Source organism: Corallococcus exiguus, from assembly GCF_009909105.1.
GTDB classification, from domain to species: domain Bacteria; phylum Myxococcota; class Myxococcia; order Myxococcales; family Myxococcaceae; genus Corallococcus; species Corallococcus exiguus.
The window spans coordinates 57,672-113,048 of record NZ_JAAAPK010000009.1; the positions used below are offsets into that span (position 1 = coordinate 57,672).

The window sequence follows — 55,377 nt, forward strand, 5'->3', positions numbered from 1 at the left end:
CCGAGTCCCGCCCGGGAGCGAAACCTCGCGCTGCTCGCGCGGCCCGGCACCGTGGCGGTGGTGACGGGACAGCAGATGGGCCTCTTCCTGGGCCCGCTGTACACGCTCTACAAAGCCGCGTCCGCCATCGTCACGGCGCGCGCGCTCCAGGAAGAAACCGGCCGGCCCTGCGTTCCCGTCTTCTGGCTCCAGACGGAGGACCACGACCTTCCGGAGATCGACCACTGTGTCATCCCACGCCCGGGCAAAGGGCCCTGTCGCCTGGCGCTCGAGCTTCCAGATGCGGCAACGTCTCGAGCGCCCATCGCCCACCGCCACCTGGGCCCGAGCGTCCTCCCTGCCCTGGCCACCCTCCGCGCCGAGCTGGGAGCAGAGCCCCACGCGGAGGAGTTCCTCTCCCTGCTGGAGCAGGCCTACCGTCCCGAAGCCACGCTCGCGGGTGCCTTCACCGACGTGCTGTCGTCCCTCTTCGCCGACGAGGGCCTGGTCTTCCTCGACCCGAGAGACGCACGGCTGGCGCCACTGGCCGCGCCCGTGCATCGCTTCGCCCTCCAGGAAGCGGGAACACTCTCCGCGGTGCTCGCGGCCCGTGCGGAGGCGCTCACCCGCGCGGGCTACGCGGTGCAGGTCCATGTCCGCCCCGGCTCGCCGCTCAGCTTCTTCTCACCGGATGCGCTCGATGGCCCGCGCTACCGGCTGGATCCGGCGGAAGCAGGCGCCTGGAGTCTGGTGGGCCACCCGGAAGGCAGCGCCATCCCCCAGGACGCGCTGCACGCCGCCCTGGAGCGTGAACCGCTGCGCTTCACCACGTCCGCGCTGCTGCGCCCCTTCCTCCAGGACACCTGGCTCCCCACGGCGGCGTATGTCGGCGGCCCGGGCGAGCTGGCCTACTTCGCGCAACTGGCGCCGCTCTACGCCCACGCGGGCCAGCCGATGCCGCTCGCCATTCCCCGGGCCCGCTTCCGCGTGCTCGATGACCGCGCGCGCCGGTGGCTGGGCAAGGTGGGGCTCCAGCCGGATGAGGTGAACGTGCCGCGCGACACGCTGCTCACGCGGCTGGCCACGCGGAATGCCCCGGAGCCGGTGGAGACGCCCGAGGCCCTGGAGGCCCGCCTCTTCGGCGCATTCTCCTCCGAGTTGGAGCGCGTCGCCGGACAGGTGTCGGCGGTGGACGCGAGCCTCCAGGATGCGCTGCGCCGCACCCAGGGCACGGTGCGGGTCGCGGTGTCCCGCCTGACGGGCCGCTACCGCCGCGCGCTCGCCCGGCGCGATGCCACGGCGGCCGGACAGGTGGACCGCCTGCGCACGTTCCTCTTCCCGGAGGACGCGCCCCAGGAGCGTGTCCTGGGGTTGCCCTACTTCGCCTGCCGCATCGGGATGCGTGCCTTCACGAAGCAGGTGCTCGACGCGTGTGTCCCCTTCTCCGGTGACTCGAAGGACCTGACGCCATGAGCGCGACCAACACCGCCTACGACATCGACGTCCTCGCGTTTGGCCCACACCCGGATGACGTGGAGCTGTTCTGCGGCGGGCTGATGGCGAGCATGGCCGCCCGCGGCTACCGCACCGGCATCGTCGACCTGACGCGCGGCGAGAAGAGCTCGCGCGGCACGCCACAATCCCGCGCGGAGGAGACAGAAGCCGCCACCCGCGCGCTGGGGCTGGCCCACCGGGAGAACCTGGAGCTTCCAGACGGCTGGCTCAATCCATGGGCGGGCTTCGACACGCCCGAGCCCGAGCGCGCCCGCACCGCCGCCGTGGTCCGCGTGGTGGAGGCGCTGCGCCGCCTGCGTCCGGAGCTGGTCGTCGTGCCCTGGGAGCAGGAGCGACACCCGGACCACGAGGCGGCCAGCGCGCTGGTGACGCGCGCCCTCTTCTTCGCGGGCGTGCGCAAGTTCGACGCGCAGTCCGCCGCGGAGCCCTTCACGCCGCGGCAGGTCCTCTACTATCCGCTGCGGCACCTGGCCGAGCCTGGCGTCATCATCGACGTCTCCGCCGTCTACGAGCGCAAGCTCGCGGCGGTGCACTGCTACGCCAGCCAGGTGATGCCCCGCCCGGACGCGCCGCCCACGCTGGTGGGCTCACCGCTGTCGCTGTCCTCGCTGGAAGCCCGGGACCGCTTCCACGGCGCGCAGATTGGCGTCACCCACGGCGAGCCCTACATCCTCCGCGAGGCGCTGGGACTGGCCGACCCGCTCGACCACTTCCGCAGGAATAGCTTCGCCCGGCCCCTGTTCTTCCCAGCACGCCCATGAACGCCCCGCTCAACGTGGCCATCACCTGCTTTCCGACGTTCGGTGGCAGCGGCATGGTCGCCACGGAGATTGGCCTCGCGATGGCGGACCGGGGCCACCGCGTCCACTTCATCGCCCGGGACCTGCCGGTCCGGCTCCATGGGGCGAACCGGAAGGTCGTCTTCCACGAGGTGACGGAGAGCGACTACCCGGCGCTCCAGCAGTCCAGCACCTATCCCATCGCGCTGGCCTCCAAGATGATCGAGGTCGCCAGCTACGAGCGCCTGGACATCCTGCACGTCCACTACGCGGTGCCGCACGCCACCGCCGCGTGGATGGCGCGCGAGGTGCTGGGCCCCAGGGCGCCGCGCGTCGTCACCACGCTGCACGGGACGGACACCACGCTGGTGGGAATCGACCCCAGCTACCTGCCGATTACGCGCTTCTCCATCATGCGCAGCGACGCGGTGACGGTGCCGTCGGCCTACCTGCGCCGCGCGACGTGGCGGGGCTTCGACATCCCCGAGAACGTCCCCATCGACGTCATCGCCAACTTCGCGGACACCGCGCGCTTCGCCCCGGTACGCGACCGCGCCTGCCTGCGCGCGCTCTTCCCGGCCCTGCAAGACCACGAGCCGGTGCTCATCCACGTCTCCAACTTCCGGCCGGTGAAGCGCATCGTCGACGTGGTCTCCATCTTCACGGAGGTCCACCGCCGCCGTCCCTGCCGGTTGGTGATGGTGGGAGACGGTCCAGAGCGCTCGCCCGCGGAGCGGATGCTGCGGGAGATGGGCCTGGAGGCCCGCGTCGCGTTCCTCGGCAAGCAGGACCGCTTCGAGGAGCTGCTCGCCGCCTCCGACGTCTTCCTGCTCCCCAGCGAGCAGGAGAGCTTCGGGCTCGCCGCGCTGGAGGCGCTGAGCTGCGGCATTCCCGTGGTGGCCAGCGACCTGGGCGGAATCCCAGAGCTTGTCACGCACGGAGAGACGGGCTTCCTGGCGCCGCTGGGGGATGTCCCCGCCATGGCCCGGCACGTGCTCACGCTGGTCGAGGACGTGGAGCGCTGGCGGGGCTTCTCACACCGCGCGCGGGCGCGGGTCCTGGAGCACTTCCAGATGGCCCCCGCCATCGACCGCTACGAGGCGCTCTACCGCCGGCTCCTCACGGAGCCCCTCGGTCGCTGAGGGGCCCCGGGAGCGAAAGCGGGCTACTTCTTGTTCTTCCACTCCGCCAGCGACTGGGTGACCTGATCACGGGCGTAGAAGTTCTTGTCCTTCTGCCCCAGGTCCCACGCGGTCTGCGCGGCCTTGCGGGCCTCGGCGTACTTGCCCATCTGCGACAGGACGTTCGCGCGAGTCCAGTGGGCGTACCACGTGGGGTTGGCGGCCACGGCCGCGTCGGCGTGCTTCAGCGCGGCGGGAAGGTCCTGGGGGGTGCCCGCCAGGTAGGAGGCCGCGTTCGCGTGCATGCTGGCCGCGCTCTTCTCCGCCTGCTCGATATTGGCCTTCGCGAAGGCGGCGGTGTCCACCGTGATGGGCACGGAGACGCGCAGCTTCTCCCACTCCAGGTCCAGCCGCGTGCTGGTGTCCGTGGTGTCGGTGAAGAGGTACGTCAGGCGCTCGCGCGCCGGAATCGCCGCGGTGGTGGCGCTCACCGAGGCCACGTCCTTGGAGGCGTCATAGGGCGCGGCGCCGCGCCACAGGCCCAGGTCCGTGTTCAGCATCACCTTCCAGCCCTTCTGCGAGGGCAGGCTGACGATGGCATAGGAACCGGCCGGGACGGCCTTGTCGCCGAAGGTGACAGGGTGGCTGAAGGTGATCTTCGTCGCCGCGTTGGCGCCGCTGCGCCACGCCTTGTCATTGGGGACCAGCTCGCCCCAGACCTTCCGGCCCTTCACTCCGGGGCTGGAATATTCGACGGAGATTTCGGAGACACCCACCGCCTGCGACACCTTCGCCGCGGGACTGGGGGCCGGCAGTTGGAGCTGCGCCAGCGCGGGCGTCGCCGCCAGGGTCATGAGCGCGGAGGCCATACAGCCGAAAAGCGGGTTCCTCATCGTCTTCACTTCGTCCTTTCCGACCCGCGAAGGGTCGCAGTGCCCGCGGAGTGTAGGGACGCGCAGTCGGATGTCCACCACCACCACCCGTCGTAACGCGCCCTTCCCAGTCGACCCGAAGAACGAGATGTTCGACCCTTCCTCCTTTTCCCCCTCTGGAGTGAGTCGCATGCGCATCCTGACAACGTCCCTCATCGTCGCCACCCTCCTGGTCGGTTGCCAGGAGGATCCAGAAACCACACCCCAGGACTCGGGCGTCACGCAGCAGGACTCGGGCGTTCCCCCACAGGACGCGGGCGTCACTGAAGACGCGGGCGTCACAGCAGACGCGGGTGTCACTGAAGACGCGGGCGTTCCGGAAGATCCGCTCCCCAGCGGCCCCCCGGTTCCGCGGGGCCCGCCCAACGTGCCTGAAAACACGCCGGCCTTCCCCGGGCAGACGCGCGTCCCCGCCATCCAGACGAAGACGCCCTTCCAGGTCACCGAGATTGCCTCGGGCTTCAGGAACCCCTGGGCCATCGCCTTCCTGCCGGACCAGCGCATGCTGGTGACGGAGAAGGCCACCGGCTCGCTCTACATCGTCACGCAGCAGGGCGCGAAGTCCCCCGCCGTCAGCGGCCTGCCCGCCGTGGACGCGCGCGGTCAGGGCGGCTTGCTCGACGTGGAGGTGGGCCCGGACTACGCAGAGAGCCAGCGCATCTACTGGACCTATACCGAGCCCCGCACGGGCGGCAACGGGCTGGCGGTGGCGCGCGCGCGGTTGGTGGACGGAGCGCAGCCTCGCGTGGAGAACGTCCAGGTCATCTTCCGCATGATGCCCACGCTCGAGTCGACGCTGCACTCCGGGGGACGGATGGTGTTCACCCCGGACGGCAAGCTGTTCGTCACGCTCGGGGAGCGCTCCATCCTCGCGGGCCGTGTCCAGGCCCAGGACGTGAAGAGCCACTTCGGCAAGATCGTCCGCATCAATCCCGACGGCAGCGTGCCCCAGGACAACCCGTACCTGAACAACCCGGAGGCGAAGCCGGAGATCTGGTCCATCGGTCACCGCAACGTCCTGTCCGCGGCGCTCGACAGCCAGAACCGGCTGTGGACGGTGGAGATGGGGCCGCAGGGAGGTGACGAAGTGAACCGCCCCGAGGCGGGCAAGGACTACGGCTGGCCCACCATCGGATATGGCGAGGAGTACTCCGGCGCGCCCATCCACCAAAGCACCCAGGCTCCGGGCATGGAGCAGCCCGTGTACTACTGGGACCCGGTGATTGCGCCCTCCGGGATGACCATCTACTCCGGGACCCTGTTCCCCGAGTGGCGCAACAACATGTTCATCGGCGGACTGGCCGCCCAGACGCTGGTGCGGCTCATGGTGCGCAATGACCGCGTGGTGGGCGAGGAGCACCTCCTCAAGAACCTGAACTCGCGCATCCGCGAGGTGGTGCAGGGTCCCGAGGGCGCCCTCTACCTGCTCACCGACGCCACCAACGGCAAGCTGCTCAAGGTCACGCCGGAGTGAAGCATCCGTAGGCCACGCGCCCCCCACCCCCCGAGAGAATCAAACCTCGGGGAGCGGAAGGGGCGCCGTGGCTACTCCGCAGGCATCCAGGCCAGCCCCAGGTTCCTGGCGCTGCCCGAGTTCACGGTCTGGATGTCTCCACCGTCGGCCAGATTCGCGCTCCGGACCGCGGTCCCCAGCCAATCCGCCCAATACACCCGCCCGGCCGTGACATCGATGGCAATCCCATGCACCGTGCTCTGGTTGGTCACCAGGGCAGTGGAGCTGGCGCCGTCCAGGTTGGTGACATAGAGGCTGGCGCCGCGGGTCGAGTAGTACACCTTCCCGCCGCTCGAATCGACCGCCAGGCCCACGCCCTGTCCGCCCAGGCTTGAAGCGACCGTCTCCAGGTTGGTGCCATCCAGATTGAAGCGTACGAGCTTGGTGTTGTTATAGGTAATGACATACGCCTTGCCGTTCGGGACATCGAACGCGAGGGCGGACGGACTATCGATGTTGCCGACGACCTGCGTGGGATTGCTGCCGTCCAGCTCGGCGCGCATGACCCGCTTGCCGTTGAAGTCGGACCAGTACAGCTTGCGGTTCGTCGAATCGACGGCAAGCCCGCTGGGGAAGCCTCCGTTCGCCACGACATCGACCGGGTTTGCCCCATCACTGTCCACTCGAACGATTGCGCTGTCGCGATTGTAGAAGAGGGTCCGGGTGACCGGGTCGACCGCGATGGAAGACGCCCCGCTGATGCTGGTCTTGAGCTCAATGGCATTCGCGCCGTTCACGTCGACCCGCCACAGCGAGCCGGAGGCGGTCATCCAGTAGAGGCGCGCAAGAACGGCGACGTCGACCGTGAAGGTGGTGGAGGTGGTGTCGGAACCGTCACTCACCGAGAGGGTGATGGTGGTGGAGCCGCTGGCGTTGGCGACGGGAACCACCTTGAGGGTGCGGCTGGTGCCGGAGCCCCCGAAGACGAGGTTCGCGGGGGCGTTGGGCACCAGATCGGGATTGGAGGACGTGGCGATGACCGTGAGGCCGTCGGCGGCGGTCTCCACGTCGCCCACGGTGAAAGCCAGATCGCCGGTCGAGCTGCCAGCAGGGATGCGCTGGTCAGCCACCGGGGAAAGGGTGGGAACGTCGTTCACCTCGGTGACGTCGACCGTGAAGGTGGTGGAGGTGGTGGCGGAGCCATCGCTCACCGAGAGGGTGATGGTGGTGGAACCGCTGGCGTTGGCGACGGGAACCACCTTGAGGGTGCGGCTGCCGCTGGAGCCTCCGAAGATGAGGTTCGCGGGAGCGTTGGGCACCAGGGCGGGGTTGGAGGACGTGGCGGAGACCGTGAGGCCGTCGGCGGGGGTCTCCACGTCGCTCAGGGCGAACGCCAGGTCACCGGTCGAGCTGTCCTCGGCGAGGGTCTGGTTGGCCACCGAGGAGAGCTCGGGCGCGTCATTCACCGGGGTGATGGTGAGGGTCACCGTGCCCTGGGAGCTTTGGCCCTGGCTGTTGGTGGCACGAAAGATGAGCGCATCTTCGCCACTGTAGTCGGCGGCGGGGGTGTAGGTGATGGAGCCATTGGCGCGGACCTCACTCAACGTGCCGTGGTCCGGTGCATCGACGATGGTGAAGGTGAGTGCCCCTTTACCGCTGGCCGGCAGGTCCACCTCGAGGGGCGTGTCTTCCACCGCCTCGAGGATGACATCGCGGGCGACCGGCGGCGTCGGGGCGTTGGGCGCCGGATCCTTGTCGCGACAAGCGCCGAGGGTGCTGGCGGCCATTCCAAGCACCAATGCGGTGCGCAATGCCGCAGCCGATTTAGAGAACAAATATGACATGGACTTTCCTCTACTCCGTCCAGGCCCGGCCGGTCCACCCCATACCTGGCCGGTGTTCCTTTCAGCGCCGGGCGGGAGGGACGCTCACCTCCGTCACGCCCCGAGCGCGAAGTCAACGGGAGCGCTTCTCAGCTGAGTGAGCGAAGGACTCGCGCCGGAACGCTGCCGGGCCTGTGCCCTGCCAACGCTTGAACGCGCGGCTGAATGCAGGAACGCTCTCGTACCCCACGCGGCCTGCGATGGTCTCCACCTTCTCGGTGGTGTCGCGAAGCAGCTCCGCGGCCCGCGCGATGCGCCAGCGCGCGAGGTATTGGAGCGGGGACTCTCCCACGAGGTCCGTGAAGCGCGCCGCGAACCCCGAGCGCGACATGCCCACGCGTCGCGCGAGCAGGTCGACGGTCCATGGGTCGGCGACGCGGGCATGCATGAGGCTCAGCGATTCGTAGATCCGTGGGTCGGCCACGGCGGCGATGGCGCCGCGCTGACATTGCCCCTCCCCTACCGTCGAGCGGAGGGCGAGCACGAACAGCACGTCAGCAAGACGCTGCAGCACGATGTTGCTCGCCGGTCGGGGCGACGCGCTCTCGGCGAGCATGAACTGAACCGCGGCGGAGACCCAAGGCACCGAAGCAGGGTCGCTCGCCGACAAGACGACGAGCGGCGGCACGCCTTGAAGGAGCACCGGGCCCAGTCCGTCGCTCAGTTCGAAGAAGCCAGCGACCAGGGTGGTCGCCGCGCCGCGCCCACCGATGCGCAGGGGCCGCCGGTTGAGTGAGTACGAACCGTCGCAGACCGGGAGCGACTCGCTGTCTGCCGAATCGCGCAGCACGTGAGCCGTGCCGTGAGGGACGAAACCGACATCTCCAGGCGAGAGGACATGCGTTCGCGCCCCTTCGACCTCGAGTCGCGCGCTGCCATGCGCGACAAGGTAGAAGCTCGCGCGATTCCGGCGGGGCATGCGAAGCCCCCACGGCACGCGCGCCTCGATGGGATTGTAGAGAGCGTGGCGGATCAACGAGGCGCCGAGCACGTCAGCGACCGCGTCTCCACGTGGATCCCTGAGCTCCAACGGCGTTGGCTTTTCAGCTAACAGGTTTGGAGTTTTGCGCATGGACCGTCCATAGCGCAGGCCGTATCCCAAGACCCATGAGCAAATCCATCCCTCGAAATGAAGCGCCCGCGCCGGTGGTGTCGGTGCGTCCAGTCGTCCTCCCCGCACCGGGGCGTGGCGCGGATCTGGAAGTGCGGGTCTCCGCGCCCGTCACGGGAAGCGGTTTGCCCATCATCGTCTTCGCGCACGGCCATGGCTCGTCGTCGGACGGCTATCTTCCCCTTGCGCATTATTGGGCGGCTCGTGGCTTCGTCGTGATCCAACCCACGTTTCTTGATTCGAGGACGTTCGGCCTCGGACCGGAGGATCCACGGAGCCCGTTGGTCTGGAAATTCCGCATCGAGGATGTCACGCGCGTCCTCGATCATCTGGACGTCATCGAAGCGTCCGTTCCGGGGCTCACGGGCCGCGTCGATCGCAACCGGCTCGCCATGGCTGGACACTCATTCGGGGCGCAGACGACGGCCATGCTGCTCGGCGCGAGAATCCGGGGGCCGGATGGCCGATTGAGTGACGACCTTTCCGATCCCCGGATCAAGGTTGGCGTATTGCTTTGCGCAGGTGGCCGAGTGGGCGATGCACTGAGCCCTCTCGCGCGTGAGCATTTTCCGTATTTGAATCAGGTCTATACGGAGATGACCACGCCGACCCTCGTCGTGGCGGGCGACCAGGACCATTCTCCTTTGACCGTCCTCGGTCCGGAGTGGTTCACGGACGCGTACACCTTGAGCCCGGGCCCCAAGTCGCTTCTGACGCTGTTTGGAGCCGAGCACATGCTGGGTGGAATCTCCGGGTATCGCGTGACGGAGACGACCGACGAGAACCCCGCGAGGGTCGCAGCCGTTCAGCGTCTTACCTGGGCGTACCTCCACGAGGCGTTCTACCCCGGCAAGCGTGCGTGGGCCGTGGCGTGCGAGGAGTTGATGGCAAGCCCAACCCCGCAGGGACGGGTTGAAAGCAAGACACGGGCACCCTGATGCCGCAGGTCTTACTCCCAATCCTTTGAGACATCCCGAGGAGGCGCCTGGGGCGGGGCTGGCGGGTAGTAGCGCTCGGGATGACGCTGCTTGTCCGAGGAGATGAGCACCTTTCCAAACTCGCGGATGTTGACCAGGTGCTTCACCTCCTCGAGGGAGTGCCGCCGCTCGCGTCCGTCGGTGAAGACCTCGGTGATGCGACCGTCCTTGAACGTGGCGCGGAAGATGAGGGAGTCCTCGCCGCACCCCCGCGAGGTGATGGGCTCGTAGCGGAAGCCATCCACGCCGACCAGATGGAACAACATCCGATTGTACTTCTGGTTGGGCTCCAGCGGCCCCTTGCTGCAGCGGGCAACGACCTCGGCCACCTCTCGCAGGAACACGCGCGAGTTGGCCGCCGCTTCTGGAATCAGGCCGGGCCACTTCTTCGGGTCCAGGTCCGCCACGGCCGTGTCGATGCTCTCGTTGAGCACCTTCGCGAGCGTGGGGCTGGAGAGGTCACCGGGCTCCGCGGGAGGCGCCAGGAGGGGCGTCAGGGACAAGTAGGTGATGGGCAGCGCGGCGGCCAGGACCACGCCCACGGCCAGGACCCAGTACGGTTTCGCGCTCCCCTGCTCCGACTGCGCCATCGCTTCTCCCTCCTGCCTCTCCCCTCTTTCCACAGCCAGCAAATGCCAGACCCCGGGTGTTGCCGCAAGCCCCCCCGGCCATGCTCCACCATCGCCCGTTTCGGTCCACGAGCGGGAGGTCGGAGAGATGCACACGGACAGGGTGACGCAGCACGCGGTGGTGATTGCTGGAGGAGGCCCGACCGGGCTGATGCTGGCGGCGGAGCTGGCGTTGGCGCAGGTGGACGTGGCCATCGTCGAGCGGCGCGCCAGTCAGGAGGTCGCCGGCTCACGCGCGCGCGGCCTGCACGCGCGCAGCCTGGAGGTGCTCGACCAGCGAGGGGTCGTCGAGCGCTTCACCTCGCAAGGGCAAGCGGTCCAGAACGTCGCGTTCGGGCAGGCGCCCCTGGACCTCAGCGACTTCCCGACGCGTCACAACCATGGGCTCGCGCTCTTGCAGGAGCGCTTCGAGCGCATCCTGGCGGAGTGGGTGGCCGAGCTGGCGGTGCCCATCTACCGTGGGTGCGAGGTGACGGGCTTCGCGCAGGACGACACCGGCGTCGACGTCGCGCTGTCCGACGGCCGTGCGCTGCGGGCGAAGTACCTCGTCGGATGCGACGGGGGTCGCAGCCTCGTCCGCAAGCAGGCGGGCATCGGGTTCCCGGGGTGGGACGCGTCCATCAGCTACCTCATCGCCGAGGTCGAGATGACCGGAGCGCCGACGTTCGGCATCCGCCGGGACGAGAAGGGCACCTACGCCATGGGCAAGCTGGAGGACGGACGCGTGGGCGTCGTGCTGAGAGAGGAGCAGGTCTGCACGGGCGACGCGCCGACCCTCGAAACTCTGCGCGAAGGACTCGTCGCGCTCCACGGGACGGACTACGGCCTGCGCGGCGCCACGTACCTCTCCAGGTTCACCGACATGACGCGGCAGGCGGCGGCCTACAGAGACCGGCGGGTGCTCCTGGCCGGCGACGCGGCCCACGTGCATTCGCCCATGGGCGGACAGGGGCTCAACCTCGGCGTGCAGGATGCCGTGAACCTGGGGTGGAAGCTGGCCCAGGTCGTGCGCGGCGTCTCGCCGGAGGACCTGCTGGACACGTACCAGGCCGAGCGGCACCCCGTCGCGGCCCGTGCGCTGCGCAAGACCATGGCGCAGACCGCGCTGAGCCGCGGTGACGCGCGGATGGACGCCGTGCGCGAGACGCTGTCCGAGTTGCTGCGGATGGACGGGCCACGCAAGGAGTACGCGGCGATGATGTCGGGGCTGGACGTCCGCTACGACCTGGGCGACGGACACCCGCTGCTCGGGCGCCGCATGCCGGACCTCGACCTGGTCACCGCCGACGGCCCCCGGCGCGTGTTCCACTTGTTGCACGCCGCGCGGCCGGTGCTGCTCGACCTGGGCGAGCCCGGCACGCTCGAGGTCATGCCCTGGGCGGACCGGGTTCGGTGCGTCGCTGCGCGCTACACGGGAGCGTGGGAGCTCCCGGTGCTCGGCGCGGTCACGGCGCCCGTCGCGGTGCTGATTCGACCGGACGGGCACGTCGCGTGGGTCGGGGCGGGCACGGACCAGGGTCTGCGAGAGGCCCTGACCCGATGGTTCGGCCCGCCGCTTGCGGCGTAACGCGTTTCGCTTGCCGATAGCCCGGCGTCAGAAGTGGCAGGTCCAGTCCGAGCCGCAGTAGCCCGCGACGCCGTTGCAGCTGCACTCCCAGTTCTCGGTGCAGATCTGCTCGGTGCAGAACGGACCACCAGGGCCACCGCCACCGCCCGTGTAGGTGAACTCGCAGGTGTTCTGGACGCAGGTCGCGGTGCGAGCGCTGGGGCAGGAGTTCCGGCAGTCCTGGTCCGTGTCGCAAATGCTCTCATGACAGATGGGGCCGAGCATGGTCTGGCTGGAGGAGGCTTCCTCGTAGCTCGCGTTCGGGGCTTCCGCGGAGGCCACGGAGGCGGCGAGGAGGGTCGCGGCGAACAACTGACGAAAGAAGGACATGGGGCTCCTTGAGGGAAAGGCGCGACATCCGGAGATGTCGCGCCTCGATAAGCATACAGGCCCCACGTTGTGGATGAACGGGTTCAGCCCGCCTCCCTCAACGAGGCCCCATGCGTTCTATCCTCAGGACAACTCTCGAAGTGTGCTCGCTGCGCATCGCATCAACTCGACAGTCCACCCGTTCCGGATGACGTCAATCGCAGACGGCGGCGCTACAGGAATTCGTCCCCTCCCCCAGTCTCCGGCTCCTGGGCGGAGATGAGGACATCCCCGGGCCGCTGCTCCACGCGGAGGCCCAGGCCCATGGCCGTCAACTCCTCGAGCGCGGCGAGGGCCTCCATGACGGGCGGGACATCGGCGACCCTGGCCGGCACGGCGATGCGCTCGAGACGCGAGCCCACCTGTTCCAGCAGCGCGTGCGGAGGGAGTGCCTCTATGTATCGGCCATACAGATAGGCGGGCGCGGTCAGATGGGCGACGCCGGAGGGCGAAACGGTCGCGACATACGCATCGAAGCGCGCCCTCACCTCCTCCACCGAAGTGTCCTGACGCCACAAGCCGAGCAGGGAGCGCAGGAAGTCCATCAACGGTTGCGACCGGGACGAGCCCATCTGGGCCGAGGCGACCTCCAGCGCCCGCTCAGCGCGTGCGGGGTCGGGCTCGACGAAGAACAGCGGCAGCACCTCCTCGATGCCTGGAGTGTAGAGGGGCTCCGCGAGTTGCTCCGGCGCGCCCGCGAACGAGCGCAGCGTCCCGGGTTCGAGCGGCTCACCCGCCAGCCAGCGGCACCACAGCGCCTCGAGCGAGCCCGCGGCGAGCGACGCGCGGCGCAGCAGATGGGCTCGCGCCTGCTCCACGCCTCCGAACAACAAGACGGTCACCAGGTCCCCGGCGGGAGGCCCCTCGGGAAACTCGAGCGCATCCGCCCCCGTCCAGCGCGCGTACCGCTTGCGCTTCAGGTCGCGCTGGACCTCGCTCGCCACCTCGCTCCACGCGGACCAGGGCACACCGAGCGCCGCGTAGTCCTTCCGGAGGCGCTCATCCGCGGGGGCCGAGACCTCGTTGGGGCGCTTCTTGAAGTCGGCCCGCACGCGCTTGAGCTCCTTCGCGAGCGCGGGCAGTTCCTCCGCCGGACAGCCGCCGGTCAGGAGCCGGAGGTGGGAGATGGGAACGCCGTGCAACTTGAGCAGCCAGGCCTTGAACGCCGACCAGGCGGGGGCGGAGAGGTGTCGGATTTCCACGGTCTGTCCTCGATCATGCACGGGGGCACGTGGCCTGCTCCGTATCACGCCCCATGCACGCCAACAGGCAATACATCCCAGCTGAAACGGACGTTCCGCCTTTCACGCAGAGGCAATGGGACGCGGTGCACGGGCTCGGATTCTTTTCCTTAAGACGAGCGGGACTACCGCCGCGAGCGGCATCTGCGAGGTCAACACGGCCTGCGCCGTGCTGAAGGCAAGCGACACCTTCTTCAACGCCAAGACGTTCCCGTCCGTGAGCGAGCACAACGGGATGTTCGTGATCAACGGCAACGACGTGACGATCGACCACCTGGTCTTCGACGGCAACAGGAGTGGAAGACTCGCGGCGCAGGGGGCCCCTGCCTACAGGATGCTTTGCAGGGCCACCTACCCGGGCCTGGAAGGCTACACGTTCGGGCGCAACGTGCTCGCGGTCGGCGAGTACAGGTCGAACCGGACCATCCAGTACTCCGTCTCCAAGAACGCCATGTGCGGGACGGCCCTGGGATGGGGCGGCACCAACGCGAGGGTGGTCTTGAACTACGTCCACACCAACGGCTCACCCTTCCCGGTGGACTCGGCGCTGATCGCCGACGGCATCACGCTCGGCACGGTCAGCAACGGCGACATCTCGAGCAACATCGTCGCCGATAGCACGGACGTCGACATCATCATCGGAGGCGCCACGAACAACTCGCGCATGCAGTACAACCAGATCATCCATAACGGTTACCCTGCATTCGCGGGCATCATGCTCACCAACTGGCAAGCCCTCGCCGCGACGCCCACCAAGGCCGACTTCCGGGGCTTCGATTTCTCGGGCAACTCCATCAACTGCTACTCCTACTGCGACATCGGCATGCAACTAGGCGTGCTGACCTGGGTCTACGACAGCAATTGGCCGAACGCGGTGTTCATGGGCGGCGACGTCCATCACAACACCATCAACACGACCAAGCAGGGCATCAACGTGTCGGGTGCCGGCGATGCGAGCTACGCGATGCGGTTGGCGGACAACACCATCAACACCACGTACAACTCCTCGACCAGTCTGATCGTCGTCCCGGGGTCGCTCTGCCCGAATCCGCGGCCGACCGGGAAGCTCAACGTCCCAGGGCTCTGGACGGAGAACGTCATCTGGTTCCAGAACAACCAGGACCTGGACATGGACATGACCACCGCCTGGCACAAGTGCTACTGAGGCGGGTTTCCGCGGCGACCCAGCGGCGGCTTCGTTCATTCCGGAGCCGCCCTGTAGACTGAGGTCATGTCATCTCGCGCGACATCCTCCGCCTTGTGGCTCCTGGTCCTGTTGCCGCTGACAGCCGGCATGTTGGCCGCGGATTTCTTTGTCGTATCCACCGCGGTCCTCCAGGCGCGGTCCTCGAGCTGGCCGACCGTGCAGGGCACCATCACCCGGAGCGAGGTGGAGACGGTGCGCTCGAACAAGAGCACCACCTATCGCCTGAAGCTGGCCTACACCTACTCCGTCGCCGGACAGTCCCATGAGGGCGGCAAGCGCCGCTTGTACTCATGGAGTACGGGGGACCTCGAGCCCGTGGAGGCGCTGGTGACGCGCTACCCCGTGGGGGCCAGCATCCCCGTGTACTACCGCCCCGCTCAGCCATCGGAGGCGGTGTTGCAGCCGGGCCCCGGGAGCGCGGAGCTGTTCATGCTCATGTTCATGCTGCCCTTCAATCTGCTGGCGATCTGGCCGTGGATCATGGTGTCGCGAAGCTGGAGGCCAGAGCCGCCGCACGTGCCCACCTTCGTCCGGGAGGACGGCAGCGAGTGCGTGACGCTCACGGAGATGGGGACCACCCTCTGGGTGTTCCTGGCCTTGGGTGGATCCGCCTTCCTTTGCGGCGTGCTCGGAGGAGTCACCGGGGGACACAACGCACCGGCGATTGTGGGCGTGGGGGCCTGGGGGGTCGTCATCGCCTGCGGTGTGCTCACCGGACGGCTGTCGAGCGCATGGCGGAAGGCCGGGCGCTACGATCTGCGCCTCCACGTCCAGGCGCGCAGTCTTTCCCTGCCGCCCGTCTCCGGACGGAAGCACCGGCTCGACCTACGGTGGCGCGACGTGCGGGCGATCCGCGTCGACCCGCCGGTTCGCGGGAACCAACGGGGAAGCGTCAACCGCTACCCTCTCACGCTCGAACACGTCACCGCCGACGGCGAAGCGCGCCGGGAAACCATCGACTTCTTCCTCCGCGAGGAGCAGGCGGAAGCCATGGCGCACTGGCTGCGGACGCACCTCGATGTTGGCGAGGAGGCTCCGGAAGAACGGCGCGCCGCGCAGCCTCGCGCCAGGCCTCCAGGCCGCCAGCGACTGTCTTGAGTGTCAGCTCCACGGTGTCGACTTGATGAAGTCGACGAACGTACGCAGCGGCACCGGCAGGTGCTTCCGGCCTGAATAGTAGAGGAAGGGCCCCGAGAAGCTCGGCCACCACCGTTCGAGCACGGGCTCCAGTTCTCCCCGGTCCATGTACGGGCGCAACCAGTCCTCCAACAGATAGACGATTCCACCGCCCGCGACCGCGGACTCCACGGCGAGGTCGGTGCTCGTGTTGAGGCTGAAGAGCAGCGGCCCCTTGGGTTCGACGTGGATCGTCTCTCCACGACGCTCAAACTCCCACGCATACACCGGTCCGCTCAGCAAGCGCCCGCGCAGGCAGTCGCGTTCGAGCAGCTCGCGAGGATGCTTCGGCCGGCCCCGACGCGCGAGGTATGCGGGCGAGGCGGCAGCCGCGTAACGCTGCGTGCGTGGCCCGATGGGCACCGCCACCATGTCCTGCTCGAGTCGCTCCTCGTAGCGGATCCCGGCGTCATAGCCTTCCGCGACCACGTCGATGAGCCGCTCTTCGGCGGTCACCTCCATGGAGATGTCGGGGTACTTCGCGAGGAACGGCTGCACGATGCGAGGGAGGATGAGGCGCGCGGCGGCGATGGGCACATTGAGCCTCAAGCGCCCCGCGGGCCGGTCACGGAAGGTGTTGACCACGTCCAGTGCGGACCGCACCTCACCCAGCGCTGGAGTGAGCCGTTCGAGCAAACGCGCCCCCGCGTCCGTCGGCGTCACGCTGCGCGTGTTCCTGTTGAGCAGGCGAACGCCCAGACGGGACTCGAGGCGGCGGATCGCGTCACCCAAACGGGAGGCGCTCGTGCCCGACGCGCGAGCCGCGCTGCGGAAGCCGCCCTCGCGAGCGACCGCCAGGAACGCCGTGAGATCAGAGAGGTCATCCATCACCGTGCGGATTTTCGCACGACCTGTGCGGATTGCCACCGATAGTCGTGCAGTGATTCCTTGCGTAAACGAGTGGGCAACCTCGAACAACGAAGGAGCCTCGCCTTGGCCCACAATTCCACCTCAGGCAGCTATCGCATTGGCACACACACCGTTCGCCGCGTGGGTTACGGCGCGATGCAGCTCTCCGGCCCCGGCGTCTTCGGCCCGCCCAGGGACCGCAAGGCGGCGGTCGCGGTGCTGCGAGAGGCCATCGCCCAGGGCGTCGACCATCTGGACACCAGCGACATCTACGGCCCCCACGTGACCAACCAGCTCATCCGTGAGGCGCTGCACCCGTATCGCGATGGTCTGGTGATCGCCACGAAGGTCGGCGCGGTCCGCGGGCCCAACGGTTCGTGGGAGCCCGCGTTCTCCCCCGCTGACCTCGAACGCGCGGTCCACGACAACCTGCGCAATCTCGGGCTCGAGGTGCTCGATGTCGTGAACTTCCGTGCGATGTTCAGCGCCGCGGGCCCGGTGGAAGGCTCCATCGAGGCGCCGCTCACCGCGCTCGCGGAGCTTCAGCAGCGAGGCCTCATCCGCCACATCGGCTTGAGCAACGTCACGCCGACGCAGGTCGCCGAGGGCTGCAAGGTCGCCGAGATCGTCTGCGTGCAGAACCACTACAACCTGGCGCACCGGAGTGACGACGCCCTGCTCGACCAGCTCGCCGACACGGGTACGGCCTACGTGCCGTTCTACCCGCTGGGCGGTTTCACGCCGCTGCAGTCGAGCGCGCTGAACGACGTGGCCGCGCGGTTGGGCGCGACACCCATGCAGGTAGCGCTGGCCTGGCTCCTGCACCGGTCTCCCAACGTACTTCTCATCCCGGGCACGTCGTCAATCACACACCTCCGGGAGAACCTCGCCAGTGCGGAGCTCGCCTTGAGCGCGGAGGACATGGACACCTTGAACCATCTTGCAGAGCGGACCTGACCGCATGCGAGCGGGCCCCCGTTCCGCCTATCCTGGGCCAGCGGACTCGAAGCGCGCATGGGGGGCAGCATGGACAAGCACCGGCTGGAAGCGTTCAGCGACGGCGTCATCGCCATCATCATCACCATCATGGTGCTGGAGCTCAAGGTACCGCACGGCAGCCAACTGGCCGACCTGCGGCCGCTGATCCCCGTCTTCCTCAGCTATGTGCTCAGCTTCATCTACATCGGCATCTACTGGAACAACCACCATCATCTCCTGCACACCATCGCCCATGTCACCGGCGGCGTGCTGTGGGCGAACCTGTACTTGTTGTTCTGGCTGTCGCTGATCCCCTTCGCCACCGGCTGGATGGGCGAAAACCATTTCTCGGCCGTGCCGCTGGCGCTCTATGGCTTCGTGCTCCTGATGAGCGCCTTCGCCTGGAGGCTGTTGCAAACCCGCCTGGTGGTGATGCAAGGCCAGCAGTCGGCACTGGCCCTGGCGGTCGGGCGCGATTTCAAGGGCAAGATTTCACCGCTCTTCTATCTGGCCGGCATCGTCAGCGCCTTCTTCAACGGGCATTTTTCCGAGGCAATCTATGTGCTGGCCGCGATGATGTGGCTGGTGCCGGATCGCCGCTTCGAGAAGGCGACACATGCAAGCTAGTCCTCGGACCGCTACCGGCTCAGCATCACCTGCTCGCCGAGCCGGCCCATCTTTTGAGGGTTGCGCATGGCATAGATCCGGGTGATCCGGCCGCTCTCGACAACGACGCTGATTGCTGTGTCGAGGTTTCCATCGATGTCGACACGGAGCGAGGGCGCTCCGTTGAGCCACATGGTCGCGATCCGGGCGCCAGGCGCGAGCGTGGGGAAGCGGGACAGGAGCCGGGCCACGTGTTCGCCGCCGACAATCGGGCGCCGGACCGCCGTCACCACGCCGCCGCCGTCCGCGACCAGCACCACGTCGGGGGCGAGCACGTCGAGCAGGCTCTTCACGTCACCGGAGTTGACCGCGGCCAGGAACCGCTCCAGGACCGCCTCTTGCTCCGCCCGGCCGACCTGCATCCGGGGCCGTCGCGCGGCCACGTGCTCCCGCGCCCGGTGGGCAATCTGCCGGACGGCGGCGGGCGTCTTGTCGAGCGCCGGAGCAATCTCGTCGTACGGCATGTCGAAGACCTCCCGGAGCACGAACACCACCCGCTCGGCCGGAGTGAGGGTCTCCAGCACGGTGAGCATCGCGATCGAGACGCTCTCCGCGAGCGCGAGGTCGTCGGCGACGTCGGGGCTGGTGAGCAGCGGCTCGGGCAGCCATTCGCCGACGTACTCCTCCTTGCGACGGGTGAGCGTGCGCAGCCGGTTGAGCGCCTGACGGGTGACGATCCGGACCAGGTAGCTGCGCGGGTCGCGCACCTCCGCCCGGCTTGCATCACCGATGTCCGCCCACCGCAGCCAGGTCTCCTGCACGACGTCCTCGGCGTCGGCCGCGGAGCCGAGCATCTCGTACGCGATCGTGAAGAGCAGGCTGCGCTGGGTGACGAAGAACTCCTCCGAGCCTGGCGGAGCGCCGGCCGCATCGGACGAGGACGTCATGACGCGGACGCCTCCCCCAGCCTTGCGCTCGGCTGGGCCATCGGCTTCAGCCCGCACGAGGCGGCGAAGCCCTCCGACTCGATGCCCAGAGCGGTGTTGGAGCGGGTCGTCAGGTTGGCGAACCCAATCACCGTGGTGAGCTCGATGAGCGCCGCGGCCCCCAGCTGCGCCCGCAGGCTCGCGACCATCTCGTCCGTCACCGTGGGGGGCGTCTGGCTCACCGCCTCGGCATACTCCAGCACCTCTCGTTCCAGGGAGGTGAACACGGCCGACTCCCGCCACCGCGGAATCTCCCGCGCCTTGGCGACGTCCAACCCGTGGTTGTGGGCCATGAAGTAGTTGAAGTCCAGACAGAACGAGCAGCCCACCAGCGAAGCCACCACCATGTGCGCATACGACTTCAGGCTCTCATCGCACTGGTCCCACTTCTGGACCTTCTGCCCGAAGCCCATGCTGGCCTTGAGCACCGGCAGGTGGTGCCACATCACGCCAAGTGACTTGGGGACCCGGCCGAACGTCCGGCTGGCGAACAACTTCGCCATGGCGCCATAGAGTCCGGTGAGCTCCTTCGGGGGAATCCTGGTCGAGGTCATGTCTTCTCCGGTGTCAGCATCGGGTGCCGTCGGCCTGAAGACACCGGTCCTCCGCGGGATGTGACATCCCCCGAAGAGGGCTCCACCTTTTCATCGCTCCCGGCCGCCCAATGCCCGCAGATGCTCAACCGTAGCCGTTACGCCACCGCAGACGATCACCGCGATGCGTGACGCGGCGGCAAGCGCCGGCGACGCCGAGTCGAGCGCGGCCAGTGCGGCCCCGCACGCGGGCTCCACCAGAATCCGGTGTTCGTCGAGAAACCGCAGGGAGGCCGCCACTGCGGCCGCATCGGACACAACGATGGTGTCGACCGCGTGGCGCGTCGCCCACTCAACCGCGGCGTCGCAAGGCCTCTTCGCGCCGAGCGACGTGGCGACGCTCGAAATCCCTGGCAATTCGACGGGTCGCCCCTGCGCGACCGAACGCGCATAGCAGTCCGCGCCCTGGGTCTCGGCCGCGACGACCGGCACATCGCCCCAACCGTTGCGCGCCATCCCTTCGAGCACGCCGCACAGCAACCCGCCACCGCCAACCGCCAGCACGACTGCGTCCGGTTTCGGTCCGGATGCCGCCATCTCGTCGATCATCGTTGAATGGCCCTGCCACAGCACGGGATCGTCGAAGGGATGCACGAACGCGTCGTGCGAGCCGATCACGGATTGCGCGAACGTGTTCGCCTCTGCCCACGAAGCGCCGTGGACGATCAACTCCGCGCCTTCGAGACGGATCAGCTCGCGTGCGCGCGCGGACGTGCTCTCCGGAACAACGACGAGCACGGGCACGCCGAGCTCGCGACCGGAATAGGCGACCGCAATGCCCGCGTTGCCGCCCGAAGACGACACGAAACGACACGCGCCTGCCGCGCGCCGCGCGTCGCATACCGCACCGACGCCGCGCAGCTTGAACGACCCGGACGGCTGCATCGCCTCGAGCTTGAGCAGGACATCTTTGCCGAGCCGGCGGGACGCGGCTTGCGAACGGAGGTAGGGAGTCTGGATATGGAGTGGCATGTGAAGAAGCGCGGCAAACGTCCGCGACGCGCGGACAGGTGTCACGACGCAGGCCAACCTAGACCGGGCCACCCATACCTCCCAATACCATTTAATTCAGCATGCTATACCTTCCAGGCATATTCACGGAACGGACAGACACTGCATGCGACAGGTCGAGTTGCGCCATCTACGCTACTTCGTGGCGGTCGCTGAAGCCGGCAGTGTGATGGCCGGCGCCCGCGCAATCGGGATTGTGCAACCCGCGCTTTCCCGCCAGCTCCGTGAGCTTGAGGAGGCGATCGGCACCCCGCTGTTGATCCGCCGCTCGACGGGCATCGCGCTCACAGCGGCCGGCGCGAGCTTCCTGCGGGATGCCACGCGCATGCTCTCCGAGCTGCAGGGCAGCCGCGAACGTGCGCTGCGCAGCGCGGCCGGCCAACTCGGCGAGCTGCGTCTCGGCGTGCTGCCGAACTATTTCCCACTGCCTGTGGTGTCGAACGTTCTCAAGGCCTTCCGGAGCGCCTGCCCGGACGTGATGCTGTCCATCTCGCCAATGCTGTCGGCCGAGCAGGCGACGGCCATCGCACGCGGCGATCTCGATGGCGGCATCATGGCGTGGAGGCAGGACGAGGCGCCGCATCTGTCAGGCACGAGGCTGCTACGCGACCGGTTCGTGCTCGCGATGCTATCCACGCCGGGCCAGCGCTCCCGCGCGCCCCGTCGACTGGCCGAACTCGCAGGCGCGCCGTTTGTCTGGTTCGACCCGCTCCGGTCCGCCGCGAATCACCGGTTCTTGCTCGAGCAGTGCCGGCGGGCTGGCTTCACGCCTCGCATCGCGCAGGTCGGCAGCGACATCCCGACGCTCATCGGGCTCGTCGCAGCCGGAATGGGCTATGCGTTCGTGCCGGAGAGCACTTCACCTACGTGCCCGCGCACGGTGCGACTGATCGCGCTTGACGAGCTCGACGGCCGCTTCGACGTCGAATTCGTGTATGACGGCCAGGCGGGCTCGCCGGTCGTGCAGCAATTCCTCGCGGCGCTGCGCGCGACCGCCAACGCATGAGCGGGACCGCGCCGGAGGTCGCAACATCGGCAGCGCGTGCGGGGCTGCCTTGCCGCACGCAGCTTGCGCCAGTCCGCGGCTCACTCCCCAGGACGGCGCAATCCAAACGCCTCGGGCCGGTGTGTCGCGGATGGCGTTCAGCCGCCCGATCCCGTCTTGCGCGACAGGTAGTAGACGTTCCCGCCCGGGTCCGTGTGCGTCGCTTCCAGCGTGAGCCCGTGCGCCCGCAGCAGGTCGCGATACCCGTCGACGCTGTACGAGTGATAGCGGAACGGGACGCCATTCATCGGCTCGCCGTCGATGGAGCCGTGGGCGCCGCCCGAGGTGAAGAGGAACGCGGCGCCAGGTTTCAATGCCCGCGCGATATGGGTGATTGCCTGTTCCTGCTCTTCGTGGCGCAGGTGGAACAAGACGCCCCACGCGATGGCGGCATCGAACGCCTGCTCCTGAAGCTCACAGGACTGGATGGGCGCGCACTTCACCGGCACGTGGGGGAAGTTCGCTTGAAACCGCGCCAGCAACTCGCGGGAGCTATCCACGCCCATCACATGGCAGCCATGCTCCAGCAGCACCCGCGTCAGTGGCAGTCCCGTGCCGCAGCCGACGTCCAGCACCGAGGCACCGGCCGGCAGTGAGGCCGCGAGCGCCGTCACTTCCGGGACGCCCATGGGGCCCACGCGGTGGGATGCATACCAGTCCGCGATCAAATCGTACTCGTGCACGCGTCAGCCTCCTCCATCGGAGCCGAAGTCGCGGGCCACGTGCGCCCTCAGGATTCGCGCGAAGCTCTCACGCTGCCTTGCACCGGAACGACGCAGGGAGTCCTGTTCGGAAATCCAAGACGATTCAAGCCGCCTCGAATCCTCGCTCACCACCTCGACGAGCGCTTCGAGGTAGTGCCGGACACGCTCCGGCTCCAGTCGTGCGGAGGGTGGCACGGCATTCCACTCCTGTTCCTCCACTTGGGTGAGCACTTCCTCTTCAAAGGTGACCACCCGGAACGTGATGGAGAGAGCGCCGTCCGGACGCTGCTGGGTGTCCACCCAGTGGAGGGCGCTCTCAAGCGGTGAACGCACCACTTGGGTGCTTGCCATGGCACCCTGCTCGACGGGAGGCACTGGGTGCGAGCCCGAGGTGTACACAGCGATCGCTCCTGGAATCGACATGGCACGCTCCCACCCGATGCAGGGCCCGGCGTCATCCACCGAGAGCCGTTCGGGTAGGCCGCACTCTTCCCACATTGTAGACCCGGCATCCATCCAGGACGCCCGGAGCCGAGAAGCTCCGGGCGCTGACTGCGCGGAGGGCTAGCGACTGACCCAGAAGGACCTGCTGCCGCAGGAGACCGCCCGTTTGAAGAACGCAACGTCGAGTGCCGCCCCCTTGTCGTCGACCGCGGCCACCAGTTGCACGGTGTCGCTGAGTCTGTTCGCGGGAATCCTGACGGTTGTCCCAGCCGCCACACCGCCACGGACCTCGAAGACGACCACACGCTTCGTGGGGTCAAAGACGACGATCCCTCCCACCCTTCTCGTGATGTTCACCAAGACGTAGTCCGCCGAGCTATTGATGTCGCCCATCGTTTCGCCCTGGCCCCCCGAGCTGTCGCCCCTGGGCGTGTAGGTCGACTCGTGCCACTTCCCTTCCTCATCGAAGTAGCCAGCCCAGACAGCCTCGTGATTTTGATCGTAGAGGATGACTCTGTTGCCCGTCTCCCCCATGTGCCAACCGCCGGGAAGGGCTTCGGCCTTGCCTCCAACCAGAATGACACTGACAGCCAGAATGCATGCAAACAGTTGATTGCGCATTGACTCTCTCCTTGGCGTACAGCGGGGTTACCACCGTGAGCACCTGCCCACGGGCAAGCTCGGCTCAGTTCTCGTAGACCTCCACCTCCCGGGTGCCGACAGGCCTCAGGAAGGCCATGACCGCATGGCATACGGGAACCCGTTGAAAGCGGGCATCACCCATAGGGGTGACGCTGTCCCGCATGGTAAAACCATCCCAAACGTCGTGCTTACGCTTGAATCCAGACGTGGAGGAAAGTCATGCGCGTGAAGGGCCAGCCGGATTCCATGCAGCGGGAGCAGGTGCTGTTGGATGTCATGACAGCGCTGACCAGCTCACTCGACATGAAAGAGGTCTTCTCCGAGTCCCACAGGATTCTGTCGCGCGTGCTGGCCGCGGACTTTGGCGGGCTCTGCGTGTCCAGGCCCGGTGAGCCCGGTCAATACGACTGGCCCATGATCCAGGACATGCCGCAGGTCTTCTTTGACCGCTACCCGGAGATTTCACACGAGTGCTTCGTGAGCGCCGCGGTGGTCCAGCAGCCCAACACCGTGCTGCGGGAGTCCGAGATGCTGTCGCGCCAGGCGATGCGGAACAGCGCCATGTACGCGCACTGCCGGGAGATGCACATGCCGGTGGAGCGCATCATCTCCGTGTCCCTGGACATGGGGCTGGGCTGGCACAGCGGCTTCACCCTGTACCGGGAGAACCGGAAGGCCTTCTCGGAGCAGGAGCAGGCCTTTCTTCAACGCCTGACGCCCATCCTGGCCAGAACGGTTCGCAACTGTCTCATGCTGGGAGACCTGGTCCGTCAGGGAGACCTCCTGGACCAGCTCTTCCGCCATACAGGGCTTGAGAGCATCGTGCTGAGCCCACCGGCCATCGAGCTGATGCGCACGCCCCGCTCCACGGCGCTGCTCCATCGCTGGTTCCCGGATGAGCCCTGTGGCCGCTTCGGCCTGCCCCAGGTCCTCCTGGACGCCTTGGAGCGGCTCAGTCGCTCCGGACAGCGGATGCTCGCCGGGCAGGACGTCCTGACGTTCCGGCGGCTGGGGCGGAGCTTGAAGGTGACATTCCTCCCGTTGCCAGCCCATCCCGGGAGAACGCCCTGGGCGCTGTTGTTCCAGGAGGTGTCTCACAGCGTTCAGGTTCCCTCCGAGTGGCGCAAACGACTCACCCCTCGCGAGCTGGACGTGGTGCAGCGTGTCTTGAATGGTTGGGACAACCGAACCATCGCGGAGGACATGGGAAGCTCGCTGAACACGTTGAAGACGCACCTGAAGCGGGTCTTCGTCAAGCTGGCCGTGCCCAGCCGCGCCAAGCTGATCCTCCTCGCGCAGGAGCAGAGCGCCGAGGCAGCAGGGTAGGCCCTTGGCCCATGCTCAGACCGTCCCACCGGGTTCGTCGCCAGCAAGGAAGGCCGCTTCGCTGACGTCGAACCGGTAGGGCTCCGACTCGCCCCGGGCGCGGTCGAGGAAGGCGAGCGCCAGCGGTCGTGCTTCCGGGAGCGTCCGCCCTGACAGCCGGGCGCAATCGGCGAGGTGGACGATCAAGGTCTTGGCCTCGGACGTACTGGCCCCGGCCCGCACGGCCTCCTCCCCTGCCCTGATGAGCGCGCGGATGATTTCGGGCTGCGCCTCTGGCGTTTCCTGGAAGAGCTCAATCAACGCCTCGCAGAGCCCGTAGGCCGCTTTGCGTGCCGGACGCGCCACCAGCCTCGCCTCTATGGGCTCGAGGATCTCCCTCCCGCGCTGGACCAGCTCATGGACGATGTGGAGCAGCGCCCACTCGCCGAGCGGCTCGAGGCCGAGCGCGTCGAGGAGTTCTTCAAGCGAAGCCTTCTCGGCGTTCCTTCGCGCGAACGCTCCCTGGTCATCCGCGCTGAGACCTGTCAGTCGCTCTGGAAGTCGCATATCGATGGGGCCCTCAGGGGAATACCATGCCGATCCTGCCGAAAGAGCGAGACCCCCGGTTGATCACGATTCGTCGTGGCGGGAGCCTGACCGACGAGGACCACCACCTGCTCGCGGAGTGGGCCGCCCTCTGCGCGGAGCACGTCCTGCCCTTCTTCGAGAAAGCATGCCCTGGGGACGCGCGCCCCCGTGACGCCATCGCCGTGGGACGGGGGTGGATCCGGGGCGAAGTGCCGATGCGTGACGCCCACAAGACCGCGTTCGTGGCCAACGCCGCGGCGCGTGGGTTGCCGGACCCGGCGAAGTTCGCGGCGCTCGCGGCGGGCCAGGCGGTGGCCGTCGCCCACGTCGCCGCGCACTACCTGGGCGCGGCGGCGTACGCCATCCGGGCCGCCGCCGCATCAGTCGCCGAGGGTGACGCGGAAGGGGCTCGACTGAAGGAGCTGGGATGGCAGCGGAAACGGATCCCCGCCACCCTCCGGGAGTTCGTCCTCGAAGACCAGCGGGCGCGGAACGACATCTGCTGGGGCGCCTTCACAGGGTGACCCGGCTCAAGTCTTGCGGCGCAGCCCCATCGCGCTCACGAGCCACAGGCACATGGATGCCGCGACCGTCCGCAGCGAGCCCCTCGCCCACCCAGACCCTGGTTTCGCTGTCGCGCTCGAACTCCAGGGAACCCCCGTGCGGGCCCAGACGTCCACAGGCGCATGGTCCCCATCCTGCTGCTCCTCGCCCTGCCCCCTGTCGACGCGGAGCCCGAGCCCCCAAGTCCAGAGCGTCCCTATGCCGAGGTGGTCGCCGGGTTGGAGGCCCGACGACAGGACTTCGGCACGCGGTGGAACCAGCCCGGCGTCAAGCGCACATCCCTGCGGGACGAGGCCCGTTCAACCGTACTGGATGCCATCACCCGACAGCTGATGCCGGCCTGGTACGGCACGCCCTGGGAGTTCTACGGCCACAGCCAGACTCCCGGAACCGGGAGCATTGCCTGTGGCTACTTCGTCTCCACCGTACTGCGGGACGCGGGCTTCCGAATCGAGCGCGTACGGATGGCCCAACAGCCCGCCGAGCACATCGTGAAGACGCTGGCACCCGCGCTGAAGACCTGGCGGTTTCGCGACCGTCCCGTGTCCGAAGTCATCGACCGGTTGAGGAGCGCCGGTGCCGGGCTCTACGTCGTCGGACTCGACTACCACGTCGGGCTCCTCTGGAACGACAGCGCGAAGGTATGGATGTGTCACTCGTCCTACCTGGGCGAAGCCAAGGTCGTCTGCGAGGACGCGCTCACCTCCCCGGCGATGGTGTCGCGCTACCACGTCGTCGGGAAACTGCTCGAGGACGGGATGATGGACGCCTGGATGAAGGGGCGGGCTCTCCCGACCTTCATCCCGTAGCCCAGGTGGAACCGAAGACTTCCGGAATGACACGGCACCTCAGGCATCCGGTGCGGCGCCGCCGGTCAGCAGGTTGATCAGCCCGTGCGGTGCGTTGTCATCGTTGAAGCAGAGCGTGTGGATCTTCGCGGCCTCGGCTGAGGCATCCACGCTCCTCAGGAACATGGCCTCCTCGTACTCGGCGACCGCGGCATCGAAGTCGCCCCGGTGCGCGGCCAGGGCCTTGCCCAGCTCGGCGCCGTCGTACATCGCGAGGTTCGCGCCCTCTCCGTCGGGCGGGTTCAGATGCGCGGCGTCGCCGAGCAGTGTCACACCGGGCACGTGAGTCCACCGATGTCCGGGCGGGAGCGCATGGATCTTCCGGAGGACGGGGGCTGTCTCACCGTCGGTGATCAGCGCGGTGAGCTCCGGCGCCCAGCCGTCGAACTCCGCCGCGACTCGAGCCTTCACCTCCTTCGGGTCGGAGAAGTCGATGTCCGTGAACCACTCCTGCGGCCGGCTGAGCGCGACGTAGGTGTGCAGGACGCCGTGGGGCTCGCGGTGGGCGAGGATGGCCTTGCTGGGTGCGAGGACGTAGAGGGCTCCTCCTCCGACGAGCTTCGCGCTGGCCGGGTGGCGTGCGTCGGCGTCGAGCAGGTAGGTCTCGACGAACGAGGTGCCGACATACGCGGGCTTCGCGTCGGACAGCAGCGGCCGGACCTTCGACCAGGCGCCGTCCGCGCCCACCACGAGGCTCGCCGTCACGCTCGCCCCATCCGCGAACGTCAGCGTGTGCTGCCCGCCGCCGAGCGAGCGGAGGGACGTGACCTTGCGTCCCCACTGCACGGTGCCGTCAGGCAGCGAGTCGAGGAGGATGCGCCGCAGTTCGCCGCGCGGCACCTCGGGGCGAATGCCACTGCCGTCGTCGGGCTGGTCGAGCAGGACCGTGCCGTGCGGGTCGAGGATCCGCGAAGCCTCGCCGCCTTCATGGATGATCCGGCGGAACTCGTCGAACAGCCCAGCCGCCTTCAGCGCGAGCTGCCCGTTGTAGTCATGGATGTCGAGCATGCCGCCCTGCGTGCGCGCATCGGCGGACGCGTCGGCCTCGTAGACGGTGGCGGAGATGCCGTGGACGTGCAGGACGCGAGCGAGCGTCAGCCCGCCCAGGCCAGCGCCAATGATGGCAATGGGAGTCATCGTGCTTCCTCTCGGAACGGCATCTAGAACACCGTTCCATAGACCACATTGGAACGCCGTTCCAGTTCTGTCAAGATGGGGTCATGGGAAAGGAAAAGCGTGGGTCGGAACGGCGTGAGGACGCGCTCTCACGTGAGCGGATCGTCGAAGCGGCGATCGCGCTGCTCGACGACCAGGGAGAGGACGGGTTGACCTTCCGCGCGCTCGCCACGCGGCTGGAGACCGGCGCCGGCGCGATCTACTGGCACATCGCGAACAAGGACGAGCTGCTCGTCGCCGCCGCCGACGTCGTCATCGCCCGCGCGCTGCCCGAAGTCCCCGCCTCCGCCACGCCCCAGGAATCACTCCGCGGGCTCGCCGTCGCTGTGTTCGAGACGGTCGATGCGCATCCGTGGGTGGGCGCGCAGCTCTCTCGCGCCCCGTGGGAGTCCCCGATGCTGCGGATCTTCGAGCGCATCGGGCACCAGCTCCAGGCGATGGAGCTTTCAGGCAGAGCCCAATTCACGGCGGGGTCGACGCTGATGAGCTACATCGTCGGCGTGAGCATCCAGAATGCCGCGAACGGTCGGCTGCTCGATCCGTCCGTGGACCGCGTTGAGTTTCTCAACACGGTGTCGGCCCGGTGGAAGGAGCTCGACGCGAATGAGTATCCGTTCACCCGCAAGCTCGCGGCCCAACTGCCCGGGCACGATGACCTCGCCGAGTTCCTGGCCGGCATCGATCTCATCCTGACGGGGATCGCGGCCTCCCGCTAAAGGGGGTTCCCATGGCGTCCGCAGGAACCTACTTTGGCGGGATGGTGTCGAACCGCGGCACCCCGTCCGCCACGTCGTAATAGTCGCCCTTGTTGGCCATGTAGACATGGACGGCGATGCGGGTGTGGGTAGGCGTGTCGAAGGCTCCCAACGCGATTCCCATCCAATCGCGTTGAAGCGGATCCCAGAACAGCGACGAGCCGCAGACAGAGCAGAACCCGCGACGCGCCTTCTCGGACGACTGGAACCAGCCGACCTTGTCCGCGCCCTCGATCGTGACGGCGGAGCGCGGCACGTCGGTCGAGACGAAGTAGTGGCCCGAGTGCTTGCGACACCGGGTGCAGTGGCAGGCGTCAGGGGCGGGCAGCTCGCCCTCCACGGTGAAGCGGACCGCGCCGCACAAGCAGGAACCGCGATGCATGGACGACCTCCTCTCGACACCCGCTTCGGTCAGCGCATGTCCTCCGGCCACTTGCGCTCCACGCCGGTGGGGTTCTGATTGTACAGCTCCGCGAGCCGGGCCTTCACCTCCTCCACGGTGCCGACGATGACGTAGCTCCGCGTCTTGATGTCCTCCGGCACGCCGCCCGACATCCCGAAGGTGACGCTGAGCTTGGAGCAGTCGTCCGTGGGGTTGTTGAGGTCGAACTGGTGCAGGCGGTACTGGAGGTCCGGCAGCGCCTCGTCCGGCGACCAGATGGCCATGGCATGCTTGCCGTCCTCCGTGGCGACGATGAGCGGCACGTTGCCCGCCTCATCATTGAAGCCGCCCGGCTTCGGGTCCTCCGAGTGCACCCGGGGGTACTCGCGCGACTCGCCCGTCGCCGGGTCGAAGCGGTAGTGCTTCTCGAACTCGCGGTTGACGTAGGTGGTGGGGGCCTCGACGTAGGCCGTGTCGTGGGGCGCGGCGAGGTGGATGTGGCTGTCGTACTGGATGACGTTGTCGTGACCGCCCACGCCGACGGTGATGTCCTTGGTGATGAGATCCTCGGAGACCAGGGTCGTGTTCTTGGCGTGGGAAACGCCGTTGTACGGGCCCGCCTCCTCTCCCGGCTCCAGCCAGTAGGCGGGATGCACGGTGCTGGTCATGTGGCCCGGCTGCGCGCCGTAGCCCACCACCTGCGTCGTGGAAATGGGGTCCGTGCCGTTCCGGTGGCTCCCCGCCTCGGTGGGCATCAGGGCCTCGTTGTAACCGTCCAGGGAGAAGGCCACCTGCATCTGCCGGCCATGGTCCTTGTTGTTGATGTACTCCTTGCCGTCGTAGACGAGGCTGGTCACAGCGCCGCCGTGGCTCGCGGAGGTGCCCATTTGCACCGTCGCGTTGCCGAAGGAGGTGTCCCCGTTCAACGGGCCGGTGGTGCCGTAGGGGCCCGTGGGCTGCTGGACGCCCCCTGGGTCCTGCGTCGGCGCCGCGGTCATGTCCCCGCCGGGCCACGCGGTGCCCAGGCGCTGTCCATCCTTGGAGAAGGCCTGCACCTTGCCGCCAAGGTCGGCGAGGTAGCCGTTCTGGAACTCCTGGAAGGGCACCGCGTCGGGCTTGCCGGAGGCGACCCGGGCGTCACGGAACGCCTTCACCATCGGATCATCGAGGAAGGGCGGACGGGTCTTCACGGCGTCCTCGAGGCCGGAGTTGGGGTAGCCCAGGCGGGAGTTGGTGCCCTGCCGGCCGTGGGTGAAGGTGTTGTCCGAGTAGGCCTTGCAGATGTCGCCGTGCACCTCGAAGGACACCCACTGGTTGCGGTCCTCGGGCTTCAGGGCCTGGCCTGGAGGCGGACGGCAGAAGGTGTAGAGCTGCATCTGCCGCTCGCCGGTGGCGGGGAAGTCCTGGAAGAAGGCGGGGACGTTCTCGTTGCCGGTCACGGTGGAACGGCCCGCGGCATACATGGGCGAGCGGGAACCATGCATGGCCTGGTCGGCGGCGAGGTCCGGCAGGGTGGTGCCGCGCTTGCGGGTGAGCTCGGCCTCTGCATTGCCTTTGAATTGTTCGCACCAGGCCTGCCAATCATCCACGGACGGGTTGGACACGTCCGGAGGAGGCGTGCTCTCGGCCAGGGCCCTGTAGGACGAGGATGTCGAGGGCCGGGATTGCGGTTCGAAGCTGCTGTGGAAGAACAGCTCCCGGAGCGTGCGCTCGGCGGTGGAGTCCTGGGACGTCGTTGCCTGCGACGCCGGCTCCGAAACCGAAGACACGCGGATACCATTCAGACCCGATTGGAAACGAGAAACACTGTCCATGTGAGCCTCCCCCCTGAGGCATGCCGCGATATCCGCTGCACTCATGACGATGGCCGGGGGAATCCATTGCCGAACTGCTGAATCGGCCCCGGCCGAACAGGACTTCAGTGTAAAAGCGGGAAACACCACCCGCAGTTCGACCGGGATGAGCAGCGATGACAGGAACGAATGTACGAGCCGTCGTGTGCGCGGTCTTCTCCCTCCTCGTGGGCTGCTCGACGCAGTCCCCCCCGGAGCTGGCGGAAGCGCGAGCGGCCGCGGTCATGCAAGACGCCAACTTCGCCGACTCGGTCTTTGTCAGTGGCCTCCAGGGCCCCACCACCATGACCTTCGCGCCTGACGGGCGCCTGTTCATCTCGGAGAAGAATGGCGCGCTGCGCGTCGTCGTGAACGGCCAGCTTCTGGCGACTCCGTTCATGACGCTCGCCGTGGACAACGACAACGAGCGTGGGCTGATGGGCATCGCGTTCGATCCCAACTTCGCCAGCAACCACTATCTCTACGTCTATTACACGTCGGTCGCCGGCAGCATCCACAACCGGGTCAGCCGCTTCACCGCCAACGGCAACGTGGTGGTTCCCGGAAGCGAGTTGGTGCTCGCCGACTTTCCGACGCTCGACGCCGCCAACCACAACGGCGGCGCGGTCCGCTTCGGACTCGACGGCAAGCTCTATGTCTCCGTCGGTGAGAACGCGGTCTCCTCCAATTCGCAGAGCCTGAACACGCCGCTCGGCAAGCTGCTGCGCTTCAACCCGGACGGCAGCATCCCCACGGACAATCCGTTCTATGCGACCGCCACCGGGCTCGCGAAGGCGACCTGGGCGATGGGACTGCGCAACCCCTTCACCTTCGACGTTCAACCCGGCACGGGCATCCTGTTCATCAACGACGTGGGCGAAGGCGGCTGGGAAGAAATCAACCGCGGCCAGGCCGGCGCCAACTACGGCTGGCCGATGACGGAGGGCTACTTCACGAACCGCCCGGAGCTCACGCAGCCGTTCTACGCGTACCCGCATGGCTCCGGCACGGCCGCTGGCAACTGCATCGCGGGCGGTGCCTTCTACAATCCGCCCATCTCGGCCTTTCCCAGCGCGTATGTCGGTCAGTACTTCTTCGCGGACTACACCAACAATTGGATTGCGCGCATCGACCCGAACACCGGTGCGAATTCGCTCTTCGCGACGGCCGCCGCGGGACCCGTGGACCTCGATGTCGGGCCCGATGGCGCGCTCTACTACCTGGCGCGCGGATCGGGCCAGGTGGGCCGCATCGCCTACACGGCCTCGCTGCCGCCGAGCATCGCGCAGCAGCCGGCGAGCACGTTGGTATCGGTCGGCTATCCTGCCACCTTCACGGTGTCGGCGAGCGGCGAGCCGCCCCTCACCTACCGGTGGCAGCGCAACGGCGTGGACATCGCTGGCGCGACCTCGCCGAGCTACGAACTGACCGCCGCGCAGCTCTCCGACAGCGGCGCGCGCTTCCGCGCGGTCGTGACCAACGGGCTTGGCTCGGCCACCAGCGCCGAGGCCGTGCTGACGGTGACCTCCAACAAGCCGCCGGTGGCCACGATCGTGACGCCGGCCACGGGCGCGACCTACATCGCCTCCACCAACCTGATGTTCTCCGGCTCGGCCAGCGACCTGGAGGATGGCGCGCTGCCACCGAGCGCGATGACCTGGAACATCACCTTCCATCACGACACCCACACGCACCCGGCCATGGCGGATACCACCGGCGTCGCGAGTGGGAGCTGGCCCGTCCCGAGCATCGGCGAGAGCTCAGCCAATGTCTGGTATCGCCTGCGGCTCACGGTGCGCGACTCGATTGGCCTCACCCACACGACGTATCGCGACGTCCACCCCGTCACGGTCCCGCTCACGGTGACCAGCGTGCCGAGCGGCATGCAGGTCCTGATGGACGGGCGGCCGGTCGCGGCGCCGCACGAAACGACGGGTGTGGTCGGTGTCGTCCGCTCCGTGGGCGCCGAGTCGCCGCAGTATGCGGGCGGCAAGTTCTGGGCGTTCTCGTCGTGGTCTGACGGAGGCGCGCAATCACACACCTTCATCACGCCTGGCAGCGCGGCCACCTACACCGCCTGGTTCGTCGAGACCTCGGGCGGGAGCTGCTATCAGATTCAAAGCGAGCGCACCGACAAGTGGCTCACCGTCAACCTCGCGGGCAAGGTCATCGCCGGCAGCGCGACGCAAGCCGGTGGGCAGGTCTTCCAGCTCGTTCCGAACGGCACCCAGTACAAGCTCAAGGGCTCGGGAGACGCGTTCCTGACGGTGGTGGCGAACCAGCTCACGATGGGCGCCAACTTCACCAGCGGGGAGTCGTTCACCCAGCTGGCCTGCGGCTACGGCGGGCGCACCCGCGTCGGCTTCCGGGCCTCCGTGGGGAGCGCGCCCCATTGGAAGGAGACCGCGCCGGGCGAGCCCATCCAGAGTGGTGACGGCGGCAATGGCGGCGCCTGCAATCCGGCCGATGGTGGGGCCTGGGAGGCCTTCTACCTCGAACCGGTTTCCTGCCCGGGCAGCGGCGGCGGCCCCGTGTGCGGCAACGGCACGGTCGAGAGCGGCGAGCAGTGCGACGATGGCAACACCCAGTCGGGCGATGGCTGCGATGCGACCTGCCATACCGAGGCCAGCGGCAGCGCGGGCTGCTTCCGCATCCAGAGTGAGCGCACCGACCAGTGGCTCACCGTCGACGGCGCGGGCAAGGTGGCTGCCCTCGGCACGACGCAGACCGGTGGCGAGGTCTTCGAGCTCGTCACCAGTGGCGCGAAATACAAGCTCAAGGGAACCAGCGGCGCGTACCTGGCGGTGGTCGCGGATCAGCTCACCGTGAATGCCTCGCTCGGCACGGCGGAGTCGTTCACCCGCCACGCATGCGGCGTCTTCGGCGGCCGCAATCGCTATGGCTTCGAATCGACGACAGGCACTGCGCGCAACTGGAAGGAGAACACCCCCGGCGCTCCCATCCAGAGCGGCAATGGCGGCAACGGAGGCATCTGCAATCCCACCGACACGGGCTCGTGGGAAGCCTTCTACCTCGAGCCCGCGACCTGCCCCCCATCGGGTCCGTAGTCGAAGGCCTCCGGTACCGCCCGCGGGTCTTCGCGTTGGGGGCGTGCCGTCGCATGCGCCCCCAGGACCCGCTCGCCCTCGACCGCGCTCAGCGCCGGATGCCGGTGAGCGCGAGGCGCAGCACCCGGCGCGCGGTGACCGGATCATTCTCGTTCGCGACGGCAATCGCGTTCGCCAGCATCATCAGGTCCTGCGCCGTGGCGCCCGCTTGAAGCGCACCCACGGATGACGCCCGCGCCACCAGGACCTTCAGCACTTTGAGCAGCATGTCGGTGCAGCAGATGTCTTCGGCGGAGAGGCCATCCGGGCCGGCCAGCAGCGCGGCGGCGAGCCCGCGGTGGGTCGCGGTGTAGACCGTCACCTCCTCGAGCCAGTCCGCCAGCTCGGCGGCGGGCGCCTTGCCCGGTTGCGCGGCGGCCCGCTCACAGAGCTGCGCGACGCCATCCCGGAAGACCACCTCCAGCAGCGCCTGCCGCGACGGGAAATGCCGGTGCAGGGTCGCCGAACCGACCCCCGCCTTCCGAGCGATCTCCTCGAGCGACACCTGCGCGCCCTCCTTGGCGACGAGCGCCGCGGCGACGGCGACAATCCGCTCCCGGTTGCGTTGCCCGTCCGCGCGCAACCGCTTCATCTGCTCCACGGCGAACTCCTCCTCACGAGACCCTTCTCTTTGACAAACGGGGGGCCCCTCCGTATTTAACACGAACAATAAACGGTGGGGTCCCCCACTTAAGAAGGAGCCGCCGATGAGCCGAAATGATGCCGTTCTCGTCACCGCCGCCACAGGACGTCAGGGGGGCGCCACCGCCCGGGCGTTGCTGGCCGAGGGCCGCACGAAAGTGCGCGTCCTGGTGCGCAATCCGGAGGCGGCGAACGCCAGGGCCCTCGCGGCGGCTGGCGCGGAGGTGGTCGTCGGGGACCTGGACGATCCAGCGTCGTTGCGCGCCGCCTGCGCCGGGACGCGGGCGGTCTTCTCCATGCAGTCACCCATCGTCTCCGCGACCGGCATCGACTTCAGCAAGGAGCGCCAGCAAGGGAAGAACCTCGTCGAGGCCGCGCTTGCCGAGGGCGTCGAGACCTTCGTGCACACCGCGACGACCGGCGTCGGCGCCCACCGCGACGTCGAGGGCTGGTCGGAGGGGCGCTGGAAGTTCCACGAGGAGTACTGGGAGAACAAGCTGGCCACGTGCGACCTGGTCCGCACCGCGGGCTTCAAGCACTGGACCCTCCTCCTGCCCGCCACCTTCATGGACCACGCGATGTTGGATCCCTCCGGCTTCGTCGACGGGCGCCGGTTGCTCACGGTGGTCAGGGCCGACAAGCCCATCGGGCTCATCGCCCCCGAGGACATCGGGAAGGCGGCCGCGGCGGCGATCAACGAGCCCGCGAAGTTCCATGGAGTGACGCTGGAGCTCGCGGGTGACGTGCTCACGCTCCCTCAAATCACCGAGGTCCTCTCGCGCGTCGACGGCAAGGAGTACGTGGTCCAGTCCTCCACGATCGAAGAGGCCGTCGCGGCCGGCCTGCATCCCGGCGTGGCTCAAGGCATGACGTACATGAACGTCGCCCCGGTGCTGGCTCGGCCTGAAATCGCGCGCTCCTACGGCCTTTCACCCATGAGCTTCGAGGCCTGGGCGCGGCTGCGTCGTGAAATGACATGACGCGTCCATGTGTCACGGCCGTGCTCAAGCCAGACACTGTCGCATGTGTGTCTTTAATTACCCATCTTCCGCGCGCCCGTTTCTCGTGGTCTTGCAAGAGTGCCGTGACGTCAGATTCCCCTCCCTGACGCCGCGGTGCTGTTCCCCCCACTGAGAAATGGAGTTCGTGATGAAACACCTTCTCTTGAGCATGTTTGGGTTCGCGGGCGTCGTCGGCGCCGCGGGCGTCCCCTCCGTCGCCGCGGCCCAGGTTCCGTCCCCCTCCTGGGTGGCCCAGCTCGGCGCCAACCTGGATGAGCAGGCCAACGCCGTGGCCGTGTCAGGCTCGAGCGTCTACGTGGTGGGCCAGACGACCAGCCAGCTCGGCTCCGACCCGAAGGCCGGCGGTCAGGACGCGTTCATTGCCCGGTACGACACCGCCGGCAACCTCCAGTGGGTCCACCAGCTCGGCACCACCGGGTCGGACCGCGCCACCGCCGTGGCCACCGACGCGGACGGCAACGCGTATGTGGCTGGAACCACCTTCGGTGGCTTCGACTTCTACACCAACGCGGGCGGCATCGACTTCTTCATCGCCAAGTATGACTCAGCCGGCAACCGCCTGTGGTTGCGCCAGAACGGCACGCAGATGGATGACTTCGCCACGGGCATCGCCATTGGCGCGGACGACACCCTCTACTTCACCGGTTACACCGGCGGCAGCTTCGCCAACGGCGGCAACCCCAACAACTACGACATCATCGCCGGGCTCTATGACACGGCGGGCAACCCGTACTGGCTCCAGCAGTTCGGCAGCTCCGCGAGCGACATGGCGCGCGGCATCGCCGTCACGTCCACCCACGAGGTCTACATCGTCGGGAACACCTACGGCAGCCTCGACGGCACCACCTCGCCGGTGAACAGCGACATCTTCCTGCTCAAGCTCAACATCCTGGGCGCCCAGCAGTGGGTCCGGCAGATTGACGCGGGCGACCTGGATGACGGCAAGAGCGTCGCCGTGGGCCCCGATGGCGGCGTCTACATTGTTGGTGAAACGTTTGGCAGCATGGACGGCAACACCAACAACGGCACCATCGACGTGCTGCTCGCCCGCTACGACAGCGCCGGCAACCGCGACTGGAGCCGCATGCTCGGAGGTGGGCAGCCCGACTACGCGTTCGGCGTCGCCGTCTCCTCGAACAACGTCGTGCAGGTGGTCGGCTACACGGGCGGGCTCGCCGGCATCCCGTATGCGGGCGCCTCCGATGCCTTCCTCACCCGCTACGACGCGCTCGGCACGAAGCTGGGCACCCAGACCCTGGGCACCTCGCGCCAGGACGTCGCCCGCGGCGTGGCCGTGGACGCTTCCGGCAACGCCTACGTCGCGGGACAGACGGGCGGAAGCCTTGGCGGCAACACCAGCGCCGGTAGCAACGACGCCTTCCTCGCCCGCTTCTGAGCAAGGCCTCTGACGAAAGCCCGGCAGGGCCCAACGCGTTCTGGGCCCTGCCGCGGTTCGCGCGTGACTAGCGCCGGTGCTTCGCGATGAGCGCGTTCGCCGCTTCCGGATGGCCCTGGCACTCCAGCAGCGCGCGGAGCAACAGCGGGACGACGATGGTGGCGTCCGACTCGATGACGTACATCGGCGTCGTCTCCGTCAGCTTGTCCCAGGTGATCTTCTCGTTGGGCGTCGCGCCCGAGTACGAGCCGTAGGACGTCGTCGAGTCGCTGATCTGGCAGAAGTAGGCCCACGGCTTCACGGGCTTCTGCATGTCGTACTTCGTCGACGGCACGACGCAGATGGGGAAGTCACCGGCGATGCCGCCGCCAATCTGGAAGAAGCCCACGCCCTTGCCCGCGGACAGCTCCTCGTAGCGGTCGTAGAAGTCGGCCATGTACTCGATGCCGGACTTGGCGATGCTCGGGTTGCAGTCGCCCGTCTTCACGTAGGACGCGAAGATGTTCCCGAACGTCGAGTCCTCGTAGCCCGGGACGACGATGGGCAGCTTGCGCTTCGCCGCCTCCATCAGCCAGCAGGCCTCCGGGTCTCCCTCGTATGCCGCGGGCTCCAGCACCTGGATGAGCTCGTAGAAGTACTCGTGCCAGAAGCGGCGCTCGCCCTTCGCGGAGGCGTTCTTCCACATGGGGACGACAATCTTCTCCACCGCCCGGAACGCCTCGTCCTCGGGGATGCTCGTGTCGGTGACCCGGCGCATCCGCTGCTCGAGGATTTTCGTGTCGTCCTGCTTGGTGAAGTAGCGGTACTCGGGGAAGTCCTTGTACGCCGTGTGCGCGACGAGCCGGAAGAGAGACTCCTCCAGGTTGGCGCCCGTCACCGACAGGCCGTGAATCAGGCCCGAGCGGATGGCGGGCGCGAGCGTGATGCCGAGCTGTGCGGACGACATCGCGCCCGCGACGCTCCAGAACATCCGGCCACCGCTCGACACATGCTCCCAGTAGGACAGGAGCGCGTCGCGCGTCGCGCGGGCGTTGAAGTTCTTGTAGTTCGTGAGGATGAACTCGAGGACGGGCAGTTCGGACGTGGACATGGGGGCCTCCAGAAACAACGGGGTCATGACCCGGGAGGCGCCAGCCGACGGAATGCCACCCGAGGACACCCTACGGTCGCGACAGAACGTCGCACCGCCATCGGAGCGTCAAGTGGCTGCCGGCTGGGTACCACGGAAGGGGGCTTGCGGCTATCGCTTCCCCACCGGCGCGGCCAGGCGGTTCGCCATGTACCGCGCGGGCGACGTCCCGAGCGCCTTGCGGAACATGGTCACGAAGCTGCTCGCGTTCTCGTAGCCGAGGTCCAGTGCCACGCTCTGCACGGTCGCGTCCCGGGAGAGCTTCTGGATGGCCAGGATGATGTGAAGCTGCTGGCGCCAGCGGCCGAAGCTCAAGCCCGTCTCCTCGACGAGGACGCGGTTCAAGGTGCGCTCGCTGACGCCGATTCGCTTCGCCCACGTCTTCGTCGTCACGCCAATCGCCGGCTCGGCGGCCATCGCGTCCACCAGACGCCGGAGCCGGGGGTCGCTCGGCATCGGCAGGCGGTGCTTCTCGATGGAGACCGTCGCCAGCTCGTCGAGGAGCACGGCCACCAGGCGCGCGTCCGGCCCCTTGAGGCCGTATAGCGCGGGACGCGTCGCCAGGCGCAGCAGGAGCTCACGGAAGAGCGGCGTCACCGACACCGCGCAGCAGTCCTTCGGAAGGTTCGGCGCCGAGCGCGGATTGAGGAAGACACTGTAGCCTTCGAGCGGCGCGCGCCCCCGGATCCGGTGCGTCACGCCCCCGGGGATCCACAGCGCGGATTGCGGCGGGACGATCCAGAGGGCGTTCGACGCTTCGCAGATCATCTCTCCGCGCACCAGGTACATGAGCTGCGATTCGCGGTGCTCGTGGGGTTCGCTCTCGATCCCCCCGCTCGCCATGCGGATCCCGATCGCGTTCGCCGGCCGCTCGACCGCGGTCTTCAACCATCCACGCGCATCGAGCGTGAACCGGCTCCCGAGTGCCTCGAGCGAAGCCACCGCGCCAGGAGGCCCGTTCGCCACCTGGACGTCTCCGCTGAACGTCCAGCTCGTCGGATCCACGGGCCGTGTCGCCTTCGATTTCCGCCGCTTCGCCGCCATGACCGTTTTGATAAACAAATTGTCCTGACTGCGCAATGCGGCCAGGGGCGCGACTCCCTATCGTCTCCCGCATGCCGTCGCCATCCACCGCGCCTTCGGGCGTCGTCGAGTCCATGTTCCATCGCCTCGTCTCGCGCCGCGCCAGGGTTCGCGAAGTCGAGTCCGTGGGAGATGCGTTCCGCCTCGTCACGATTGAGGGAGAAGACCTGGAAGGCCGCCGCTGGACACCCGGCGACATGATCCAGATCGGCTTCGCAGGCCTGGCCGGGCGGGCGTACACGCCGCTCTCCTTCGAGCCGCGAACCGGCACCGCCACGTTTCTCGGTTTCGTTCATGGCCAGGGCATCGCGTCGAACTGGCTCGCGTCGGCGACCATGGGAGAGCCGCTCTTCCTCGTGGGTCCACGTTCGGCGCTGGACCTCGCCTCCGTCGACCGGCCGTTGTTCTTCTTCGGCGACGAAACCTCGTTCAGCACCGCGGCCGCGCTTCGAGCGACACCCGAGGGAATCCGGGAGGTGGCGTTCTCGTTCGAAGTGGAATCCACCGAAGCCTCGCGCATCGCACTCGACCGGATTGGCGTCACCACCGGCGTGACGCTGACCGCACGCGAAACCGAGGAGCGTCACCTCGATCGCATCGAGAACGAACTCATGCGCGCGCTGCTCGCCGAACCGCGGACGCGGTGTGTCTTCACCGGGAAGGCTCCGTCAATCCAGCGCCTCTACAAGGCGGTGCGGCGAGCAGGCATCTCCGCGAAGCAGGTCACCAACGTCGCCTATTGGGCGCCAGGCCGAAAGGGATTCTCCGGTGTTCAGCGCTAACGACAATGCCAGGGGTCCCCTGTCCGTCCTGCCCGACGAACGGGTGCGCGCCGTGCTGCGGCGACTCCACGGAGAGGCCGAACGGCAGATGCCGGGCGTCCTCCTCCACCTCCTGCCACAGCTGCCGCGAATGCTCCTCGGCCGCCCCATCGACAAGCCGGGCACCGAGCACGCCTTCGCGGACAAGTACCTTGCGATCGAGCGCGCCCAGGGCGCCTTCTGCTACCTGACGGCGCGGGCGCTCCGCGCCAGGACCGTCGTCGAGTTCGGCACGTCCTTTGGCGTCTCGACGCTGTGGCTGGCGGCGGCGGTGCGCGACAACGGCGGCGGCCGCGTCATTGGCACCGAACTCCTGCCAGAGAAGGCGCGGCGCGCGCAGGCGCACCTGGAGGAGGCGGGGCTCGCGTCCTTCGCGGAGATTCGCGTGGGTGACGCGACGGAGACGCTGCGAGCGGACCTTGGCGAGGTGGACTTCATGCTCAACGATGGGTTCCCCGTGCGGGCGCTCGACGTGCTCAAGCTCGTCGCCCCGGCCCTGCGTCCGGGCGCCGTGGTGGTGACCGACAACGTCGGCGTCTTCAAGGCCGACTACCGCGACTACGTCACCTGGGTGCGCGACCCACGCCACGGCTTCGCGTCCATGACCGTCCCCTTCCGCTCGGGCACCGAGTACTCGGTCCGGCAGTAGGCGCGGCCGGGCCTGTGCGGATCCAGCCACACCCGTGGCTGCTCACCCGCGGGCGAGCGCATGGAGTCGGGACCTTGCCTCGAACATGCCGTCCGTAATGCTGGCATGCCCCCTGCTTCGTTGCCCGGGTATGACTCAGCGCTCTACGCGGCGAGAGGTCCTGCTCCAAGCACTGACGGGCTATGCCCTGATCCCCATGCTCCTGCGGCAGGACGCGCTCGCGGGGCCCGTGCGCAAGGAGGTCCAGGCGTGGCTCTCCCGTACCCATCAACTCTGTTCGGATGTCCATGACCGGAAGCTCGAGCCACGGGAATGGCAGCAGCAGGTCGAGGCGCTCTTTGCCCGGGTCCCCCTCTCCGAGCTGGTCCGGGCCATCGACGCCGACCGACTGAAGCCCGGCCTCGAGCTGCCGGATGACCGAGCCGGTGCGATGTCCGCGCCATTGCCCAGGGTCGAGGGGTTGCCGCGCGTCTTTGGCACGAAGCTCTTCGGGCTGGCTCAAGGCAGAGCCATCGTGCCTCACGGACATCAGAACATGGTGTCCATGCACGTGGTGCTCGCCGGGGAGTTCCACCTGCGCCACTTCGAACGCGTCGAAAGTCAGCCCAAGCACCTGGTGCTGCGTCCAAGCATCGACCGCGTGTCCGGACCCGGGGATCTCTCAAGCATCTCGGACCAACACGGCAACGTGCATGGGTTGGTGGCCACGAAGGGCCCCGCCTACACCTTCGACCTCATCGTCGACCGGCTCGACCCGGCACTCGGCTTCGCCTGGAAGCTCGACTACGTGGACGTCGACGGAGCAGAGCCCCTGGCGGGTGGACTGCTGCGGGCACGCCGGATCGAATTCGAGGAGGCCGTGCGCCGCTACGGCAAGACCTGACTTCGCAGCGTGTCATTTGCACTCACCCATCAAAATACATCCACACTCAACACCCCCGAACGCCAAACAAAGCCAGACTCCGGAGTCTTGGATTGCGGGACACGTTGGGAGTACCATCCCAGACGCCTCTCAACCCAAGGAGCATCAGATGCTGCGGACGCTTGTTTCCGGAGTTGCCCTGAGTTTTGCCTTCGTGGTGGGAATGGCTGTTTCCTCTTCTCAGCTCGCCCCGAGCGAAGTCGTGCCGAACGAGGCCGTGCTCGTTTCGACCAGCCCCAGCAGCGCGGTTCCGGACGAGACCACGGACGAGTCCTCGCGTTTGCTCGGGTGCTGCACGGGTGATGGCTTGTTCTGCATCAACACGGCGGCATGTCAGGCCCGTGGGGCGGGCACCTGCGGCGCGCCCTGTAACTAGCCTTCGCTTCCGTTGATGTCGCTGGACCGGCCTGGAAGCAGGCGCTGGACGCGAGCTACGTCCAGCGCCTGGTCACCGCATGAAGCATCACAGACGGAAGACGATCACGTCCTGGTCCGCGGGGCTCATCCACACGATGGCGTCGAGGCTGGGGAAGTAGATGGCCCGGCGCCGCGCGATGCCGCTCGGCAGGACGGGAGCAGCGTTGGCGAAGGTCTTCGGCCGCAACGTCGCGGGCGTCGTCTTGAGGTCGAGCTCCAGCCAGGCCATGCCGCTGTTGAGCTTCGTGTACACCCAGTAGACGCCCTCGGTCGGCACGTAGACCATGCCGTGACCGTCGGTGGCATGATCGGTGTCTGGGAATGACGCGAGCGACAGACCGCCTTCGTAGTTCCACGTCGAGCCCGACGCGAGCACGGAGTGGGTGGCCACGTCGTAGCGCTGCCAGCGGCCGGGAGAGGCGTAGTTCCCGGAGCTGTGCGGCGGCATGAAGATGGTGACGATGTCGCCATCCTGCGTGTAGGCGGCGCCGGTCCAGTCCCAGCTTCCCCAGCTCGCACGCGGGGCGAGCCAGGTGTCGGTGCGCAGGTCGTAGTCCGCGGCGAAGGGGCCACCGGAACCACAGGAGCCAATCACCAGCTTCGACTCGTGGTCGAGCACCGCGATCACGTCCTCCGTGAAGGCATATTCGTCACCGTTCGCGCGCGGATGCGTCTTGATTGTCCACGTGTGGCTTTCGAGCGAGTACCGCCACAGCCGACGGCAGGCGACGATGAGTTCGTCACTCTCCGGCACGTAGATGAAACCGTCGTACACGTGCCGCGCCGTGGGATTGCCCATGGGATTGCTCGCGGTGCGGTCCCAGAAGATTTCGTCGTAGTACCAGTGGTCGCGCTGCGCCCAGGTGCCCGCGTCGACCTCCGCGTGGTAGGCCGCACTCGACTCCGGGCAACCCGCGAAGGTGGCGGACTGGCGGTACGCCTGACTCCAGAGGTGGGTGTCGCTCGGCATGTGTTCAATCGACCAGCGCATCGAGTCCAGGTCGAAGCGGTAGATGCCGTTGTTGCTCGAGTCGCCGTGACCGCCGCCGTGACGCCACAGCCTGCGGCCGGCGAGGTCGAAGGCCGGCGCGTTCCACGCCTCGGTGACACCGCCCCAGCCCTGGCTGCCGTAGTCCCTCCACCCGGGAATGGCGACCTGCACCTGCGCCCCCAGGACGTCGAGGTTCGTGTCCGAGACGCTCACCCACCGGCCATGCGGCACCAGCGCCCAGCTGGATTCGTTCACGCGGCCGTCATTGTCACGCCCGGGGGTCCAGACGTCGTTGACGACCGTGCCGACCTCCGTGCCCTGCCCCCAGCCCGGGGAGACGCCAGCGTCGCGTATGCCCGCGTCGCTGGACACTCCCGCATCAGACGGCGAGACAGAGCCCGTACATCCCGAAAGCATCAGCAGCGCAATCAGCCATCGTGACATGACTGCCAGTGTAGAGGATTCGGCGGCTGCCTTTCACCTCATGTGCTGGGTATTGGCCGTCACGATGTCGCACCCGCCGCCAATGCCTATCTCCGCCGGGCAGTACCCTCGAGGTAGGTCCGGAAGCCGGCACCGGGAGGGGCGATCTCGAACTTGACGTTGAGCGTGCCGTCTGTGTTCAGCAGATACGACAGACGGAACCGGGGCGTGCCAGTGGCCTCGTCGGTGACGAACTCCGCGCTCGCCGGGGAACTCTCCGCGCGGGCCGAGTACTGAATGACGTGCCCTTCGTTGTCGAAGTAGCTCGCACGCACCGCTCCAGGCGCTCCCGGATACAGGACCATCAGGTCCTCGTGCCGCCCACCCGGCGTGGAGGATTCGTTCCGGCGGATCAGCACATGACCCTGCACATCCGGCTGGAACGTGAAGGTTCCGGCGGACGCACCGGGCGTACCGCCACCCTCCGCGTCCCACGTCCCCATCAGGAAGGAAAAGGGCTTCAGTGCCTCGGTCAGCTCCGCCGCGGGAGGAGCGGTATGCGGCGGCTGCTCGTGACGCTGTGGGGCCGTGGCGCAGGCGGAGAGCGCCTGGAGAACAAAAACACCGAGGAGGAGGGTTCGGAGGATGGACGTCGTCATGGAGTGGGAAGCGCTCGAAGGACTGGGGGAGCGCAACCTACGAAGTGGCCCATGACGACGCCAGGGAGGAACACCCGGACGGGGGGTATGCCCCCAGCGGGTCACTCCTTGCCGAAGGCCTTGGCGAAGAGCTTCTCGATGCCCGACTTCTCGGGCTCGATGGCGATCGCGGGCGCGGGCACGCCCATCGCGGTGCCGAGGGCGGGGCGCAGGCCCGACGCGATCCCCGGCTTGATGTGGTGACGCAGGTCGACCGCCACGTCCGACTTCACGTGGGTGCCCACGCCCAGGGCGGTGTTCACGTCCGCGGACTGCTTGAGGAAGCCATTCTCCAGGCCGAACTTGCCGCCCGCCTGGGCCGACGCGCCCGCCACCGCGCCGGCGGTGACCGAGCCGTGCACCCGGCCCACGTGCCCGCCCGCCGTGGCGTACGCGCCCGCCGTGGCACCCGCGCCCACCTGCCCGGAGACCATCGCCGTGGCCGTCTTCGGGTCCAGGGTGGCCACGCCTTCCGCGAAGGCGGAGGCGCCGGCCTTCGCCTCACCCTTCACGTAGCCGCCCACGTGCCGGTTGAAGTCGTGGCTCGCACTCGCCGTGACGCCCACGCCCGTCTCCGCCTTGGCCGTCAGCGCGGCGGTGTAGGCGTGCGAGCCCGTGTCGGCCGACACGCCGGCCTGCGCCTGCGCCTTGAAGCTGTTGGCCTCGCCGGTGAGCTGCGCGCTCGACACGCCCAGCCGGCCCGCGTGCGTCTTCTGCATCCCGAAGGAGGCGTTGGGGCCCTGGACCTCGGCCTGGGCCGAGTAGTGGTGCACGCCACCACCGCTGTGGCTGGTGGTGGAGGCCTGCATCGAACCCATGTTGGCGCTCAGCTTGCCGCCGCCGAAGGTGTCCTTCTGGTAGGGCGTGGCCGGCTTGTCGATGAACATGGTCTGCTTCGCGGCCGCGGGCGCCGTGAGCTTGTTGTCACCGCCGCTCACCGCCACGTCCGAGGCGCCCGAGGTCAGCTCCCAGGGGCTGTAGGAGGGCTGCCCCTCGGGAGCACCCGCGTGCTTCGGCGGCGTCGCCGTATTCGCCGTGGCCGTCGTCGCCGTGGGCTTGGTGGCCGTCGCCGTGTTCGCCGTGGCCGTCGTCGCCGTGGGCTTGGTGGCCGTCGCCGTGTTCGCCGTGGCCGTCGTCGCCGTGGGCTTGGTGGCCGTCGCCGTGTTCGCCGTGGCCGTCGTCGCCGTGGGCTTGGTGGCCGTCGCCGTGTTCGCCGTGGCCGTCGTCGCCGTGGGCTTGGTGGCCGTCGCCGTGTTCGCCGTGGCCGTCGTCGCCGTGGGCTTCGCGGCCGTCGTCGAGGCGGGGAGCGTCGACGCGCGCGCCGGGGGCTTCGGCTGGGACACCGTGGAGGTCGGGAGGCTGGAGGTGCGGGGCAGGGACGAACCGATGCGACGGGCCATGGCGGGAACCTCAGGAGTGCGACGAAGGGGGAGCAGTACAGCGATGCCCTGCCCTACTGCACCCGGCATGCCGGGCCCATGTCGACCGGTGTGGTCCCATGCCCGCCTGTGGTTTCAACGAGTTGGCGGAAGGGGCTTCACGGGAGGAGCCCGCGGGCTGGTGACTGCGGTCACCAGGAGGATGGCTCCAGTCACCATGGGCCCGCGCTTGCCGCCCGGTGTGATTGCCCGGAAGCTGCCTGGGCATGATCGACCCACGCTTTCCCGCCAGGCTCCTGGAAGACCTCTCCGAGCCGCGCACCATCGCCGGGCCGAGGACGCGCCTCAATCTCGACAGGTGGGGCGATGAGAGCGACGAACTGCCCCCCGGACTGGTTCCCTTCGCCAGGGATGGGGGCGGCGGCGTCTGGTACCTCGACGTCGAGGACCGGCTGAAGAAGGGCGTGGGGGCCGTCTTCTACCTCCACATGAGCGAGACGTACGGCGACACCCGCTATATGGCGTCGTCCTATGACGAGCTCCTGCAGCGCGTCTCCGAGGGCCTGCACCCGGATGACATGCCCTCCTTCGATGCGCTCGCGTCGCGGCAGGCTCCGAAGGGAGTGCGCGTGCCGGGCATCGAAGGCCTGGTGGACGTCGAGCGCATCCATGCGAGCACCGGCAGACCCGCGCTCGTGACCGTGCATGACAACGCGCGCTGCGAGGGAGGCTTCGTTGCTCGGGCGGGCACGTCCGTCTACATGACCGACGCGGGCCGCATCCACTTCGTCACCCTGGCGGAACGCGCGGTCGTGGACGGCATCCCGTGCGCTGGGGACACGGTGCTCGCCCCTCATCCGATGACGGGACGCCCGCTGCGCTTCACCCCGGCCGAGCCCATCGTCGTCGACGGCATCCCGCTGGCCCCCTTCCACGAGGTCATGGTCGAGGATCCCATCTACTCCCCCGGAATGTCCGGCGTGCTGGCCCGCGACCACGACGTGGAGGGGCTCCCCCTGGCCGCCGGCACCCCGGTGCATTTCCTCCACGGGAGTCTCTTCAACGGCACGTTGCGCGCCGACGCGAACGTCGCGGGGACCCCGCTTCCCGCCGGCACCTCGTTCGAGCTCGCGAACGGAGTTCTCTACCGCACCCGCCCGCCGGCGACGTGACGCCAGCGGGCGGAGCTCCTGCTCAAGCGGCCTGCGAGTCCGAGCGGTGCGCCTTCATGAACCGGTGTCGTCCCAGGTAGCGCTCGAAGGCCTCCAGCACCGCGTCCTGCTCCTTCAGCTTGCTCAAGCAGATGGCGCGCCCGCCCTTGAAGCGGCCCTCGCCGGTGACCTTCAGGTCCAGGTACTTCTTGAACATGCGGTCGGCGGTGGAGGCGGAGGCGATCCGCTCGAACTCGACGGGCTCTTCCCACTCCGAGCAGCTCACCTGCGAGTAGTCCATCCGCACCTCGTAGCCGGCCTCCTTGCCCTCGAAGACGAGCGGCGGGAAGAACTTCTCCACGTGCTGCCGCTCCTCGTCCGTGGACGGCTCGTAACGGCACGCGAGCGCCAGGTCATGGGCCTGGGAGAAGCGCGCCTCGTAGGCGCCCCACAGCCGCGCCTCGATGGCCTCCGCGTCCTCGAAGGCCTCCGCCCACGAAGACTCCACGGGCTCCAGGAGCACCTGCGCCATGTCCGCGGGCTTGAGGTGGACGCCCACGTTCTCCATGCGCGCGCCCAGCGGCGGGTGTGAGTCGAACGGATGGGGTGTCACGGCGCCCTGCAGGTCGTCGTGCACCGCCTCCGACTGGGCGTATTCGGAGAAGCCGTGCGCGACCCGCTGCGAGATGCCCACCGACTGGTGCTGCTCGTCCTGGGCGAAGAGCTTCGCCTCCACGCGGTCCCGGAAGCTCGAGTACGCGCCCACCTTCACCAGCGAGCGGGCGATGTCCTGCCCCGACGTGACACCCGCCGCCAGCCGGTCCGCCGCGAGCTCGCTGGCGCGACGGCTGCGGCCCAGGGACAGCTCGAACAGCCCGCGGTAGGCCGCCATGAAATAGAAGACAGGGCGCGTCACGCCGCCCTCGTACAGCGTCTCCAGGTAGTGGCCGAAGTGCGAGAGCATGGGCGCCAGCCGCTTGCCGTGCCCGGTGTCGCCGCCCAGCAGGTGCCCCATCTCGTGCGCCAGCACGGCCTCCGCTTCGGAGCGCTCCAGCAGGCGCAGCAGGGACAGGCTCACGAAGAGCGTGCGGCCGGAGAGGATGCGCCCGTCCACGCGCACGTCGTTCTCCGTGACGAAGAAGTTGGTGTCGATGCCCGCGAGGATGTGGTCGGGCGGTGTCGTCTGGAGCCGCTCGCACAGCCGGCGCACGCAGGCCCACAGCTCCGGGGCGCGCGCTTCGGGAACCTCTTCCGCCTCCACGTCGAAGTCCATGGGCGGGCGGAGGAAGATGGCCACCACCACCAGGAAGACGGCGGCCGCCGCCATGAGGGCCATGATGCCGATGAGCTTCGGGTAGTAGCGATCGGCCCAGAGCGCGGTCACCCAGTAGGAGAGCCACACCAGCAGCACACCCTGCCCCAGCACCTGGAGCGCGCTGGCGACCCGGAGCACGAGCCAGCCCACCACGAAGCTGCCGTACTGGAAGGGACGCGAGATGAACGCCGCCAGGCCGCACAGGAGCGCGACCGCCGTGGAGGCAAGCCCGAGCGCCAGCAGGACCCAGGAGGCCAGGTACGCCCACCCGAACTGCTTCGCATCCGAGCACGCTTCGCCCAGGCTGTTGCGGTAGCGCGCCAGGTCCTCACTGTCGCTCGTGCAGGCCGCCGACGCGGGGACCTCGCGGTAGAAGGCGAGCGCCTCCTGGCGGTCCTCCGCGCTCAACTCCGTGTCGCGTCCAATCTGCTTCTCGATGACTTCGAACACCTGCGCGTCGAAGCGGTCGGAGGCATGGCCGGAGAACCAGAGCCCGAACAGCGGCAGGGCGAAGAGCAGCAGCGCGGGCAACACGAGGCTGCGGACGAAACCAGGGGACTTGCGAGAAGAGGCCATGATGATTGGGGACGCAGCATAGCGCGGCGCACGCCCTGCCCCATCCCCTGCTCCGTCTCTATCGCGACATGGCCGACCTCGAAGCCATGGAGCGCCTCATGGCGCGGGCGCATGCACGGGCTGGGCGCCAGGCGCGCCATCGTGCACGCATTCGAAGACACCCCGGCGTCCGCTGCCAGTCCCCCGAATTCGCCGTGGTGGACCGCGATCTCGGCCACATTCTGGAGTCCCCCTGATTGCTCCACCCTGCGAAATAGCCCCCACTGAGAGTTCGTTCTCCCGATAGGAGAGCAACCGATCTTCAGCGGGAGCAGAACCCATGTGCCACCTGGCCTTCCCTTCTCCTCAGATGTGGCGCATGCGCGTGCTTTCGCTCGCGGTGATGGGGGCCGCGGCAAGCCTCGCCGCCTGCGCCGCGCCGTCCGCGCTCGCGGTGTCTCCGTCCGGGGTGCCCGCGTTCAGCGAAGACATGCTGTCGCCCGAGTTCTGGATCCGCCGCGCGCCGTCTCCCGATGTGGTGCTGCTCGATGCCGGCCAGGTGGCGGCGAAGCGCGAACTCGCGTTCGGTCCGGAAGGCGGACTGATCGACCTGAAGGCCATCCCCGCCACGCTGACACGGGCACAGGTCGCGGGCTGGGTCAGGGATGCGCAGCAGACGCCCATCAAAGCGGCCATCAACGAGCAGGGCCGCCCCGTGACGGAGGCGATGCTCGACGAGCTTCGCCAGAACGCGTCGGCCGAGCACATCCCTGAAACCACCGCCGCGCGCCATGGCCTCAGCGTGCGGCGCACATATCTGCGCTCGCTGCCGTCCGGCCAGCGGTTCTTCGCTTCGGAAGACCTGCGCGACTACGAGAGCCTTCAGGCCGGCGTCCTGTTCCCGGGCGAGCCGGTCGTCATCGCGCATCAGAGCGCGGACCAGCAATGGCTGTTCGTCCAGACGACGCAGGGTCCCGCGTGGGTCCAGCGCGGCGACATCGCGGAAGGCACGGCGGACGCGGTGTTCTCCTACGTGGCGAAGGCGCCTGGGCGCGTCGTCACCGGCGACCAGGTGCGCACGGTCTTCACGCCGGAAGCGCCGGGGGTGTCCGAGCTGGAGCTCGACATGGGGGTCGCGCTGCCACGAGCTGACGTGTCGCCCGGCGAGCCCGTCAATGGCGCCAGCAGCTATGCCTCATGGCCGGTGCAGTTGCCGGTGCGCGAAGAAGACGGCTCGCTGGCCTTCCGGAGCGTGCTGCTGCGCCGGACCGCCGACACCGCGCCGGGCTATCTGCCGCTGACCCGCGCCAACATCCTCCGCCAGTCCTTCAAGTTCCTCGGCGAGCGCTACGGCTGGGGGCACCAGTTCAATGCGCGCGACTGCAGCGGCCTGACCAGCGAGGTGTACCGCAGCATGGGGCTGCTCCTGCCGCCCAACTCCGGGATGCAAGGGAAGAGCGCGGCGATGAACCACCGCCTCTTCACGGCGCAGGACTCACACGCCGAACGGGTGCGCGCGCTGGAACAGGCGGAGGTGGGCGACCTCGTCGTCGTCCCCGGCCATGTGCTGATGATCATCGGCCACGTGAACGGCGAGCCCTACGTCATCCAGGATGTCCCGTATGCCGTGTTCAAGGACCCGGCCACGCAGCAGGTCCGCAAGACGAAGCTCAACCAGGTGTCGGTCACCCCGCTGCTGCCGCTGTACGCCGACGACACGCCCCTGTACGTGGACGCGATGACGAGCCTCGTGCACGTCACGCGGCCCTAGAGCGCCGAACAGGTCAGGTCACGCTGCGAGTTGGTAACGCGCGGCGACCTCGAGGTTTTGGACGACCGCGAGTCGCCTGAGGTCAAAGCGGTTGCGGCGCGTGCCTCGGTAACATCGTGACGCTGCGCCCCTTGCCGGATGCGCCGTGCCGCCATGAAGTCGCGCCATCGTCCACGAACCAGAGTAGGCTCCCCCTCCCTGTTCGTTGGAGTTCCGTCGATGCCACAAGCCACACCGCGCTCGTCACTTCAGGGAGCGCGTCCCAGCGTCTTCCTGCTCGCCGGAGCGTTCGTCACCGGCATGTTCCTCTTCGCCCATGGCGGCTGCGGAGGTGACGAGTGCCAGGACGCCGCCGGCTGCCGTGAAGACAAGGGACCGCCGGCTTCGAACACGGAGTGGGTCTGCGAGGACAAGCGCTGTGAGCAGCATTCCGTCCAGGTGCCGCCCCCGGATTCCGGCACGGACTCGGGGATGCCCGACTCGGGGATGCCCGACTCGGGGATGCCCGACTCGGGGATGCCCGACGCGGGGACGCCCGACGCGGGTCCCACCACGGTGAGCGTGCAGGTGCTCGCGTTCAATGACTTCCACGGGCAGCTCGAGGAGCCCGCGGGCCAGATTCTGACGGGCGTGGCCCCCGACGGTGGACAGGTGCGGGTGAACGCGGGCGGCGTGACGTACTTCGCCCGGCACATCGCGGCCCTGCGGGCCACCAATCCGAACACGGTGGTGGTAGCGGCGGGAGACCTCATCGGCGCCTCCCCGCTGCTGTCGGGGCTCTTCCACGACGAGCCCACCGTCGAGGCGATGAACCTGATTGGCCTGGACCTGGTCGCGGTGGGCAACCACGAGTTCGACGAGGGCAGCACGGAGCTGTTGCGCATGCAGTCGGGCGGCTGCCACCCGGTGGATGGCTGCCTGGACGGGGATGGCTTCCCGGGCGCGAAGTTCAAGTTCCTGGCGGCCAACGTGGCTACGAGCGTGGACCGCACGCTGTTCCCCCGCTACGACGTGCGCGAGTTCGAGGGCGTGAAGGTGGCCTTCATCGGCATGACGTTGGAGAACACGCCGGAAAGCGTCATACCCACGGGCGTGGCGGGGCTCACCTTCAAGGACGAAGTGCAGACGGTGAACGCGCTGGTGCCGGAGCTGCGGCGGCAGGGCGTCGAAGCCATCATCGTGGTGGTGCACCAGGGCGGAATTCCGACCTCGGGCTCGCTGGTGAACGAATGCAAGGGCGCGGGTGCGGACGGCCTCATCTCAGGTGCCATCGTGGGCATGGCCAAGGGCCTCAACGACGCGGTGGATGTCATCGTCAGCGGCCACACGCATCAGGCCTACAACTGCGTCATCGATGGCAAGGTCGTCACGAGCGCCTCGTCGATGGGGCAGCTCGTCACGGACATCGACCTGACGTTGAGCAAGGCGACGGGCGACGTCTTGGAGGCGCGAGCGAACAACGTCATCGTCACTCGCGACGTGCAGGAGGTCGGCGCGGTGAAGGAGCTGGTGACGAAGTACCAGGAGCTCGTCACGCCGAGGGCCAACCGGGTCATCGGATGGGTGTCGCAGACGCTCAGGACACAGACGGACTCCGCGGGCCAGTCCACCCTGGGCTTCGTCATCGCGGACTCGCATCTGGAGGCGACGAAGCCCGCGAACCTGGGTGGGGCGCAGGTGGCCTTCATGAACCCGGGCGGCATGCGCGCGAACATCGCCCAGGGCGAGGTCACCTACGGCGAGGCCTTCACCACGCAGCCGTTCGGCAACAGCCTGGTCACCCTGACGCTGACGGGCGCGCAAATCGAGCAACTGCTGGAGCGGCAGTGGCGGCCGTCGGGAGCCACCCTCATGCTGCTTCCGTCGGCGGGCTTCACCTATGCGTTCAGCGCGTCGGCGCCCATCGGAAGCCGCGTCGACCCGGCGTCCATCCGGATCAACGGCGTGCCAGTGAGCCTGACGGCGGAGTACCGCGTCACCGCGAACAACTACCTCGCGAGTGGGAGTGATGGCTTCCCGGTGTTCGCCGAGGGGACGAACCGGCTGGGTGGTGCCGTGGACAGCGACGCGCTGGAGGCATACCTGAAGGCGCACAGCAGTATGGCGAGCCCCTTGCCCACCCCCGCGCTCAATCGCATCACCCTGCTGCCCTAGGGCTCATCGAGCGGCTACGCCTGGATGCGCCACTCCGGCCTCGTGCTCGCGTATCGCGCTGGAGTCGTTCCGACGATGCGCCGGAAGTGGCGGTTCAGCTGACTCTGGTCGTAGAAGCCGACGCGCGTCGCGACCTCCGACGCCCGGAGGCCGCTTTCGAGCAACACCTTCGCCCATGCGATGCGCAGGTGCATGAGGTACGCGTGCGGCGGCATCCCGACCTGGGCGCGGAACGCGCGGCAGAGATGGAACTTGTCGTAGCCGGCATGGTCCGCGAGGTCATCCAGCGTGATGGCGTCCCCCACGCGCTCGCGGAGGTACTCCATCGCCCGTCGCACCGGCCGCGTGTGGTCCGGCGTGGCGCCCCTCAAGACCGTGAACGCCTCCACGGCTTCGACCACCGCGACCTCCAGCGTAAGGCGATCCGCGCCCGCGGCGACCGCGTCGTGGAGACGCTGGAAGGCAAGGCCCCGCTCGTCGCCGGGCTTGAAGTGGGGATGCGCGACGACCTTCCCCTCATGGCGGATGCGCTCGATGTCGCGCTCGGGCAGCACGACGGCCTGGTAGGTCATCGTCCCGTCGTGCGCGACGTCGCGGTGCACGTCGCCCGGCTGCTTCAGGTGGATCTCGCCGGGCCCGCCAGTCCAGACCCGGCCCCTCCCCCACCACTCGCTGCGCCCGCGCTCGATGCGCATGGACGCGTGGAATTCCTTCATGCCGACGCGAAGCAGGTCGGTCGTCATGCGCACGGCCCGGAGGCCAGGGACCGAGACCGGGATCGCGTCGAGGGTGAACATCCCCTCAGTGTAAGGAGCTTCGGCGGCCCTGGCTTGGCGTTTCTTGGCACGAAATCTCCGCCAAGAAGCGCCAAGCGCGCGTGCCACCTGCCCCCGTATCTCCCCGGGCATGAACGACAAACAAGTCGCCCTCGTCACCGGGGCAAACAAGGGCATCGGACTGCGGATCGCCAAGGACCTCGCCGCGCACGGCTTCACGGTGCTCGTCGGCTCACGTGACCTCGCCCGTGGCGAGGCAGCGGCGAAGACCGTCGCCGGTGACGCCCGTGCGCTCGCGCTCGACGTCACGGACGCGAAGTCGATCTCGGCCGCGGCGGAGCGCATCCGACAGGAGCTGGGGCGACTGGACGTGCTCGTGAACAACGCGGGCATCGCCCGTTCGGGCAGGCAGGCGCCCAAGCAGGGCCAGCCGCTGGCGGAGCGCGCGAAGGCGGGCCGTGCGACCGTCGCGCCGCTCGACGAGTTCCGCGCGGTGTTCGAGACGAACGTGTTCGGAGTGATCGCCGTCACGCAAGCGATGCTCCCGCTCCTTCGGGAAGCGCCGGCGGGGCGCATCGTCAACGTCTCGAGCGGGGTCGGCTCTCTCACGAACAACTCGGACCCGGCGAACCCGTACCGCGCGATGTACGGGGTCTACTCGTCGTCGAAGTCGGCCCTCAACGCCATCACGCTCGCCTTCGCCCTGGACCTGGAGTCGACCCGCATCAAGGTGAACGCGGTGTGCCCGGGCTTCACCGCCACGGATCTCAACAACTTCCAGGGTACCCGCACCGTCGAGCAGGCCGCGCGCGCGCCCGTGCGCATGGCGCTCCTCGGACCGGACGGCCCCACGGGCACCTACTCGGACGACCAGGGCGTCATTCCCTGGTGACGCGGGCTCCCCCGCCCCGATACCGCTACAGGGGGCGCAGGGAGGCCCGGTCGATATCGACGGAGTCCTCGTCGTCCTCGTCATGACCGGAAGAGGCTTCACTGGCCCGGAAGCGCTTGCCTTCGGGCGTGACGAGGAACCAGGAGGTGGCGACCGCCGGATCGTCCGCGGGAGGAGAGACAAGGAGCTCCTCGCCAAGCAGTGCGGCGACCCGGGTGGCCACCTCCACCGACGTGAGCCCCGAGGACTCTCGAGTGCGGGAGACATCGACGTAGAGGGTCACATCCGTGCGGAAGCCTTTGGACCGGAGCGCGGTCTCGACGAGCACCGCCGCATCCGAGGGGCCGTCCACGTCGAAGCGCGCCACACCTTCGGGAGGGAGACCGAGCGCGCGGCCGATGCTGTCGAAGAGGCGAGCTTCCTCCACGGCGCCCCGCGCGATGAATCCGACAACCTGTCTTTCCGGCTGCATGGCTCTCCCTCTCAACCCGCTTTGTGCGCCTTGAGCGCGGCCTTCCTGTCGCCCTGGGACGTGCCCATCTTGTCCAGGATCTCCTTGGCGCGCGGGGTGTCGTCAAACTTGTTGTAGACCCCCAATGCCTTGAAGGCCGAGCGGTTCAGCTCATGGAACCCGGTGCCACGGATGGGATACAGCGTACCATTGTCGTGGGCCCCATAGGTCCGCCCGCCAAGCGTCCAGGTCACGGTCCCCGAATCGCTGCCCTTCTTGGCCTTGCCGTCGTTGATGTCCTTCACATCCCGGCTGACATCGACCCGCGACTCGATGACGGTGTTCTT

General features: G+C 68.1%; 52 protein-coding genes (2 of these 52 running past the window's edge). 25 read left to right on the forward strand and 27 right to left on the reverse strand.

What is annotated here, in order from left to right; translation table 11 throughout:
• The 3 genes in view from bshC to bshA are tightly spaced (each overlapping or abutting the next) and all read left to right on the forward strand, a layout consistent with a single transcriptional unit that may run on beyond the window.
• Window positions 1-1,452 carry the 3' portion of a bacillithiol biosynthesis cysteine-adding enzyme BshC gene (gene bshC / locus GTZ93_RS29000; protein WP_139915000.1) on the forward strand. Its footprint begins 174 nt before the window's first position, so the window shows 1,452 of its 1,626 coding nt (coding positions 175-1,626); the start codon falls outside the window, past its left edge; it ends in the stop codon at window positions 1,450-1,452.
• A complete protein-coding gene (gene bshB1, locus GTZ93_RS29005; RefSeq protein WP_139915001.1) occupies window positions 1,449-2,255 on the forward strand; it encodes a bacillithiol biosynthesis deacetylase BshB1 in 807 nt (268 codons plus the stop codon). Before bshC ends, bshB1 begins: the two co-directional genes overlap by 4 nt.
• On the forward strand, window positions 2,252-3,415 hold the full coding sequence (gene bshA / locus GTZ93_RS29010) for an N-acetyl-alpha-D-glucosaminyl L-malate synthase BshA (protein ID WP_139915002.1): 1,164 nt from the start codon (window positions 2,252-2,254) through the stop codon (window positions 3,413-3,415). The genes bshB1 and bshA overlap by 4 nt, the downstream gene beginning before the upstream one ends.
• A gap of 23 nt (window positions 3,416-3,438) precedes the next feature.
• On the opposite strand, the gene GTZ93_RS29015 is transcribed toward bshA, so the two are convergent.
• A complete protein-coding gene (locus tag GTZ93_RS29015; protein WP_121752510.1) occupies window positions 3,439-4,296 on the reverse strand; it encodes a DUF2911 domain-containing protein in 858 nt (285 codons plus the stop codon).
• A gap of 160 nt (window positions 4,297-4,456) precedes the next feature.
• Here GTZ93_RS29015 and GTZ93_RS29020 point away from each other — a divergent pair, with 160 nt between their 5' ends.
• A complete protein-coding gene (locus GTZ93_RS29020) occupies window positions 4,457-5,800 on the forward strand; it encodes a PQQ-dependent sugar dehydrogenase (protein ID WP_139915003.1) in 1,344 nt (447 codons plus the stop codon).
• Window positions 5,801-5,871: 71 nt separating this feature from the next.
• Here GTZ93_RS29020 and GTZ93_RS29025 read toward each other — a convergent pair whose 3' ends face one another.
• A complete protein-coding gene (locus GTZ93_RS29025) occupies window positions 5,872-7,623 on the reverse strand; it encodes an Ig-like domain-containing protein (protein ID WP_161663137.1) in 1,752 nt (583 codons plus the stop codon).
• A gap of 112 nt (window positions 7,624-7,735) precedes the next feature.
• Window positions 7,736-8,734, reverse strand: a complete 999-nt coding sequence (locus tag GTZ93_RS29030; RefSeq protein WP_139915004.1) for an AraC family transcriptional regulator — start codon at window positions 8,732-8,734, stop codon at window positions 7,736-7,738.
• Between the two features lie 35 nt (window positions 8,735-8,769).
• Between GTZ93_RS29030 and GTZ93_RS29035 the strand changes: the two genes are divergently transcribed.
• A complete protein-coding gene (locus GTZ93_RS29035) occupies window positions 8,770-9,711 on the forward strand; it encodes an alpha/beta hydrolase family protein (RefSeq protein ID WP_139915005.1) in 942 nt (313 codons plus the stop codon).
• A gap of 11 nt (window positions 9,712-9,722) precedes the next feature.
• Here the strand turns inward: GTZ93_RS29035 and GTZ93_RS29040 are convergent, their stop codons facing one another.
• Window positions 9,723-10,340: a hypothetical protein gene (locus GTZ93_RS29040; protein WP_257978900.1), complete on the reverse strand. Its 618-nt coding sequence runs from the start codon at window positions 10,338-10,340 to the stop codon at window positions 9,723-9,725.
• 127 nt (window positions 10,341-10,467) lie between these two features.
• On the opposite strand from GTZ93_RS29040, the gene GTZ93_RS29045 reads away from it, so the two are divergent.
• Complete coding sequence (locus GTZ93_RS29045) at window positions 10,468-11,946, forward strand: FAD-dependent monooxygenase (protein ID WP_139915006.1); 1,479 nt, start codon at window positions 10,468-10,470, stop codon at window positions 11,944-11,946.
• Between the two features lie 27 nt (window positions 11,947-11,973).
• Here the strand turns inward: GTZ93_RS29045 and GTZ93_RS29050 are convergent, their stop codons facing one another.
• Window positions 11,974-12,315, reverse strand: a complete 342-nt coding sequence (locus GTZ93_RS29050; RefSeq protein WP_139915007.1) for a hypothetical protein — start codon at window positions 12,313-12,315, stop codon at window positions 11,974-11,976.
• A 212-nt stretch (window positions 12,316-12,527) separates the two neighbouring features.
• Window positions 12,528-13,556: a hypothetical protein gene (locus GTZ93_RS29055; RefSeq protein WP_139915008.1), complete on the reverse strand. Its 1,029-nt coding sequence runs from the start codon at window positions 13,554-13,556 to the stop codon at window positions 12,528-12,530.
• Window positions 13,557-13,764: 208 nt separating this feature from the next.
• Between GTZ93_RS29055 and GTZ93_RS29060 the strand changes: the two genes are divergently transcribed.
• Together GTZ93_RS29060 and GTZ93_RS29065 are read left to right on the forward strand one after the other, a co-directional pair.
• Window positions 13,765-14,760, forward strand: coding sequence for a hypothetical protein (locus GTZ93_RS29060; protein WP_257978901.1), 996 nt, complete (start codon window positions 13,765-13,767; stop codon window positions 14,758-14,760).
• 129 nt (window positions 14,761-14,889) lie between these two features.
• The gene (locus GTZ93_RS29065) at window positions 14,890-15,900 is read left to right on the forward strand and encodes a DUF3592 domain-containing protein (RefSeq protein ID WP_455423668.1); all 1,011 of its coding nucleotides are present in this window, start codon (window positions 14,890-14,892) and stop codon (window positions 15,898-15,900) included.
• A 3-nt stretch (window positions 15,901-15,903) separates the two neighbouring features.
• On the opposite strand, the gene GTZ93_RS29070 is transcribed toward GTZ93_RS29065, so the two are convergent.
• Window positions 15,904-16,806: a LysR family transcriptional regulator gene (locus tag GTZ93_RS29070; RefSeq protein ID WP_167548473.1), complete on the reverse strand. Its 903-nt coding sequence runs from the start codon at window positions 16,804-16,806 to the stop codon at window positions 15,904-15,906.
• 105 nt (window positions 16,807-16,911) lie between these two features.
• On the opposite strand from GTZ93_RS29070, the gene GTZ93_RS29075 reads away from it, so the two are divergent.
• Both GTZ93_RS29075 and GTZ93_RS29080 read left to right on the forward strand, forming a co-directional pair.
• Complete coding sequence (locus GTZ93_RS29075; RefSeq protein ID WP_139915011.1) at window positions 16,912-17,784, forward strand: aldo/keto reductase family oxidoreductase; 873 nt, start codon at window positions 16,912-16,914, stop codon at window positions 17,782-17,784.
• Between the two features lie 69 nt (window positions 17,785-17,853).
• Window positions 17,854-18,432 carry a TMEM175 family protein gene (locus GTZ93_RS29080; RefSeq protein WP_167548474.1) on the forward strand — a complete coding sequence of 193 codons (579 nt, stop codon included), beginning with the start codon at window positions 17,854-17,856 and terminating at the stop codon, window positions 18,430-18,432.
• Window positions 18,433-18,443: 11 nt separating this feature from the next.
• Here GTZ93_RS29080 and GTZ93_RS29085 read toward each other — a convergent pair whose 3' ends face one another.
• The 3 genes from GTZ93_RS29085 to GTZ93_RS29095 form a co-directional block, all read right to left on the reverse strand.
• Complete coding sequence (locus tag GTZ93_RS29085; RefSeq protein ID WP_139915013.1) at window positions 18,444-19,358, reverse strand: RNA polymerase sigma-70 factor; 915 nt, start codon at window positions 19,356-19,358, stop codon at window positions 18,444-18,446.
• Complete coding sequence (locus GTZ93_RS29090) at window positions 19,355-19,951, reverse strand: carboxymuconolactone decarboxylase family protein (RefSeq protein ID WP_139915014.1); 597 nt, start codon at window positions 19,949-19,951, stop codon at window positions 19,355-19,357. The genes GTZ93_RS29085 and GTZ93_RS29090 overlap by 4 nt, the downstream gene beginning before the upstream one ends.
• 90 nt (window positions 19,952-20,041) lie before the next feature.
• The gene (locus GTZ93_RS29095; protein WP_257978902.1) at window positions 20,042-21,007 is read right to left on the reverse strand and encodes a pyridoxal-phosphate dependent enzyme; all 966 of its coding nucleotides are present in this window, start codon (window positions 21,005-21,007) and stop codon (window positions 20,042-20,044) included.
• 100 nt (window positions 21,008-21,107) lie between these two features.
• Here GTZ93_RS29095 and GTZ93_RS29100 point away from each other — a divergent pair, with 100 nt between their 5' ends.
• On the forward strand, window positions 21,108-22,007 hold the full coding sequence (locus GTZ93_RS29100; protein ID WP_139915015.1) for a LysR family transcriptional regulator: 900 nt from the start codon (window positions 21,108-21,110) through the stop codon (window positions 22,005-22,007).
• Between the two features lie 137 nt (window positions 22,008-22,144).
• Here GTZ93_RS29100 and GTZ93_RS29105 read toward each other — a convergent pair whose 3' ends face one another.
• The 3 genes from GTZ93_RS29105 to GTZ93_RS29115 form a co-directional block, all read right to left on the reverse strand.
• Complete coding sequence (locus GTZ93_RS29105) at window positions 22,145-22,729, reverse strand: class I SAM-dependent DNA methyltransferase (protein ID WP_139915016.1); 585 nt, start codon at window positions 22,727-22,729, stop codon at window positions 22,145-22,147.
• 3 nt (window positions 22,730-22,732) lie between these two features.
• A complete protein-coding gene (locus GTZ93_RS29110) occupies window positions 22,733-23,101 on the reverse strand; it encodes a hypothetical protein (protein ID WP_257978903.1) in 369 nt (122 codons plus the stop codon).
• Window positions 23,102-23,314: 213 nt separating this feature from the next.
• The gene (locus tag GTZ93_RS29115) at window positions 23,315-23,815 is read right to left on the reverse strand and encodes a hypothetical protein (protein WP_139915017.1); all 501 of its coding nucleotides are present in this window, start codon (window positions 23,813-23,815) and stop codon (window positions 23,315-23,317) included.
• A 240-nt stretch (window positions 23,816-24,055) separates the two neighbouring features.
• Here GTZ93_RS29115 and GTZ93_RS29120 point away from each other — a divergent pair, with 240 nt between their 5' ends.
• Entirely contained in the window at window positions 24,056-25,162 is a 1,107-nt protein-coding gene (locus tag GTZ93_RS29120) for a helix-turn-helix transcriptional regulator (protein WP_139915018.1), read from the forward strand.
• A 15-nt stretch (window positions 25,163-25,177) separates the two neighbouring features.
• On the opposite strand, the gene GTZ93_RS29125 is transcribed toward GTZ93_RS29120, so the two are convergent.
• Window positions 25,178-25,708 (reverse strand): hypothetical protein, encoded by a 531-nt coding sequence (locus tag GTZ93_RS29125; protein WP_139915019.1) that lies wholly within the window; start codon window positions 25,706-25,708, stop codon window positions 25,178-25,180.
• Window positions 25,709-25,734: 26 nt separating this feature from the next.
• On the opposite strand from GTZ93_RS29125, the gene GTZ93_RS29130 reads away from it, so the two are divergent.
• The gene (locus GTZ93_RS29130) at window positions 25,735-26,253 is read left to right on the forward strand and encodes a putative immunity protein (RefSeq protein ID WP_139915020.1); all 519 of its coding nucleotides are present in this window, start codon (window positions 25,735-25,737) and stop codon (window positions 26,251-26,253) included.
• A 162-nt stretch (window positions 26,254-26,415) separates the two neighbouring features.
• Window positions 26,416-27,102: a hypothetical protein gene (locus GTZ93_RS42985; protein ID WP_257978904.1), complete on the forward strand. Its 687-nt coding sequence runs from the start codon at window positions 26,416-26,418 to the stop codon at window positions 27,100-27,102.
• Window positions 27,103-27,141: 39 nt separating this feature from the next.
• Here the strand turns inward: GTZ93_RS42985 and GTZ93_RS29140 are convergent, their stop codons facing one another.
• On the reverse strand, window positions 27,142-28,278 hold the full coding sequence (locus tag GTZ93_RS29140) for an FAD-dependent oxidoreductase (RefSeq protein ID WP_139915021.1): 1,137 nt from the start codon (window positions 28,276-28,278) through the stop codon (window positions 27,142-27,144).
• A gap of 83 nt (window positions 28,279-28,361) precedes the next feature.
• Here GTZ93_RS29140 and GTZ93_RS29145 point away from each other — a divergent pair, with 83 nt between their 5' ends.
• Window positions 28,362-29,033, forward strand: a complete 672-nt coding sequence (locus GTZ93_RS29145) for a TetR/AcrR family transcriptional regulator (RefSeq protein ID WP_139915022.1) — start codon at window positions 28,362-28,364, stop codon at window positions 29,031-29,033.
• Window positions 29,034-29,061: 28 nt separating this feature from the next.
• Here GTZ93_RS29145 and GTZ93_RS29150 read toward each other — a convergent pair whose 3' ends face one another.
• Together GTZ93_RS29150 and GTZ93_RS29155 are read right to left on the reverse strand one after the other, a co-directional pair.
• Complete coding sequence (locus tag GTZ93_RS29150; RefSeq protein ID WP_120575055.1) at window positions 29,062-29,454, reverse strand: GFA family protein; 393 nt, start codon at window positions 29,452-29,454, stop codon at window positions 29,062-29,064.
• 29 nt (window positions 29,455-29,483) lie between these two features.
• On the reverse strand, window positions 29,484-31,223 hold the full coding sequence (locus GTZ93_RS29155) for a hypothetical protein (RefSeq protein ID WP_139915023.1): 1,740 nt from the start codon (window positions 31,221-31,223) through the stop codon (window positions 29,484-29,486).
• 200 nt (window positions 31,224-31,423) lie between these two features.
• Here GTZ93_RS29155 and GTZ93_RS29160 point away from each other — a divergent pair, with 200 nt between their 5' ends.
• A complete protein-coding gene (locus GTZ93_RS29160) occupies window positions 31,424-34,354 on the forward strand; it encodes a PQQ-dependent sugar dehydrogenase (RefSeq protein ID WP_139915024.1) in 2,931 nt (976 codons plus the stop codon).
• 88 nt (window positions 34,355-34,442) lie between these two features.
• Here the strand turns inward: GTZ93_RS29160 and GTZ93_RS29165 are convergent, their stop codons facing one another.
• Window positions 34,443-34,985 carry a TetR/AcrR family transcriptional regulator gene (locus tag GTZ93_RS29165; protein ID WP_167548489.1) on the reverse strand — a complete coding sequence of 181 codons (543 nt, stop codon included), beginning with the start codon at window positions 34,983-34,985 and terminating at the stop codon, window positions 34,443-34,445.
• 115 nt (window positions 34,986-35,100) lie between these two features.
• Here GTZ93_RS29165 and GTZ93_RS29170 point away from each other — a divergent pair, with 115 nt between their 5' ends.
• Both GTZ93_RS29170 and GTZ93_RS29175 read left to right on the forward strand, forming a co-directional pair.
• Entirely contained in the window at window positions 35,101-36,015 is a 915-nt protein-coding gene (locus GTZ93_RS29170) for an NmrA family NAD(P)-binding protein (RefSeq protein WP_139915026.1), read from the forward strand.
• A 169-nt stretch (window positions 36,016-36,184) separates the two neighbouring features.
• Window positions 36,185-37,453, forward strand: coding sequence for an SBBP repeat-containing protein (locus tag GTZ93_RS29175; protein WP_257978906.1), 1,269 nt, complete (start codon window positions 36,185-36,187; stop codon window positions 37,451-37,453).
• 67 nt (window positions 37,454-37,520) lie between these two features.
• Here the strand turns inward: GTZ93_RS29175 and GTZ93_RS29180 are convergent, their stop codons facing one another.
• Together GTZ93_RS29180 and GTZ93_RS29185 are read right to left on the reverse strand one after the other, a co-directional pair.
• On the reverse strand, window positions 37,521-38,543 hold the full coding sequence (locus tag GTZ93_RS29180; protein WP_139915027.1) for a deoxyhypusine synthase family protein: 1,023 nt from the start codon (window positions 38,541-38,543) through the stop codon (window positions 37,521-37,523).
• A gap of 150 nt (window positions 38,544-38,693) precedes the next feature.
• Window positions 38,694-39,587, reverse strand: coding sequence for an AraC family transcriptional regulator (locus GTZ93_RS29185; RefSeq protein ID WP_257978907.1), 894 nt, complete (start codon window positions 39,585-39,587; stop codon window positions 38,694-38,696).
• 152 nt (window positions 39,588-39,739) lie between these two features.
• Between GTZ93_RS29185 and GTZ93_RS29190 the strand changes: the two genes are divergently transcribed.
• The 3 genes from GTZ93_RS29190 (at window position 39,740) to GTZ93_RS29200 (ending at window position 42,018) form a co-directional block, all read left to right on the forward strand.
• Window positions 39,740-40,447, forward strand: coding sequence for a siderophore-interacting protein (locus GTZ93_RS29190; protein WP_161663138.1), 708 nt, complete (start codon window positions 39,740-39,742; stop codon window positions 40,445-40,447).
• A 52-nt stretch (window positions 40,448-40,499) separates the two neighbouring features.
• Entirely contained in the window at window positions 40,500-41,135 is a 636-nt protein-coding gene (locus tag GTZ93_RS29195; RefSeq protein ID WP_257978908.1) for an O-methyltransferase, read from the forward strand.
• Between the two features lie 130 nt (window positions 41,136-41,265).
• Window positions 41,266-42,018 carry a cupin domain-containing protein gene (locus GTZ93_RS29200; protein WP_139915030.1) on the forward strand — a complete coding sequence of 251 codons (753 nt, stop codon included), beginning with the start codon at window positions 41,266-41,268 and terminating at the stop codon, window positions 42,016-42,018.
• 502 nt (window positions 42,019-42,520) lie between these two features.
• On the opposite strand, the gene GTZ93_RS29205 is transcribed toward GTZ93_RS29200, so the two are convergent.
• The 3 genes from GTZ93_RS29205 to GTZ93_RS29215 all read right to left on the reverse strand — a co-directional run bounded on the left by GTZ93_RS29205 (window position 42,521) and on the right by GTZ93_RS29215 (window position 45,986).
• Entirely contained in the window at window positions 42,521-43,909 is a 1,389-nt protein-coding gene (locus GTZ93_RS29205) for a hypothetical protein (RefSeq protein WP_139915031.1), read from the reverse strand.
• 86 nt (window positions 43,910-43,995) lie between these two features.
• Window positions 43,996-44,547, reverse strand: coding sequence for a hypothetical protein (locus tag GTZ93_RS29210; protein ID WP_139915032.1), 552 nt, complete (start codon window positions 44,545-44,547; stop codon window positions 43,996-43,998).
• 101 nt (window positions 44,548-44,648) lie between these two features.
• A complete protein-coding gene (locus GTZ93_RS29215; RefSeq protein WP_161663139.1) occupies window positions 44,649-45,986 on the reverse strand; it encodes a hypothetical protein in 1,338 nt (445 codons plus the stop codon).
• A 245-nt stretch (window positions 45,987-46,231) separates the two neighbouring features.
• On the opposite strand from GTZ93_RS29215, the gene GTZ93_RS29220 reads away from it, so the two are divergent.
• Window positions 46,232-47,137: an SMI1/KNR4 family protein gene (locus GTZ93_RS29220; RefSeq protein WP_139915034.1), complete on the forward strand. Its 906-nt coding sequence runs from the start codon at window positions 46,232-46,234 to the stop codon at window positions 47,135-47,137.
• Window positions 47,138-47,159: 22 nt separating this feature from the next.
• On the opposite strand, the gene GTZ93_RS29225 is transcribed toward GTZ93_RS29220, so the two are convergent.
• The gene (locus GTZ93_RS29225) at window positions 47,160-49,007 is read right to left on the reverse strand and encodes a M48 family metallopeptidase (protein ID WP_139915035.1); all 1,848 of its coding nucleotides are present in this window, start codon (window positions 49,005-49,007) and stop codon (window positions 47,160-47,162) included.
• Window positions 49,008-49,365: 358 nt separating this feature from the next.
• Here GTZ93_RS29225 and GTZ93_RS29230 point away from each other — a divergent pair, with 358 nt between their 5' ends.
• Together GTZ93_RS29230 and GTZ93_RS29235 are read left to right on the forward strand one after the other, a co-directional pair.
• The gene (locus tag GTZ93_RS29230; RefSeq protein WP_139915036.1) at window positions 49,366-50,757 is read left to right on the forward strand and encodes an SH3 domain-containing protein; all 1,392 of its coding nucleotides are present in this window, start codon (window positions 49,366-49,368) and stop codon (window positions 50,755-50,757) included.
• 219 nt (window positions 50,758-50,976) lie between these two features.
• On the forward strand, window positions 50,977-52,911 hold the full coding sequence (locus tag GTZ93_RS29235) for a bifunctional metallophosphatase/5'-nucleotidase (protein WP_139915037.1): 1,935 nt from the start codon (window positions 50,977-50,979) through the stop codon (window positions 52,909-52,911).
• A 14-nt stretch (window positions 52,912-52,925) separates the two neighbouring features.
• Here the strand turns inward: GTZ93_RS29235 and GTZ93_RS29240 are convergent, their stop codons facing one another.
• Window positions 52,926-53,654: a helix-turn-helix transcriptional regulator gene (locus GTZ93_RS29240; RefSeq protein ID WP_257978909.1), complete on the reverse strand. Its 729-nt coding sequence runs from the start codon at window positions 53,652-53,654 to the stop codon at window positions 52,926-52,928.
• A gap of 163 nt (window positions 53,655-53,817) precedes the next feature.
• Here GTZ93_RS29240 and GTZ93_RS29245 point away from each other — a divergent pair, with 163 nt between their 5' ends.
• On the forward strand, window positions 53,818-54,579 hold the full coding sequence (locus GTZ93_RS29245; RefSeq protein WP_139915039.1) for an SDR family oxidoreductase: 762 nt from the start codon (window positions 53,818-53,820) through the stop codon (window positions 54,577-54,579).
• 25 nt (window positions 54,580-54,604) lie between these two features.
• Here GTZ93_RS29245 and GTZ93_RS29250 read toward each other — a convergent pair whose 3' ends face one another.
• On the reverse strand, window positions 54,605-55,051 hold the full coding sequence (locus GTZ93_RS29250; protein ID WP_139915040.1) for a hypothetical protein: 447 nt from the start codon (window positions 55,049-55,051) through the stop codon (window positions 54,605-54,607).
• Window positions 55,052-55,062: 11 nt separating this feature from the next.
• Window positions 55,063-55,377, reverse strand: the 3' portion of a protein-coding gene (locus tag GTZ93_RS29255; RefSeq protein WP_139915041.1) for a hypothetical protein. It continues 180 nt past the right edge of the window; only the last 315 of its 495 coding nucleotides appear in the window; its start codon lies off the right edge, out of view; it ends in the stop codon at window positions 55,063-55,065.

Bases quoted from the DNA above. Each gene is read 5' to 3' on its own strand.
- bshB1 (WP_139915001.1), top strand. From the start codon at position 1,449: ATGAGCGCGACCAACACCGCCTACGACATCGACGTCCTCGCGTTTGGC.
- bshA (WP_139915002.1), top strand. From the start codon at position 2,252: ATGAACGCCCCGCTCAACGTGGCCATCACCTGCTTTCCGACGTTCGGT.
- GTZ93_RS29020 (WP_139915003.1), top strand. From the start codon at position 4,457: ATGCGCATCCTGACAACGTCCCTCATCGTCGCCACCCTCCTGGTCGGT.
- GTZ93_RS29025 (WP_161663137.1), bottom strand. From the start codon at position 7,623: ATGTCATATTTGTTCTCTAAATCGGCTGCGGCATTGCGCACCGCATTG.
- GTZ93_RS29030 (WP_139915004.1), bottom strand. From the start codon at position 8,734: ATGCGCAAAACTCCAAACCTGTTAGCTGAAAAGCCAACGCCGTTGGAG.
- GTZ93_RS29035 (WP_139915005.1), top strand. From the start codon at position 8,770: ATGAGCAAATCCATCCCTCGAAATGAAGCGCCCGCGCCGGTGGTGTCG.
- GTZ93_RS29040 (WP_257978900.1), bottom strand. From the start codon at position 10,340: ATGGCGCAGTCGGAGCAGGGGAGCGCGAAACCGTACTGGGTCCTGGCC.
- GTZ93_RS29045 (WP_139915006.1), top strand. From the start codon at position 10,468: ATGCACACGGACAGGGTGACGCAGCACGCGGTGGTGATTGCTGGAGGA.
- GTZ93_RS29050 (WP_139915007.1), bottom strand. From the start codon at position 12,315: ATGTCCTTCTTTCGTCAGTTGTTCGCCGCGACCCTCCTCGCCGCCTCC.
- GTZ93_RS29065 (WP_455423668.1), top strand. From the start codon at position 14,890: ATGTTGGCCGCGGATTTCTTTGTCGTATCCACCGCGGTCCTCCAGGCG.
- GTZ93_RS29070 (WP_167548473.1), bottom strand. From the start codon at position 16,806: ATGGATGACCTCTCTGATCTCACGGCGTTCCTGGCGGTCGCTCGCGAG.
- GTZ93_RS29080 (WP_167548474.1), top strand. From the start codon at position 17,854: ATGGACAAGCACCGGCTGGAAGCGTTCAGCGACGGCGTCATCGCCATC.
- GTZ93_RS29085 (WP_139915013.1), bottom strand. From the start codon at position 19,358: ATGACGTCCTCGTCCGATGCGGCCGGCGCTCCGCCAGGCTCGGAGGAG.
- GTZ93_RS29090 (WP_139915014.1), bottom strand. From the start codon at position 19,951: ATGACCTCGACCAGGATTCCCCCGAAGGAGCTCACCGGACTCTATGGC.
- GTZ93_RS29100 (WP_139915015.1), top strand. From the start codon at position 21,108: ATGCGACAGGTCGAGTTGCGCCATCTACGCTACTTCGTGGCGGTCGCT.
- GTZ93_RS29110 (WP_257978903.1), bottom strand. From the start codon at position 23,101: ATGGCAAGCACCCAAGTGGTGCGTTCACCGCTTGAGAGCGCCCTCCAC.
- GTZ93_RS29115 (WP_139915017.1), bottom strand. From the start codon at position 23,815: ATGCGCAATCAACTGTTTGCATGCATTCTGGCTGTCAGTGTCATTCTG.
- GTZ93_RS29120 (WP_139915018.1), top strand. From the start codon at position 24,056: ATGCGCGTGAAGGGCCAGCCGGATTCCATGCAGCGGGAGCAGGTGCTG.
- GTZ93_RS29125 (WP_139915019.1), bottom strand. From the start codon at position 25,708: ATGCGACTTCCAGAGCGACTGACAGGTCTCAGCGCGGATGACCAGGGA.
- GTZ93_RS29130 (WP_139915020.1), top strand. From the start codon at position 25,735: ATGCCGATCCTGCCGAAAGAGCGAGACCCCCGGTTGATCACGATTCGT.
- GTZ93_RS42985 (WP_257978904.1), top strand. From the start codon at position 26,416: ATGGTCCCCATCCTGCTGCTCCTCGCCCTGCCCCCTGTCGACGCGGAG.
- GTZ93_RS29140 (WP_139915021.1), bottom strand. From the start codon at position 28,278: ATGACTCCCATTGCCATCATTGGCGCTGGCCTGGGCGGGCTGACGCTC.
- GTZ93_RS29145 (WP_139915022.1), top strand. From the start codon at position 28,362: ATGGGAAAGGAAAAGCGTGGGTCGGAACGGCGTGAGGACGCGCTCTCA.
- GTZ93_RS29150 (WP_120575055.1), bottom strand. From the start codon at position 29,454: ATGCATCGCGGTTCCTGCTTGTGCGGCGCGGTCCGCTTCACCGTGGAG.
- GTZ93_RS29160 (WP_139915024.1), top strand. From the start codon at position 31,424: ATGACAGGAACGAATGTACGAGCCGTCGTGTGCGCGGTCTTCTCCCTC.
- GTZ93_RS29165 (WP_167548489.1), bottom strand. From the start codon at position 34,985: ATGAAGCGGTTGCGCGCGGACGGGCAACGCAACCGGGAGCGGATTGTC.
- GTZ93_RS29170 (WP_139915026.1), top strand. From the start codon at position 35,101: ATGAGCCGAAATGATGCCGTTCTCGTCACCGCCGCCACAGGACGTCAG.
- GTZ93_RS29175 (WP_257978906.1), top strand. From the start codon at position 36,185: ATGAAACACCTTCTCTTGAGCATGTTTGGGTTCGCGGGCGTCGTCGGC.
- GTZ93_RS29180 (WP_139915027.1), bottom strand. From the start codon at position 38,543: ATGTCCACGTCCGAACTGCCCGTCCTCGAGTTCATCCTCACGAACTAC.
- GTZ93_RS29190 (WP_161663138.1), top strand. From the start codon at position 39,740: ATGTTCCATCGCCTCGTCTCGCGCCGCGCCAGGGTTCGCGAAGTCGAG.
- GTZ93_RS29200 (WP_139915030.1), top strand. From the start codon at position 41,266: ATGACTCAGCGCTCTACGCGGCGAGAGGTCCTGCTCCAAGCACTGACG.
- GTZ93_RS29205 (WP_139915031.1), bottom strand. From the start codon at position 43,909: ATGTCACGATGGCTGATTGCGCTGCTGATGCTTTCGGGATGTACGGGC.
- GTZ93_RS29210 (WP_139915032.1), bottom strand. From the start codon at position 44,547: ATGACGACGTCCATCCTCCGAACCCTCCTCCTCGGTGTTTTTGTTCTC.
- GTZ93_RS29215 (WP_161663139.1), bottom strand. From the start codon at position 45,986: ATGGCCCGTCGCATCGGTTCGTCCCTGCCCCGCACCTCCAGCCTCCCG.
- GTZ93_RS29220 (WP_139915034.1), top strand. From the start codon at position 46,232: ATGATCGACCCACGCTTTCCCGCCAGGCTCCTGGAAGACCTCTCCGAG.
- GTZ93_RS29225 (WP_139915035.1), bottom strand. From the start codon at position 49,007: ATGGCCTCTTCTCGCAAGTCCCCTGGTTTCGTCCGCAGCCTCGTGTTG.
- GTZ93_RS29230 (WP_139915036.1), top strand. From the start codon at position 49,366: ATGCGCGTGCTTTCGCTCGCGGTGATGGGGGCCGCGGCAAGCCTCGCC.
- GTZ93_RS29235 (WP_139915037.1), top strand. From the start codon at position 50,977: ATGCCACAAGCCACACCGCGCTCGTCACTTCAGGGAGCGCGTCCCAGC.
- GTZ93_RS29240 (WP_257978909.1), bottom strand. From the start codon at position 53,654: ATGACGACCGACCTGCTTCGCGTCGGCATGAAGGAATTCCACGCGTCC.
- GTZ93_RS29245 (WP_139915039.1), top strand. From the start codon at position 53,818: ATGAACGACAAACAAGTCGCCCTCGTCACCGGGGCAAACAAGGGCATC.
- GTZ93_RS29250 (WP_139915040.1), bottom strand. From the start codon at position 55,051: ATGCAGCCGGAAAGACAGGTTGTCGGATTCATCGCGCGGGGCGCCGTG.